General features: G+C 68.0%; 54 protein-coding genes, 2 tRNA genes and 2 pseudogenes (1 of these 58 only partly in view). 29 read left to right on the top strand and 29 right to left on the bottom strand.

The annotated features are described in order from the left end of the window. From ATO4_RS13520 to ATO4_RS13510, 3 genes are all read right to left on the bottom strand, one after another. A protein-coding gene (locus ATO4_RS13520; RefSeq protein WP_280940496.1) for a phosphatidylserine decarboxylase crosses the window boundary here: on the bottom strand, positions 1 to 204 show its beginning. The gene continues 600 nt to the left of window position 1, outside the view; only the first 204 of its 804 coding nucleotides appear in the window; it begins with the start codon at positions 202 to 204; its stop codon lies off the left edge, out of view. A gap of 207 nt (positions 205 to 411) precedes the next feature. Continuing rightward, positions 412 to 2280, bottom strand: a complete 1869-nt coding sequence (locus ATO4_RS13515) for an ABC transporter ATP-binding protein/permease (protein ID WP_139802436.1) — start codon at positions 2278 to 2280, stop codon at positions 412 to 414. A 346-nt stretch (positions 2281 to 2626) separates the two neighbouring features. Beyond that, a complete protein-coding gene (locus tag ATO4_RS13510) occupies positions 2627 to 6022 on the bottom strand; it encodes a LysM peptidoglycan-binding domain-containing protein (protein WP_083592052.1) in 3396 nt (1131 codons plus the stop codon). Positions 6023 to 6408: 386 nt separating this feature from the next. Between ATO4_RS13510 and rpmH the strand changes: the two genes are divergently transcribed. From rpmH to yihA, 4 genes are all read left to right on the top strand, one after another. After that, positions 6409 to 6543: a 50S ribosomal protein L34 gene (gene rpmH, locus ATO4_RS13505; protein WP_083592051.1), complete on the top strand. Its 135-nt coding sequence runs from the start codon at positions 6409 to 6411 to the stop codon at positions 6541 to 6543. Positions 6544 to 6578: 35 nt separating this feature from the next. Further along, positions 6579 to 6968, top strand: coding sequence for a ribonuclease P protein component (rnpA, locus tag ATO4_RS13500; RefSeq protein WP_083592050.1), 390 nt, complete (start codon positions 6579 to 6581; stop codon positions 6966 to 6968). Next, a complete protein-coding gene (gene yidC / locus ATO4_RS13495; RefSeq protein WP_083592049.1) occupies positions 6968 to 8773 on the top strand; it encodes a membrane protein insertase YidC in 1806 nt (601 codons plus the stop codon). Before rnpA ends, yidC begins: the two co-directional genes overlap by 1 nt. 104 nt (positions 8774 to 8877) lie before the next feature. Then, positions 8878 to 9561 carry a ribosome biogenesis GTP-binding protein YihA/YsxC gene (gene yihA, locus ATO4_RS13490; RefSeq protein ID WP_083592048.1) on the top strand — a complete coding sequence of 228 codons (684 nt, stop codon included), beginning with the start codon at positions 8878 to 8880 and terminating at the stop codon, positions 9559 to 9561. Positions 9562 to 9570: 9 nt separating this feature from the next. Here yihA and ATO4_RS13485 read toward each other — a convergent pair whose 3' ends face one another. Beyond that, on the bottom strand, positions 9571 to 10524 hold the full coding sequence (locus ATO4_RS13485; RefSeq protein WP_083592047.1) for a LysR substrate-binding domain-containing protein: 954 nt from the start codon (positions 10522 to 10524) through the stop codon (positions 9571 to 9573). 112 nt (positions 10525 to 10636) lie between these two features. On the opposite strand from ATO4_RS13485, the gene ATO4_RS13480 reads away from it, so the two are divergent. From ATO4_RS13480 to ATO4_RS13440, 9 genes are all read left to right on the top strand, one after another. Then, positions 10637 to 11674, top strand: a complete 1038-nt coding sequence (locus ATO4_RS13480) for an ABC transporter substrate-binding protein (protein ID WP_083592046.1) — start codon at positions 10637 to 10639, stop codon at positions 11672 to 11674. A gap of 90 nt (positions 11675 to 11764) precedes the next feature. Further along, positions 11765 to 12826 carry an ABC transporter ATP-binding protein gene (locus ATO4_RS13475; RefSeq protein ID WP_083592045.1) on the top strand — a complete coding sequence of 354 codons (1062 nt, stop codon included), beginning with the start codon at positions 11765 to 11767 and terminating at the stop codon, positions 12824 to 12826. After that, positions 12823 to 13674 (top strand): ABC transporter permease, encoded by an 852-nt coding sequence (locus ATO4_RS13470; protein ID WP_083592044.1) that lies wholly within the window; start codon positions 12823 to 12825, stop codon positions 13672 to 13674. The genes ATO4_RS13475 and ATO4_RS13470 overlap by 4 nt, the downstream gene beginning before the upstream one ends. Then, complete coding sequence (locus tag ATO4_RS13465) at positions 13671 to 14471, top strand: ABC transporter permease (protein ID WP_083592043.1); 801 nt, start codon at positions 13671 to 13673, stop codon at positions 14469 to 14471. The genes ATO4_RS13470 and ATO4_RS13465 overlap by 4 nt, the downstream gene beginning before the upstream one ends. Then, positions 14471 to 15580 (top strand): FAD-dependent oxidoreductase, encoded by a 1110-nt coding sequence (locus tag ATO4_RS13460; protein WP_083592042.1) that lies wholly within the window; start codon positions 14471 to 14473, stop codon positions 15578 to 15580. Before ATO4_RS13465 ends, ATO4_RS13460 begins: the two co-directional genes overlap by 1 nt. Next, the gene (locus tag ATO4_RS13455) at positions 15564 to 15854 is read left to right on the top strand and encodes a (2Fe-2S)-binding protein (RefSeq protein ID WP_083592041.1); all 291 of its coding nucleotides are present in this window, start codon (positions 15564 to 15566) and stop codon (positions 15852 to 15854) included. Before ATO4_RS13460 ends, ATO4_RS13455 begins: the two co-directional genes overlap by 17 nt. Beyond that, positions 15851 to 17236 carry an FAD/NAD(P)-binding oxidoreductase gene (locus ATO4_RS13450; RefSeq protein WP_083592040.1) on the top strand — a complete coding sequence of 462 codons (1386 nt, stop codon included), beginning with the start codon at positions 15851 to 15853 and terminating at the stop codon, positions 17234 to 17236. The genes ATO4_RS13455 and ATO4_RS13450 overlap by 4 nt, the downstream gene beginning before the upstream one ends. A 26-nt stretch (positions 17237 to 17262) precedes the next feature. After that, entirely contained in the window at positions 17263 to 18429 is a 1167-nt protein-coding gene (locus ATO4_RS13445; protein ID WP_083592039.1) for an FAD-dependent oxidoreductase, read from the top strand. Continuing rightward, positions 18426 to 18770, top strand: coding sequence for a RidA family protein (locus ATO4_RS13440; protein WP_083592038.1), 345 nt, complete (start codon positions 18426 to 18428; stop codon positions 18768 to 18770). The genes ATO4_RS13445 and ATO4_RS13440 overlap by 4 nt, the downstream gene beginning before the upstream one ends. A gap of 690 nt (positions 18771 to 19460) precedes the next feature. Here the strand turns inward: ATO4_RS13440 and ATO4_RS13435 are convergent. The 4 genes from ATO4_RS13435 to ATO4_RS13420 all read right to left on the bottom strand — a co-directional run bounded on the left by ATO4_RS13435 (position 19461) and on the right by ATO4_RS13420 (position 21927). Then, positions 19461 to 19535 (bottom strand) — tRNA-Thr (locus tag ATO4_RS13435). Positions 19536 to 19688: 153 nt separating this feature from the next. After that, positions 19689 to 20294 (bottom strand): 3-isopropylmalate dehydratase small subunit, encoded by a 606-nt coding sequence (gene leuD, locus ATO4_RS13430; RefSeq protein WP_083592037.1) that lies wholly within the window; start codon positions 20292 to 20294, stop codon positions 19689 to 19691. Positions 20295 to 20463: 169 nt separating this feature from the next. Next, a complete protein-coding gene (locus ATO4_RS13425) occupies positions 20464 to 21288 on the bottom strand; it encodes a manganese catalase family protein (protein WP_083592036.1) in 825 nt (274 codons plus the stop codon). A gap of 189 nt (positions 21289 to 21477) precedes the next feature. Further along, on the bottom strand, positions 21478 to 21927 hold the full coding sequence (locus tag ATO4_RS13420) for a ferritin-like domain-containing protein (RefSeq protein ID WP_083592035.1): 450 nt from the start codon (positions 21925 to 21927) through the stop codon (positions 21478 to 21480). 260 nt (positions 21928 to 22187) lie between these two features. On the opposite strand from ATO4_RS13420, the gene ATO4_RS13415 reads away from it, so the two are divergent. From ATO4_RS13415 to ATO4_RS13400, 4 genes are all read left to right on the top strand, one after another. Then, entirely contained in the window at positions 22188 to 23066 is an 879-nt protein-coding gene (locus ATO4_RS13415) for a CoA ester lyase (protein ID WP_083592034.1), read from the top strand. A gap of 16 nt (positions 23067 to 23082) precedes the next feature. Beyond that, complete coding sequence (locus ATO4_RS13410) at positions 23083 to 23289, top strand: DUF1737 domain-containing protein (RefSeq protein ID WP_083592099.1); 207 nt, start codon at positions 23083 to 23085, stop codon at positions 23287 to 23289. Positions 23290 to 23527: 238 nt separating this feature from the next. After that, the gene (locus tag ATO4_RS13405) at positions 23528 to 23797 is read left to right on the top strand and encodes a hypothetical protein (RefSeq protein WP_083592033.1); all 270 of its coding nucleotides are present in this window, start codon (positions 23528 to 23530) and stop codon (positions 23795 to 23797) included. Positions 23798 to 23917: 120 nt separating this feature from the next. Next, positions 23918 to 24673: a TIGR02117 family protein gene (locus ATO4_RS13400; protein ID WP_083592032.1), complete on the top strand. Its 756-nt coding sequence runs from the start codon at positions 23918 to 23920 to the stop codon at positions 24671 to 24673. Between the two features lie 116 nt (positions 24674 to 24789). Here ATO4_RS13400 and ATO4_RS27735 read toward each other — a convergent pair whose 3' ends face one another. From ATO4_RS27735 to infC, 3 genes are all read right to left on the bottom strand, one after another. After that, positions 24790 to 24963: a hypothetical protein gene (locus ATO4_RS27735; protein ID WP_176222981.1), complete on the bottom strand. Its 174-nt coding sequence runs from the start codon at positions 24961 to 24963 to the stop codon at positions 24790 to 24792. Between the two features lie 838 nt (positions 24964 to 25801). Next, complete coding sequence (locus tag ATO4_RS13395) at positions 25802 to 26221, bottom strand: metallopeptidase family protein (protein WP_083592031.1); 420 nt, start codon at positions 26219 to 26221, stop codon at positions 25802 to 25804. A 262-nt stretch (positions 26222 to 26483) separates the two neighbouring features. Continuing rightward, complete coding sequence (gene infC / locus ATO4_RS13390) at positions 26484 to 27023, bottom strand: translation initiation factor IF-3 (protein ID WP_083592030.1); 540 nt, start codon at positions 27021 to 27023, stop codon at positions 26484 to 26486. Between the two features lie 344 nt (positions 27024 to 27367). Between infC and ATO4_RS13385 the strand changes: the two genes are divergently transcribed. From ATO4_RS13385 to ATO4_RS13370, 4 genes are all read left to right on the top strand, one after another. Further along, positions 27368 to 27625 (top strand): DUF2171 domain-containing protein, encoded by a 258-nt coding sequence (locus ATO4_RS13385; protein WP_083592029.1) that lies wholly within the window; start codon positions 27368 to 27370, stop codon positions 27623 to 27625. Between the two features lie 120 nt (positions 27626 to 27745). Next, on the top strand, positions 27746 to 28576 hold the full coding sequence (locus tag ATO4_RS13380; RefSeq protein ID WP_083592028.1) for an alpha/beta hydrolase: 831 nt from the start codon (positions 27746 to 27748) through the stop codon (positions 28574 to 28576). A 316-nt stretch (positions 28577 to 28892) separates the two neighbouring features. Beyond that, positions 28893 to 29519, top strand: a complete 627-nt coding sequence (locus tag ATO4_RS13375; RefSeq protein ID WP_139802428.1) for a transglutaminase-like cysteine peptidase — start codon at positions 28893 to 28895, stop codon at positions 29517 to 29519. A gap of 561 nt (positions 29520 to 30080) precedes the next feature. Continuing rightward, positions 30081 to 30266, top strand: coding sequence for a hypothetical protein (locus ATO4_RS13370; protein WP_083592027.1), 186 nt, complete (start codon positions 30081 to 30083; stop codon positions 30264 to 30266). A gap of 307 nt (positions 30267 to 30573) precedes the next feature. Here ATO4_RS13370 and yacG read toward each other — a convergent pair whose 3' ends face one another. From yacG to cysS, 5 genes and pseudogenes are all read right to left on the bottom strand, one after another. Beyond that, the gene (gene yacG, locus ATO4_RS13365) at positions 30574 to 30786 is read right to left on the bottom strand and encodes a DNA gyrase inhibitor YacG (RefSeq protein WP_176222986.1); all 213 of its coding nucleotides are present in this window, start codon (positions 30784 to 30786) and stop codon (positions 30574 to 30576) included. A 464-nt stretch (positions 30787 to 31250) separates the two neighbouring features. Then, positions 31251 to 31856, bottom strand: a pseudogene (locus ATO4_RS13360) (Maf-like protein); the annotation flags it as partial. A 19-nt stretch (positions 31857 to 31875) separates the two neighbouring features. Continuing rightward, positions 31876 to 32094 carry a translation initiation factor IF-1 gene (gene infA, locus ATO4_RS13355; RefSeq protein ID WP_019994787.1) on the bottom strand — a complete coding sequence of 73 codons (219 nt, stop codon included), beginning with the start codon at positions 32092 to 32094 and terminating at the stop codon, positions 31876 to 31878. A gap of 296 nt (positions 32095 to 32390) precedes the next feature. Next, complete coding sequence (gene murA / locus ATO4_RS13350; RefSeq protein WP_083592025.1) at positions 32391 to 33680, bottom strand: UDP-N-acetylglucosamine 1-carboxyvinyltransferase; 1290 nt, start codon at positions 33678 to 33680, stop codon at positions 32391 to 32393. Positions 33681 to 34228: 548 nt separating this feature from the next. Continuing rightward, a complete protein-coding gene (gene cysS, locus ATO4_RS13345) occupies positions 34229 to 35692 on the bottom strand; it encodes a cysteine--tRNA ligase (RefSeq protein WP_083592097.1) in 1464 nt (487 codons plus the stop codon). A 302-nt stretch (positions 35693 to 35994) separates the two neighbouring features. Here cysS and ATO4_RS27120 point away from each other — a divergent pair, with 302 nt between their 5' ends. Further along, complete coding sequence (locus tag ATO4_RS27120) at positions 35995 to 36363, top strand: hypothetical protein (protein ID WP_139802427.1); 369 nt, start codon at positions 35995 to 35997, stop codon at positions 36361 to 36363. Positions 36364 to 36599: 236 nt separating this feature from the next. On the opposite strand, the gene ATO4_RS13335 is transcribed toward ATO4_RS27120, so the two are convergent. Beyond that, the gene (locus ATO4_RS13335; RefSeq protein WP_083592023.1) at positions 36600 to 37268 is read right to left on the bottom strand and encodes an SOS response-associated peptidase; all 669 of its coding nucleotides are present in this window, start codon (positions 37266 to 37268) and stop codon (positions 36600 to 36602) included. 104 nt (positions 37269 to 37372) lie between these two features. Between ATO4_RS13335 and ATO4_RS13330 the strand changes: the two genes are divergently transcribed. The 4 genes from ATO4_RS13330 (at position 37373) to ATO4_RS13315 (ending at position 40271) form a co-directional block, all read left to right on the top strand. Continuing rightward, positions 37373 to 37816: an NUDIX domain-containing protein gene (locus ATO4_RS13330; protein ID WP_083592022.1), complete on the top strand. Its 444-nt coding sequence runs from the start codon at positions 37373 to 37375 to the stop codon at positions 37814 to 37816. 167 nt (positions 37817 to 37983) lie between these two features. After that, positions 37984 to 38460 carry a TIGR02301 family protein gene (locus ATO4_RS13325; protein WP_083592021.1) on the top strand — a complete coding sequence of 159 codons (477 nt, stop codon included), beginning with the start codon at positions 37984 to 37986 and terminating at the stop codon, positions 38458 to 38460. A gap of 103 nt (positions 38461 to 38563) precedes the next feature. After that, positions 38564 to 38824: a hypothetical protein gene (locus ATO4_RS13320; RefSeq protein WP_083592020.1), complete on the top strand. Its 261-nt coding sequence runs from the start codon at positions 38564 to 38566 to the stop codon at positions 38822 to 38824. 388 nt (positions 38825 to 39212) lie between these two features. Continuing rightward, entirely contained in the window at positions 39213 to 40271 is a 1059-nt protein-coding gene (locus ATO4_RS13315; protein WP_083592019.1) for a hypothetical protein, read from the top strand. Between the two features lie 94 nt (positions 40272 to 40365). Here ATO4_RS13315 and ATO4_RS13310 read toward each other — a convergent pair whose 3' ends face one another. The 3 genes and pseudogenes from ATO4_RS13310 to ATO4_RS13300 all read right to left on the bottom strand — a co-directional run bounded on the left by ATO4_RS13310 (position 40366) and on the right by ATO4_RS13300 (position 44134). Beyond that, positions 40366 to 41607, bottom strand: a complete 1242-nt coding sequence (locus ATO4_RS13310) for a GGDEF domain-containing protein (RefSeq protein WP_176222979.1) — start codon at positions 41605 to 41607, stop codon at positions 40366 to 40368. A gap of 289 nt (positions 41608 to 41896) precedes the next feature. After that, a pseudogene (locus tag ATO4_RS13305) lies at positions 41897 to 43278 on the bottom strand (8-oxoguanine deaminase). A 55-nt stretch (positions 43279 to 43333) separates the two neighbouring features. After that, positions 43334 to 44134 (bottom strand): creatininase family protein, encoded by an 801-nt coding sequence (locus ATO4_RS13300; protein WP_083592017.1) that lies wholly within the window; start codon positions 44132 to 44134, stop codon positions 43334 to 43336. A gap of 192 nt (positions 44135 to 44326) precedes the next feature. Here ATO4_RS13300 and ATO4_RS13295 point away from each other — a divergent pair, with 192 nt between their 5' ends. Continuing rightward, a complete protein-coding gene (locus ATO4_RS13295) occupies positions 44327 to 44791 on the top strand; it encodes a MarR family transcriptional regulator (protein WP_139802426.1) in 465 nt (154 codons plus the stop codon). A 78-nt stretch (positions 44792 to 44869) separates the two neighbouring features. On the opposite strand, the gene ATO4_RS13290 is transcribed toward ATO4_RS13295, so the two are convergent. The 6 genes from ATO4_RS13290 to ATO4_RS13265 all read right to left on the bottom strand — a co-directional run bounded on the left by ATO4_RS13290 (position 44870) and on the right by ATO4_RS13265 (position 51339). Then, entirely contained in the window at positions 44870 to 46315 is a 1446-nt protein-coding gene (locus ATO4_RS13290) for an aspartate aminotransferase family protein (RefSeq protein WP_176222978.1), read from the bottom strand. Positions 46316 to 46326: 11 nt separating this feature from the next. Further along, the gene (locus ATO4_RS13285; RefSeq protein ID WP_083592014.1) at positions 46327 to 47340 is read right to left on the bottom strand and encodes an NAD(P)-dependent oxidoreductase; all 1014 of its coding nucleotides are present in this window, start codon (positions 47338 to 47340) and stop codon (positions 46327 to 46329) included. A gap of 26 nt (positions 47341 to 47366) precedes the next feature. Beyond that, on the bottom strand, positions 47367 to 47810 hold the full coding sequence (locus ATO4_RS13280) for an EamA family transporter (RefSeq protein ID WP_083592096.1): 444 nt from the start codon (positions 47808 to 47810) through the stop codon (positions 47367 to 47369). A 94-nt stretch (positions 47811 to 47904) separates the two neighbouring features. Next, a complete protein-coding gene (locus ATO4_RS13275; RefSeq protein WP_245308739.1) occupies positions 47905 to 49323 on the bottom strand; it encodes an FAD-binding oxidoreductase in 1419 nt (472 codons plus the stop codon). Between the two features lie 58 nt (positions 49324 to 49381). Then, positions 49382 to 50818 (bottom strand): UbiA family prenyltransferase, encoded by a 1437-nt coding sequence (locus tag ATO4_RS13270; protein ID WP_083592012.1) that lies wholly within the window; start codon positions 50816 to 50818, stop codon positions 49382 to 49384. A gap of 242 nt (positions 50819 to 51060) precedes the next feature. Further along, a complete protein-coding gene (locus ATO4_RS13265; RefSeq protein ID WP_083592095.1) occupies positions 51061 to 51339 on the bottom strand; it encodes a hypothetical protein in 279 nt (92 codons plus the stop codon). A gap of 489 nt (positions 51340 to 51828) precedes the next feature. Between ATO4_RS13265 and ATO4_RS13260 the strand changes: the two genes are divergently transcribed. Both ATO4_RS13260 and ATO4_RS13255 read left to right on the top strand, forming a co-directional pair. Beyond that, positions 51829 to 51903, top strand: a tRNA-Asn gene (locus ATO4_RS13260). A 153-nt stretch (positions 51904 to 52056) separates the two neighbouring features. Continuing rightward, positions 52057 to 52266: a DUF2158 domain-containing protein gene (locus ATO4_RS13255; RefSeq protein ID WP_083592011.1), complete on the top strand. Its 210-nt coding sequence runs from the start codon at positions 52057 to 52059 to the stop codon at positions 52264 to 52266. Between the two features lie 1004 nt (positions 52267 to 53270). Here the strand turns inward: ATO4_RS13255 and ATO4_RS13250 are convergent. The 3 genes from ATO4_RS13250 to ATO4_RS13240 are packed head-to-tail and all read right to left on the bottom strand — an operon-like array spanning position 53271 to position 55205. Further along, complete coding sequence (locus tag ATO4_RS13250; protein ID WP_083592010.1) at positions 53271 to 54347, bottom strand: phage portal protein; 1077 nt, start codon at positions 54345 to 54347, stop codon at positions 53271 to 53273. Beyond that, entirely contained in the window at positions 54347 to 54880 is a 534-nt protein-coding gene (locus ATO4_RS13245) for a hypothetical protein (RefSeq protein WP_083592009.1), read from the bottom strand. The genes ATO4_RS13250 and ATO4_RS13245 overlap by 1 nt, the downstream gene beginning before the upstream one ends. Before the next feature lies 1 nt (position 54881). Next, positions 54882 to 55205 (bottom strand): HK97 family phage prohead protease, encoded by a 324-nt coding sequence (locus tag ATO4_RS13240; protein WP_139802425.1) that lies wholly within the window; start codon positions 55203 to 55205, stop codon positions 54882 to 54884. Between the last annotated feature and the right edge of the window lie 73 nt (positions 55206 to 55278).

Genomic DNA, 55278 nt, shown 5'->3' with positions numbered 1-55278 from the left:
GCCGAGGACGACCGAGACGCCGAAGAAGGCGGCGATGAAGGGATAGCCGGCCCGGTGGATGGGCGTCAGGACATTGCGGATCGAGGTGAGGATATGCACGTTTGCCGTCTTCTTCCTGTTCTTGTCGCCCGATTGCTGCGTTTCGCCCGAAAGCGCCCGCCCGGTCGCGCCCGCTGGATTTAGCCGATGCGGCGGCCCCGCGATACCTCCCGGGACGCTCCCCGGTGCCGGGCGGGATCACGATCCGGTCACGCAAGGGCCGGTCACGCAAGGGGGCCGGTCACGCAAGGCGGCCGAACGATCCCTTCGCCATGCGACCCAACGCTGCGTCAGGCCAGCCGTTCCTTACCGGCCCGGGCGAGACACGGCCGAGACACGGCCGAGACGCTGCGCGGCGGCCTTGGCGGGCGGTCAGACCGGCGGCGTCCGCCGCCGCTCGAGGACACCCATCTCGTCGCTCTCGCGGGCCCGCCGCAGCGCTTCCTCCGCCTCGGTCGCCTCGCGCTGCATGGCCCACATTTCGGCATAGAGCCCGCCCATTGCAAGCAGCTCGCGGTGGGAGCCGCGCTCGACGATCTCGCCGGCCTTGAGGACGAGGATCTCGTCGGAGTTGATGATCGTCGACAGGCGGTGGGCGATGGTGAGGGTCGTGCGGTTCTTCGAGACGAGGTCCAGCGCCGACTGGATCTCCTGCTCGGTATGGGTGTCGAGGGCCGAGGTCGCCTCGTCGAGGACGAGGATCGGCGGGGCCTTGAGGATGGTGCGGGCGATGGCGACGCGCTGCTTCTCGCCGCCGGAGAGCTTCAGGCCGCGCTCGCCGACCATGGCGGAAAAGCCGCCCGGCAGCTGCTCGATGAAGCCGGCGATCTGGGCGAGCTCGGCGGCGCGCATCACCTCCTCCTCGCTGGCGTCGATGCGGCCGTAGCGGATGTTGTAGGCGATGGTGTCGTTGAAGAGGACGGTGTCCTGGGGCACGATGCCGATCGCCGCGCGCACGCTCTCCTGCGTCACCTCAGAGATGTCCTGACCGTCGATGGTGATGCGGCCGCCCTTCACGTCGTAGAAGCGGAACAGGAGCCGCGAGATCGTCGACTTGCCGGCCCCGGACGGCCCGACGATCGCCACCGACTTGCCCGGCGGCACCTCGAAGGAGACGCCCTTGAGGATCTCGCGGGCCGGATCGTAGCCGAAGCGGACGTTCTCGAAGCGGATCGCCCCGTCGCTGACGACGAGCGGCTTCGCCCCGGGCCTGTCGACCACCTCGGCATTGATCCCGAGCAGCGCGAACATCTCCTCGATGTCGGTGAGGCCCTGGCGGATCTCGCGGTAGACGAAGCCGATGAAGTTGAGCGGGATCGACAGCTGCATCAGCATGGCGTTGACGAAGACGAAGTCGCCGAGGCTCTGGGTGCCGTCGCGGACCGCCAGGGCCGACATCACCATGACGATCGCCATGCCGACGCCGAAGATCACGCCCTGGCCGAAGTTGAGCCAGCCGAGCGACGTCCAGATCCGTGTCGCGGCGATCTCGTAGCGGGCCATGGAGCGGTCGAAGCGCTCGGCCTCCATGGTCTCGTTGCCGAAATACTTCACCGTCTCGAAGTTGAGCAGCGAATCGATCGCCTTGGTGTTGGCGTCGGTGTCGCTGTCGTTCATGTCGCGGCGGATCTCGATGCGCCAGTCGCTCGCCTTGATGGTGAACCAGCCATAGAGCCAGATCGTCACGGCGATGACGGCGACATAGGAGAGGCCGTAGGCGAAGCCGAAGATGACCGCGACGAGGGCGAATTCGAGGATCGTCGGGATGGTGTTGAGGATGGTGAAGCGGACGATCGCCTCGATGCCCTTGGTGCCGCGCTCGATGATCCGCGACAGGCCGCCGGTGCGCCGCTCCAGATGAAAGCGCAGCGACAGGCGGTGCATGTGGACGAAGGTGCGATAGGCGAGCCGGCGCACCGCATGCTGGCCGACGCGGGCGAACAGCGCGTCGCGCAGCTGGTTCAGCCCGACCGAGATGACCCGGGCGACGTTGTAGGCGATGACGAGGGTGATCGCGCCGGCGAGGAAGAGCGGCAGCCAGCCGGGCGTCGCGGCCACGGCGGCCGCCGTATCGCCGGCGCCCGTGCCGGCCCCGGTGCCGGCCCCGCTGCTGCCGTCGAGGGCGTCGGTGGCCCATTTGTAGAAGTAGGGCACGCCGACGGTGAGGAGCTTGGCGAGGACCAGGAAGAAGGAGGCCCAGACCACCCGCATCTTGAGGTCCGGCCGCTCGCTCGGCCACATGTAGGGCCAGAGATTGCGGAGCGTGGAAAAGGTCTCGCCGCTGTCGCCTGTGACGCGGGCGCTGCTGGTATCGGCCAAGATCGTCCTTCCGGAAGAAGCCTCACGGCTTCGACCTCGATGGGTGCGAAAGAGATTGGAACGGATCTAAGGCTTCTTGGCGCAAAGATCGACCGGTCATTTCGGCGACCGATCGTAACGCCCGCGGCGAAAGGGATCACCCCCCGGCCGCAGGCGAGCCGGGGCGGAGCCGCAACCGACCGTCAGCCGGCAGCCGGACGGCGGCGCTCGCAGCGCCCGGCCGGAGGGCCCCAGGATCGGGGCACGGCGAGGACCCGGCGACGGCAGATCAGTTGACGGCGCCGGAGACCTCGCCGGCGCCCTGCCGCTCCTCCGGCATGCGGAAGACCTGCCCGGGATAGATCCGGTCCGGATTGCGGATCTGGTCGCCATTGGCGAGGTAGATGACGGTGTAGCGGCTGCCGGCGCCATAGGTCTCCCGCGAGATCCGCCACAGCGTGTCGCCCTTGCGGATGATCACCCGTGCGCTCCGCGAGGCGGCCAGCGCCGGCTGCCGGGTGACGGGGATGCGTCCGGATTTCTCGCCGGCGGCCGTCTCGCCGGCGGTCTCGCCTGCGGTGCCGCCGGGCGCTGCGGCCGGATCGGCCGAGGCGACGGATGGGAGGGCTGGCGCGGACGCCTCGGGCGCGGCGATCGCATCGGGCTCGCCGGTGCCGGTCCGGGCCTGCGCGCCCTGCGCGGTCTTTGCGGTCTGCGTCGGTGCTTGCGTCCGGGGCGGGATGGCGGGCGCTTGCGGGGCATCGTCGACACCGCCGAGACGCGCGGCGAGGTCGGCGTCGCGGGTGCCGTCCGAATCGGTACCGGCCGGGGACGAAGCGGTATCGCCGGGCGCCGCCGTGCCCGGCGCCTCGCCGGACGCGGGGTTGCCGGTCGATGCGAGCCGGTCGCGGGAGCCGGAGGGCTCGGCCGGAGGCGAGGATGCCTCCTGTCTCGCCGGCTCGCTCGTCGGCTCGCCTGTCGTCCGGGGGGGTGCGGCGGAGGCAGTCGTCTCCTCGGCCGGCGCGGGGGCGGAGGAGTCGGGGCCTGTCGGCTGCTGGGCTGTCGCCTCTCGGGCTGTCGGCTGCGGGGGCGCCGCAGCGACGCGAGGCTCGGGCGACGGGGCGGGCGTCTCGTCGGCCGTCTCGGCAGTCTCCGTGGCAGCCGGGGCGGCAGCCCCTTCGGCCGGGGCGTTGGAGAGCGCGGCGGCCTTCTCTGCGGCGGCGCCGCGATCCGGTTCGGCGGGCGCCGCGCCGGCGATTCCCTCACCATCGGCGGCGGCGGCCGGATCGGGCTCCGGCGTTCCCGGCTCGGCGGTCGCCGCGAGGGACGTCCCCTCCGGCCGGAAGAACGGCACCTCGACCCGGGCCACGACCCGGTCCTGCGGCGAGATCTGGTCGACGCGGATCAAGTGGTCGCCGACGGCGAGCTGCTGGTCGGTCGAGACGACGAAACGGCCGTTGCGGTCGGCCGTGCCGACGGCGAAGGGCTGGTTGTCGACATAGATGCGGAACCGCGTGCCCGGCTCGGCCGCCCCGGCGACGAACATCCGCCCGCCGTCGATCTCCACCGCCTCGACCCGCAACTCGCGCTGCGGCGCATCACCGCCTGAGCCGGCCGAAGACTCGGCCGCGCCGGCGGGCGGCTCGACGCTCGCCGTCTCGCGTTGCCCGTCTTGCGGCGCGGCATCGGGAGCGGGGGCGTCGGGAGCGGCGGCAGCCGGATCGTCCACCGCGTCGCTGCGCGGCGCGGCGCTCTCCTGCCCGCCGGCCTGCCGGCTGCCGGTGTCCTGGCCGGCGGCCGCTTGCCCGCTGGTCTCCTGCCCGGACGTCTCTTGCCCAGAGGGCTCTGGCGCAGAGGTCTCTGGCGCACGGGCCTCTGGCGTGCCGGCGGTCACCGGCGCTTCGGCCGGCGTGGCGGGCTCGGGGACCAGCCCGGCGACGTCGGATTCGGCCGGAGACGATGGCGCATCGGCCATGTCGGTTTCGCCGGGCGCAGCCGGCGCATCGGCGGAGCCGGTTGCGTCAGGACCGGTTGCATCCGGGCCGCTTGCGTCAGGCCCGCTTGCGTCAGGTCCTGTCGCGGTCGCGGGCGAGGTCGCGACGCCGTCGCCGGTCGTATCGGAGGGGGACGCAGACGGCGCTTCGGCCGAGCCCGACCCATCCGGCGCAGCCTGCGAGGTCGCCTCGCCGGTCGCCGGCGGCGCAAGGAGGGCGCTGGGCGTCTCGATCAGCCGGGACGGCTCGCCGGGCGTCTCGATCATCGCGAGGAGGTTCTTCGCATCGCCGTCCGCCGGCACGGAGACCACCGCCGTCTCGCGGGAGAGGGTGTCGGCGCCCTTGTCGTCCTGCGACTGGATCTGGATCGAGTGGTCGCCGGGCGCCAGCGGCTGGTCGAGGACGATGACGAAGTCGCCGTCCCGGTTGGCCTTGTCGGTGCCGAGCGTCCGATCGCCGTCGCGCAGCGTCACGGTGCTGTTCGGCGCCGAGCGTCCGGCCACCAGCGTCGAACCGTCCGGCTCGACGCGCAGCACGTCGAAGCGCGGCTCGTCGCCCTCGCCTTCCGCCAGCTGCGGCTCGGCCGGCTCGGCGGACGGCGTGGGCTCGTTGCCGGCTGGCGCCTCGCGTGCCTCGGTGTCGGCGGTTACGGCAGCGCCCGGATCCGGCTGCGTGGCCGGCGCCTGCGGAGCGGCGGCCGTCTGCGGATCGGTGTCCGTCTGCACCGGCGGCTCCTCGCCAGACGTCGATGCCGCAGCATTCGCGTCGCCGGGCTCGGGCTGGGCGGTTTCGGCTTGGGAGGACTTGGCTTGGGGGGTTGCGGCAGCGGTGTCGGCTGCCGATCCGTCGGCGGCCGGGGCTGGCGGTGCGTCGGCCGCAGGCGCCGGTGCGCCGGCGGATGCTGACGCAGCGTCGGCGCGCGAGGCGGCATCTTCCGGGGCGGGTTCCTCAAGGGCTTCACGAGCTTCGGTGACACGCCCTTCCCCTCCGGCAGGGCGATTCTCCGGCGCCGGCTCTTGCGTGGCGGGCTCGACCGGTGCGGCGGTGACATCTTCAGAAGCCGGAGCCGAAGCGGTCCCGGCATCGGCGGAGGCCGATCCCGCTTCGCCCGCATCCTGCTGGCGGCCCGACTTGCCGGCGGCGAGCCTGTCGGCGGCCTCGCCCGGCGCGCCGGCGGCTTCGGCTGCGGGCTCCTGGGCAGGCGCTGGCGCGTCAGGCGGTGTTTCGACGACGTCCACGGGAGCCTGTCCGGCGGCGCTCTCTGCCGACGCGGCGACCTCGTCCTGCGCGGTTTCTGCCTGCGCGGTTTCTGCCCGCCCGGTCGCTTCCGGCGCGACCTCGGCCGCAGGGGCCGCGGCGGATGACGCACCGCCCGCCGGTGCCGCAGCCTCGCGAGCGGCGTCATCCGGCGTCACGGCCGGTCCGGCCGCTTCGGACCCGGGCGCAGGTTCACCGCCCTCCCGGCCGGTGTCCGTTGCCGCGGAACCCTCGGTGCCGGCGCTTGAGCCAAGCGTTGCGCCGCCGGGCCCGGTGGCTGCTTCCGGATCGACGGTTGCCTCGCCGACCGCGCCCTTGCTGGTCCGTTCGGCGACCCGCAGCCGCTCCGAATCCAGCATGTCCCAGTAGCCGGCGACGATCGCCACCAGGAGGACGAGACAGAAGAGGACGATGCCGATGGCTCTGCGCTGCATGTGACCGCTCGATCAGGCGGCGTTCCCGCCGCTAAAAAAGTCGTGAGACGTGCCTGAGGTTTAGCGGGCCGGTGGTGCCGCCACAAGCTTTGGCTCCATTCAGCGTTACTGATGGGGCCATCGGGGCCGGATCGACAGCGCGATTGCGGGGGGATGCGGCCGGCGGCAGGCAGTGCGATGTGGTTTCGCAGCCCCGGACGGGCGAGCCGGCGGCAGGCGGGAAACAAAGTCGGGAATTGACTTTTACCGCCATGCCTTCCTATAAGCCCCCCCAAGCGAGCGGGCGGCGCTCCGCGCGATGGTGAATTGCGTTCGATGGCCGCACCGGATTTCCGGATCACACACGACTGAAGGGCCCGCGTGCTGAAACCACGCGGGGATTGACGATGAAGCGTACCTACCAGCCTTCGCGGCTCGTCCGCAAACGCCGCCACGGTTTCCGCGCCCGCATGGCGACGAAGAGTGGCCAGAAGGTCATTGCAGCGCGCCGTTCGCGCGGCCGCAAGCGCCTGTCGGCCTGACGCCGGCCGGATGGGCGATCAGCCGATCGCCAGTCATGGCGGCTGAAAAGCTCAAGAAACGCGCCGAGTTTCTCGCCGCGCGCAAGGGCCGTCGCCTGAACGGCCCGCTGTTCTTCATCGAAGCGCTGGAACGCGGCGACGCCGCTCCGGCGCGCTTCGGGCTGACGGTGACCCGCAAGGTCGGCAATGCCGTCGAGCGCAACCGGATCCGCCGCAGGCTGCGCGAGGCGATCCGCATCGGCGCCGAGGCTGACATGGTGCCCGGGATCGACTATGTCATCGTCGCGCGCCGCGACGTGCTGGCGGCGCCGTTCACCACCCTGTCAGAGGAATTGCGGAAACGCTTCTCCCGGATGGCCGGGCCGAATCAGAAGACGACGCCAGGCGGCGAAGGCCGATCCAAACGCCGATCGAGGTCTGAGTAATGGAAAACAACCGCAACTTCCTGATCGCCATGGCGCTCTCCATTGCGGTTCTGATCGGCTGGCAGTATTTCGTCGTCAGTCCGCGCATGGACGCCCAGCGGCAGGCGGTCGAGAGCACCCAGCGCGCCGACGGGTCGCTGCAGACGCCGCAGACGCCGGCCGGCACCGACCAGACCCAGACCGCCGCCCCCTCGGGGCGCGAAAGCGTGATCACCAGCCCGCAGCTGCCGCTCTCGGAGGACCGCGATGCGGTGATCTCGCAGGGGCGGCGCATCGCCATCGACACGCCGCAGCTCACCGGCTCGATCAACCTCACCGGCGCGCGCATCGACGACCTTCGCCTGAAGAACTACCACGAGACCGTCGACGACACCTCGCCGACCATCGTCCTGTTCTCGCCCGAGCAGCTGCCGAACGGCTATTTCGCCGAGACCGGCCTTCTGGTGCGCGGCAAGGGCCCGGTCGTCGGCGCGGCGACCGAGTGGCAGGCGCCCGATGGCGCGACCCTGACCCCCTCGACACCGGTGACGCTGACCGCGACGGCCGACGGCCTGACGGTGAACCGGACGATCTCGGTCGACGAGAATTTCATGTTCACCGTCGAGGACGCGATCGTCAACGGCGGCACCGCGCCGGTCTCCGTCGAGCCCTATGGCCGCGTCGTGCGCTACTCCAAGCCCGAGGTCGCCGCCGCCTACGTGCTCTTCGAGGGCCTGCTCGGGGTGTTCGGCGAGGACGGGCTGAACGAGGTTTCGTATTCGTCGATCGAGGACGACCAGAAGGTCGCCCACTCCAAGTCCAGCGGCGGCTGGCTCGGCATCACCGACAAGTACTGGGCGACGGCGCTCGTGCCCGAGACCGCCCGGCCCTTCGGCTCGCAGTTCCTCTACCTGTCCGGCCAGCGGCCGCACTACCAGACCGAATTCGTCTCCGACCCGATCGCCGTCGCCCCGGGCGAGACCGCCACGACGACCTCGCGCACCTTCGCCGGCGCCAAGGTGGTCGACATCATCGACGGCTACGAGGAGACGCTGGGGGTGCGCCAGTTCGGCCAGCTGATCGACTGGGGCTGGTTCTATTTCATCACCCGGCCGATGTTCCACGCGCTGGACTACATCTACAAGCTGGTCGGCAATTTCGGCGTGGCGATCCTCGTCGTCACGGTCATCCTGAAGCTGTTCTTCTTCCCGCTCGCCAACAAGTCCTACAAGTCGATGGCGCGGATGAAGACCGTCCAGCCGAAGATCATGGAGCTGCGCGAGCGCTTCAAGGACGACAAGCAGAAGCAGCAACAGGAGATGATGCGGATCTACAAGGAGGAGAAGATCAATCCGGCGGCCGGCTGTTGGCCGATGCTGATCCAGATTCCGGTGTTCTTCGCCCTCTACAAGGTCCTCTATGTCACCATCGAGATGCGGCACGCGCCGTTCTTCGGCTGGATCCAGGATCTGGCGGCGCCCGATCCGACCTCGCTCTTCAACCTGTTCGGGCTGATCCCGATCACCCTGCCGCACCTGTTGATGGTCGGCGTCTGGCCGCTGCTGATGGGCATCACCATGTTCATCCAGATGCGGCTCAACCCGACGCCGCCGGACCCGGCCCAGCAGATGATCTTCACCTGGATGCCGGTGGTCTTCACCTTCATGCTGGCGGCCTTCCCGGCCGGGCTGGTGATCTACTGGACCTGGAACAACTTCCTGTCGATCATCCAGCAGAGCGTCATCATGAAGCGCAACGGCGCCAAGATCGAGCTGTGGGACAACATGCGCGGCGCCTTCAAGCGAAAACCGAAGACGTCGACCTGAGACCTGACGGGCGGGCCGAGAGCCCGCCCCTTTGCCATCGGGCCCCTTTTCCATCAGGCCCGCGTTCCATCCGGCGCGCGGCCAGCGGCAGTGGAGCCGGCATCATGACCCCGACCGACGCACCCTCCTCCGAGACCCCCTCGTCTGCGACCAGCGAGGCCGACCGGCGCTTCTTCGCCAAGCCCTGGGTGTTCGTGCGCGGCGTCCCGGCGCTGAAGTTCCTGCCGCCGGAGGGCCCGCCCGAGATCGCCTTCGCCGGCCGCTCGAATGTCGGCAAGTCGTCGCTGATCAATGCCCTGCTTGGCCAGAAGGGCCTCGCGCGCACCTCCAACACGCCGGGGCGGACGCAGGAGCTGAACTTCTTCGTGCCCGACGGCTACGGCACGGTCGAGGCCGGGCTGCCGCCGATCGTCCTCGTCGACATGCCGGGCTACGGCTATGCCAAGGCGCCGAAGGACCATGTCGACGCCTGGACGGCGCTGGTGTTCGACTATCTGCGCGGGCGGGCGACGCTGAAGCGGGTGTTCCTGCTGATCGACGCGCGGCACGGCATCAAGCCGAACGACGAGGAGGTCATGAAGCTCCTCGACAAGGCGGCGATGTCCTACCAGATCGTCCTCACCAAGACCGACAAGATCAAGCCGCCCGCCGTCGAGACGCTCCTCGCAGAAACGCAGGAGCGCACCCGCAAGCGACCGGCGGCGTTTCCAAGGCTGATCGCAACCTCCTCGGAAAAGAGCAGGGGGCTCGACGACCTGCGCGCCGAGATCCTGACGCTGGCCGAGTGACGTCCGGGGCTAACGCCGGAACGGAGCCTGCGGGTCGAACGCCTGCGGATCGGCCCGGTCCGGAGGGTCCTGCAGCCGGCGGATGCGGGCGCGGATCTCGCCGAGCAGCGCCTCCGACAGGAGCGACATGGCCTCGCCCCGGGGCGTGATCAGCCAGGACGTCATCACGATCGGCCGGCTCAGCCGGCGGAACACGACGCCGCCGCCCTGGGCGCCCGCCGAGGCGAGCGAGGGGACGATCGAGATCCCCGCCCCGGCCGCCACCATGGCGCAGGCGGCATCCGCCATCTGGACTTCGGCCACCGGATTCATCGTCGCCCCGGCACGGTGGAAGGCCGCCTCGATGATCGGATAGGACAGGTCCTCCCGGCCGAGCGCGACCAGCCGCTCGCCCTCGAGATCCTCGACGGCGACGACCTCCCGCGCCGCCAGCCGGTGGCTCGCGGGCGCGACCAGGAACAGCTCGATCTCCTCGAACTTCGCCGACTTCAGCGATGGCGACGTCGCCGGCAGGAGGCTGATGCCGAAATCCGCCTTGCCGGTGACCATCGAGTCCTCGATGCTGCGCGAGGTGCGGGTGAACAGCTGCAGCCGGAGCTCGGGACTGCGCATCAGGAGGGCCGCCGCCGCCTGCGGCGCCAGATGCATGCCGAGACCGGGGAAGGTCACCGCCGAGACCTCGCCGCGTTCCAGGTTGCGGATCGATTCGGCGATGCGCGAGATCCGCATCAGGCCGGCCTCCAGCTTCTCCGTCTCGGCGAACAGCTGGCGCGCCTCGGCGGTCGGCTTCAGCCGCCCCTGCCCCCGCTCGAACAGCGAGAAGCCGCAGGCCTCCTCGAAGCCCTTCAGAAGCTTGGTGACCGCCGGCTGACTGACGAACAGCCGCTCGGCCGCCTCGGTCACCGAGCCGGCCTTCATGATGGCGTTGAACGCGGTCAACTGGCGGATGTTGGGCTGGGCCATTCCGGTGCCGTATAACTCCCTGGAATGAGTCTATCCTTTAATTTCATTTGCGCGGAATGGGAAACGCCTAAACGATAGGCCTGCACGAAATCAGGCATCGGCAGGGAACTTCATGAAGAAACATCTCCTCATGCTCGCTGCGGCGGGATCGGTCTTCGCGACGGTCGCCGCCCAGGCGCAGACCAAGACGCTGACCGTCGGCGGCTACGGCGGCTCCTTCGAGACGCTGATGAAGGAACTGATCATTCCTCAGTTCGAGAAGACCCACGACGTCACGGTCCAGTTCGTCGCCGGCAATTCGACCGAGAACCTCGCGCGTCTTCAGGCCCAGAAGGGCAACCAGGAGCTCGACGTCGTGATCCTCGACGACGGGCCGATGTACCAGGCCGACGCGCTCGGCTTCTGCGCGCCGCTCGACGAGACGATCTCCGCCAGCGCCGACATCTACGACCTCGCCAAGATCGGCCCGAATTCGATCGGCGTGGGCTTCGTCGCCACCGGCTTCACCTACAGCACCGCATGGTTCGAGGAGAAGGGCTGGGAGCCGCCGTCGAGCTGGAAGGATCTGGAAGATCCGAAGTTCGAGCAGATCCTGTCGATCCCGCCGATCTCCAACACCTACGGCCTGCATACCCTCGTCATGATGGCGCGGCTGAACGGCGGCGGCGAGACCGACATCGATCCCGGCTACGAGGCGCTGGCCGACAAGGTGGCCCCCAACGTCCTCGTCTTCGAGCCGTCCTCGGGCAAGATGTCGGAGCTCTTCCAGTCGAAGGAGATCGCCCTGTCGATCTGGGGTTCGGGCCGCACCAAGTCGCTCGCCGACACCGGCTTCCCGGCGAAGTTCGCCTATCCGAAGGAAGGCGCCGTGGCGCTCATGCTCGCCGCCTGCCCGGTGGTCGAAAGCGACGCTCCGGAGGCCTCTCAGGAGTTCGTGAAGTATCTCCTCGACCCGGAAATCCAGGTGAAGCTCGCCGACGCGATGGGGTCGGGCCCGGTCAACAAGAAGACCGTCCTGCCGGACAACCTCGCCGAGTGGCTGCCCTATGGCGAAGAGCAGATCTCCAAGCTGGTCAAGGTCGACTGGGACGTCATCAACCCGAACCGCCAGGAGTGGACCCAGCGCTGGGCGCGCGAGGTCGAGCGCTGACAGCGGCTGCTGCCTGACCAACCGACGGGAGCGGGCCGAACGCCCGCTCCCGTCCTGCGGCGACCCGCGCGACGGAATGAACGAACGCACATGGCTATCCTGGAATTACGCGACCTGACCAAGCGCTTCGGCGAGACGGTGGCGGTCGATCGCTTCACCCTCAGCGTCGAGAAGGGCGAGTTCGTCTCGCTGCTCGGCCCGTCGGGCTGCGGCAAGACCACCACCCTGCAGATGATCGCCGGCTTCGAGACGCCGTCCGGCGGCGCGATCCATCTCAACGGCCGCGATCTGGCGAAGATCCCGGCGCGCTCGCGCGGCCTCGGCATCGTCTTCCAGACCTATGCGCTGTTCCCGCACATGACGGTCGAGGAGAATGTCGGCTTCGGCCTCGAGATGCGCAAGATCCCCGCCGCCGAGCGCAAGAAGCGGATCGCCGCGACCCTCGACCTCGTCCACCTGTCGCATCTTTCGGGCCGCTATCCGCGGCAGATGTCCGGCGGCCAGCGCCAGCGCGTCGCTTTGGCGAGAGCGTTGGTCATCGAGCCGGAGCTGCTGCTCCTCGACGAGCCCCTGTCCAATCTCGACGCCAAGCTGCGCGAGGAGATGCAGCTGGAATTGCGCCGCATCCAGCAGGAGGCCGGCGTCACCACGCTGCTGGTCACCCACGACCAGTCGGAGGCCATGGCCCTCAGCGACCGGATCGCGGTGATGCAGGGCGGCCGGCTGGTCCAGGAGGCGACGCCCTTCGACGCCTATGACCGGCCGACCAACGGCTTCGTCTCCTCCTTCCTCGGCAAGAGCAACGCCATCGACGCGCATGTGGAAAGCGTCGGCGCCGACGGCACGGTCCTGCGCTGCGGCGATCTGCGGCTGAACGGCCCGGCCCATGGCGAAACGGCGGGTCCGGTGCTGATCTCGCTGCGCCCCGAGCGGATCGAATTCTGCGGCGATGGCGAAGGCCTCGTCGCCGGCCGCGTCACCGAGCGGATCTTTCTCGGCGACCAGTGGCTGTTCAAGGTCGACACCCCCCTCGGCGAGATCCTCGTCATGCGCCGCAACAGCGGCCGGCGCGAGCCCGAGGTCGGCGAGAGCGTCCACCTCGCCTGGCAGGCGGAGCATCTGCGCATCCTGGCCGTGGAGACGGCCGCATGACCAGCGCCCGTCCGTGGCTCCTGAGCGCGCCGGCGCTCGTCATCTTCGCGGTCATGCTGGTGACGCCGCTGGTGATGACGGCGGTGCTCTCCTTCAACAGCTTCGACTTCTACGGCGGCATCAAGCCGACCTTCGGCCTCCAGAACTACGCCGACGTGCTCAGCGACGGCTATTTCTACGAGATCTTCCTGCGCACCTTCCTGATCGCGCTGGCGACCACCGTGATCGCGGCGCTGATCGGCACGCCCCAGGCCTATTTCCTGTTGCGCATGCATCCGTTCTGGCGCTCGCTGATGATCCTCGTGGTGCTCGGCCCGCTCTTGATCTCCGTCGTGGTGCGCACGCTGGGCTGGGCGATCCTCCTCGGCAACAACGGCGTCATCAACGACGCCCTGCGCACGATCGGCCTGATCGAGCGGCCGCTGAAGATGATGTACACCTCCGGCGGCATCGTGCTCGCCCTCGTCCATGTCATGGTGCCGTTCATGATCCTCGCCGTCTGGGCGGCCTTGCAGCGCCAGGACCCGGCGACGGAGAAGGCCGCCGAATCCCTCGGCGCGAAGCCTTCGACGGTGTTCCGCCGGATCGTCCTGCCGCAGGCGATGCCGGGCATCCTGTCGGGCTCGCTGATCGTCTTCTCGCTGTCGGCCAGCGCCTTCGCGACGCCGGCGATCCTCGGCGGCCGGCGGGTCAAGGTGGTCTCGACCACCGTCTATGACGAGTTCCTGAACACGCTCAACTGGCCGCTCGGCGCCGCCATCGCCATCATCCTCCTCGTCTCCGTCCTCGCCATCATGGTGGCCTGGAACCGGCTGGTGGAGAAGCGCTTCGCGGGAGTGTTCGAATGATCCGGAACAGCCTCTTCGCCAAGCTCTTCAGCCTCGTCTTCGCGATCTTCATGGTGGCACCGCTGGTGGTCGTCGTCGGCGTCGCCTTCACGCCGGAAGGGTTTCTGGAATTCCCGCCGAGCGGCATCTCGCTGCGCTGGTTCTGGGCGATCCTCGACAATCCCGACTTCATCGACGCGGCGATCATGAGCCTCAAGCTCGCCGCCGCCTCGGCGACCATCGCGACGGTGATCTGCGTGCCCGCCGCGCTCGCCATCGGCAGCAGCCGCTTTGCCGGCCGCGACGCGCTGCAGGCGCTGTTCCTGTCGCCGCTGACGGTGCCGACGGTGGTGCTCGGCATCGCCTTCCTGCGGTTCCTGTCGATGATGGGGCTGAACGGCACCTTCTGGGGCCTGGTCTTCTGCCACGTCGTCATCATCGTGCCCTTCGTCCTGCGCCTCGTCCTCGCCTCGGTCATCGGGCTCGACCCGTCGATCGCCCGGGCCGCGACGTCGCTCGGCGCCGGCGGCTGGACGGTGTTCCGGCGGATCACCCTGCCCGCCATCGTGCCCGGCATCGTCGGTGGCTGGGTGCTCGCCTTCATCACCAGCTTCGACGAGCTCACCGTCACCGTCTTCATCGTCAATCCGGCGACGACGACCCTGCCCGTCAAGCTGTTTTCCCACATCACCCAGACCACCGACCCGCTGGTCGCCTCGGTCTCCACGGTCGCCATCCTGTTCACGGTCGCGCTCATGCTGATCGTCGACCGGCTCTACGGGCTCGACCGTCTGCTCATCGGAGAAGGATCGCGCTGATGCAGAGCGATGCGCTCGTGCTTGGTGGCGGCCTCGTCGGCGCCGCCACCGCCTATGGTCTGGCCAGAGAAGGCCTCAAGGTCACCGTTCTCGACGAAGGCGACGTCGCCTTCCGGGCCTCGCGCGGCAATTTCGGCCTCGTCTGGGTGCAGTCGAAGGGCGACGGCTATCCCGACTATGCCATCTGGACCCGCCGGAGCGCCGATCTCTGGCCCTCCCTCGACGCCATGCTGAAGGAGGAGACCGGTGTCTCCACCGCCTACGAGAAGCCGGGCGGGCTGCATTTCTGCCTCTCCGAGGAGGAGCTGGAGAAGCGCAAGAGCCTGATCGCCCGGCTCCACAACGTTCATGGCGCGGCCAATTACGGCGCCCGCATCCTCGACCGGCAGGAAGTCCGGGAGATGATGCCGGAGATCGGGCCGGAGGTCGTCGGCGGCACCTATTGCGAGCATGACGGCCATGCGAGCCCGCTCTACCTCCTGCGGGCGCTGCATGACGGCATCAAGCGCCGCGGCGGCCGCATCGTCGCCGACGCCAAGGCCGAATCGATCGCCCGCGACGGCGAGGGCTATGCGGTCACCACACCGTCCGGCACCTTCCGCGCCGGGCGGATCGTGCTCGCCGCCGGCCTCGGCAACAAGGCGCTGGGCCGTAACGTCGGCCTCGACCTGAACATTGCGCCGCTGAAAGGCCAGATCCTCGTCACCGAGCGCACCCGGCCGCGCCTGAACATGCCGACCCATGTGGTCCGCCAGACCGGCGAGGGCTCGATCATGATCGGCGACAGCCACGAGGATGTCGGCTTCGACGTCTCGTCGTCCTCGGACGTGATGGCGACGCTGGCCGCACGGGCGATCCGGATGTTTCCGTTCGTCAAGGACCTGCGCATCGTCCGGTCCTGGGCGGCGCTGCGGATCATGAGCCCCGACGGCTATCCGATCTATCAGCAGTCGGAGAGCCATCCCGGCGTCTTCTCGGTCAACTGCCATTCCGGCGTCACCCTCGCCGGCTCCCACGCATTGGCCCTCGCCCCGATGATCGCGAAAGGCGCGCTCGGCGAGGAGCTTGTCGCATTCACCGCAAGGAGGTTCGATGCCCCAGCGAATTGACGCAAACGGCGAGACGGTCCGCTTCACCTTCGAGGGCCGCGACGTCGAGGCGCGCGCCGGCGAGACCATCGCCGCCGCGCTGATCGCGAGCGGCGAGACGACGACGCGGGCTTCGGTGGTGTCCGGCGCGCCGCGCGGGCCGTTCTGCATGATGGGCGTGTGCTTCGAATGCCTCGTCGAGATCGACGGCGTGCCGAACCGGCAGGCCTGCATGATCGTGGCGGAGCCGGGCATGACGGTGAACCGCCAGACGGCGGACGAGGTGGCGGCATGAACAGCTATGATGTGGTGATCGTCGGCGCCGGCCCGGCGGGCATGGCCTGCGCGACCGAAGCCAGCCGGGCCGGGCTCTCCAGCCTCGTCCTCGACGAGCAGCCGCGCCCCGGCGGCCAGATCTTCCGCGACATCGAGGTCTCGGACGACAAGCGCCGGGCGCTGCTCGGCAAGGACTATGGCGAGGGCGCGCAACTCGCCGAGGCGTTCCGTGCCTCCGGCGCCGACTACGTCTCCGGCGCCGTGGTCTGGAATGTCGACAGCGCCAAGCGCATCGATTATTCGGCGGACGGGCGCTCCCACAGCGTCGAGGCGAGGAGCCTCGTCGTCGCGACGGGCGCGATCGAGCGGCCGACGCCGATGCCCGGCTGGACCCTGCCGGGCGTCACCACCGTGGGTGCGGCGCAGATCCTTCTGAAGACCTCCGGCATCGTGTTCGAAGACCTCGTCCTCGTCGGCTCGGGGCCGCTGCTGTGGCTCGCCGCCACCCAGATGATCACCGCCGGCGTGCCGCCGAAGGCCATCGTCGAGACCGTGCCGAGGAGCCGCTACCGGGCCGCCGCGCGGCATGTGGTGCGGGCGCTGCCCGGCTGGCGCTATCTCGCCAAGGGTTTTGCGATGATGCGGGCGGTGAAGCGGGCCGGCGTGCCGGTCCACCGCGACGCCGAGGACATCGCCATCGAGGGCGACAAGGCGGCCACCGCCGTGAGCTTTTCCAGCGGCGGCAAGCGGCACCGGATCGAGACGGCGCATGTGGCGCTGCACCAGGGCGTCGTGCCGAACCAGCAGATGACCCGGGTGATGAACTGCCAGCATCGCTTCGACGAGAGCCAGCGGGCCTTCCTGCCGGTGCTGGGCGAGGATTTCGAGACCTCGGTGCCGGGCGTCTTCGTCGCCGGCGACGGGGCCGGCATCGGCGGGGCGAAGTCGGCGGCGATGCGCGGCCGGCTCGTCGCCATGCGGATCGCGGAGAAGGCCGGCAGGCCGGTCTCGGGAGAGCGCGCCGATCTGCGCGCCGCGCTTGCAAAGGATGGCGCCGTGCGGCCGCTGCTCGAGGCGCTCTATGCGCCGTCGGACGACGTCCTGTCGCCGGCCGACGCGGTGATGGTCTGCCGCTGCGAGGAGATCACCGCCGGGCAGATCCGCGAGGCCGTGGCGCTGGGCGCGCCGGGGCCGAACCAGGTGAAGTCGTTCCTGCGGGCCGGCATGGGTCCCTGCCAGGGGCGCATGTGCGGCCTTGCGGTGAGCGAGATCATCGCCGCTGCACGCGGCGAATCGCCCTCCACCGTCGACTATTACCGCATCCGCCCGCCCCTGAAGCCGCTGCTCCTGTCGGAGCTCGCCGGCCTCGGCGCGGAGGCCCCGCGCGAGGCGGCGGAATAGACGAAACCCTCAGAAGGCGTCATCCCATGACCAACCGGACGGCGGACCTCCTCGTCATCGGCGGGGGAATCCACGGCTGCTCGGCCGCGCTGCATGCCGCCATGCGCGGCCTCGACGTCGTCGTGATCGAGAAGGACACGGTGGGGCGCCATGCCTCCGGCGTGAATGCCGGCGGCGTGCGGCGGCTCGGCCGCCACTATGCCGAGGTGCCGATCTCCCAGCGCTCGATGGAGATCTGGCACCGGATCGAGGAACTCGTCGACGACGACTGCGGCTTCCAGCGGGCACCGCAGATCAAGGTGGCCGAGAGCGAGGCCGACCTCGAGGAGCTGAAGGCCCGCGCCGCGCATCTGCGGGCCATGGGGTTCGAGCACGAGGTCGTCCTCGACCGCGGCGAGCTGCGCGCGCATCTGCCGGCGGTGGCCGAACACTGCGTCGGCGGCCTCGCCAGCCTCGACGACGGCTTCGCCCAGCCCTACCAGACGACCTTCGCCTTCAGCCGCAAGGCCCGCGCGCTCGGCGTGCGCTTCGAGGAGAACTGCCGGGCGCAACGGGTGACGCGCGTCGGGTCCGACTTCAAGGTGACCACCGACCGGGGCGTCTTCACCGGCCGCCGGCTGCTCAACTGCGGCGGCGCCTGGGCCGGCGAGATCGCCCGGCAGCTCGGCGAGCCGGTCGAGGTCGAGCCGACGGCGCCGATGATGCTGGTGACGTCCCGCATGCCGCGCTTCTGCACGGCCGTCGTCGGCAACCAGAGCCGGCCGCTCTCCTTCAAGCAGATGGCCAACGGCACCGTGGTCATCGGCGGCGGGCTGCGCGGCCGGGCCCTGCCCGACACCAACGTCTCCGAGCTGATCTTTTCCGAGCTGCGCCGGACCGCCGAGACGGCCATCGCCATCTTTCCGATCATGAAGGGCGCGAGCATCGTGCGCTCCTGGGCCGGCATCGAGGGCCGCATGCCCGACGGCATTCCGGTGATCTCGCCCTCCTCCACCGAGGAGGGCGCCTATCACGCCTTCGGCTTCTCGTCCCACGGCTTCCAGATGGGGCCGGGCGTCGGCGAGATCATGGCCGAGCTGGTCGCCACCGGCCGCACCAACGCGCCGATCGCACCCTTTGCGATCACCCGTTTCGCCCCGGAGGCCGATGCCTCCGGATCATCCCTCACGCAGACCGAAGGACTTTCAGCGTGATCACCCGCCACATCCAGACCAAGATCAACCACCGCGTCGTCGAGCACAACGGCGTCCTCTATTTCGGCGGCCTCGTCGCCGACGACAAATCCAAGGACATGAAGGGCCAGACGGCGGAAATCTGCGCCAAGCTGGACGATCTCCTCGAAAAGGTCGGCTCCTCCAAGGAGAAGCTCCTGACGGCGATGATCTACATCTCCGACTTCGCCGCCAAGGACGGCATGAACGAGGCGTGGCTGGAGTGGATCCCGGCCGAGCACCTGCCGACCCGGGCCACCATCGGCGTCGCCGAACTCGGCAAGGACGTCCTGATCGAGGTGGTCATCTCCGCCGCGAAGTAAGCGCTCTTCTGCGAAGCGAGAACCGGGGGCCTCGGATCCGCAAGGATCCGGGGCCTTCTTGCGTCGAGTCATAGGTCTGCGAACGCTACAGACGATTTGCGAGCCGGCAGCAAGAATTAACGAAATCTGACGCGTGAAAGATGGGGACGGGGCACCCGCGCGATTTGCAGGTCTTGAGCGATGCTCTATCCCTGCAACGTCGCCGACTTGGCGATCTCGTAACAGGAGGTAGCCGTGATACACGGACTACATTTATGTGGCGGAGTGCCGCCCCCAGTCAGTCTTCTTAATGAACATGTAGCGGCAATCGACCGAGTACATATAAAGGCAAGCATGCTTGAGGTTACCGCCGAGGGGCAGACCGCCTCCACGGCGATCTGCATCCTCGGGGCAATCTTCCTGATGCTCGCCCTCCGGCCAAAGAGATAAACGAGCTACAAGCTGGCGCGTGGACCCTGGTCCACGCTCCTTTTCCTACGAACGGACAAAGTGCTGGTCAACGGTTTTCTGGACCGATCGTCGACAGCTAGGCGATATCCAGTCTCAGCTGGAGAAAAGCATCGATGTATCGCCAAGCGCCCGATAACTCGGATCTACGCAGACCAGCCACCCTACGACTTGCTGTCCAACACGCCGCGCGCAATCGCGCGCTTCGTGTGCAAAATCCCGAATTGAGATCTGAGGGAAAAATGGTGCTGTGAGAGAGGATTGAACTCTCGACCTCTCCCTTACCAAGGGAGTGCTCTACCACTGAGCTACCACAGCGCCGCGGGCGCCTTCTTCGATGATTTCGCCGGGCGCGTCAACACCCGATCGCGCGGTTTCACCGGAAAGGCCGCAGGGCGGACAGGTTTTGCCTGCCCGCCACCGGGTTCGTCTAGGCGCGCTGGCTGGCGCGGGGCTTACGGGCGCCGGGAATCAGGCCCAGGGGCGTTCCGATTCCAGCTGCTTCTCGTAGTCGGCGATCGAATCGGCCCGCTCCAGCGTCAGGCCGATGTCGTCGAGGCCGTTGATCAGGCAGTGCTTGCGGAACGGATCGATGTCGAAGGAGATCTCGCCGCCGTCGGGGCCGGAGATCGTCTGGCGTTCCAGATCGACGGTGAGGCGGGCGTTCGAGCCGCGCTCGGCGTCGTCCATCAGCAGAGCGAGCTGCTCGGGCGTGACGCGGATCGGCAAAATGCCGTTCTTGAAGCAGTTGTTGTAGAAGATGTCGGCAAACGACGTCGAGATCACGCAGCGGATGCCGAAATCGAGCAGCGCCCAGGGGGCATGCTCGCGGGAGGAACCGCAGCCGAAATTGTCGCCGGCGACGAGGATCTCGGCGTTGCGATAGGCCGGCCGGTTGAGGACGAAGTCGGGATTGTCGGTGCCGTCGCCGTTGTAGCGCAGCTCGGCGAAGAGGCCGGTGCCGAGGCCGGTGCGCTTGATCGTCTTCAGATAGTCCTTGGGAATGATCATGTCGGTGTCGACATTGACGATCGGCAGGGGCGCGGCGACCCCGGTCAGCTTGTCGAATTTCTGCATGTCTGCCTCGAAGGTGGTGTCGGTCTCGCCCCGATCGATAGCATGACTGACGGCCGTGGTGAAATCGGCGGCATCCGCCCCTGCCCCATACGCCGCAAACGCAGAACCGGCAGCGCTTGCGCGCTGCCGGTCCCGGTATCCCTGTCGGATGGCGTTCGAGGATGTCGGATCACATCTGCTCGGTCTGGGCGCCGGAATTCGGCCGCGCCTTGCCGAGGCTCGGAACCTGGCCTTCCGGCTCCGGCTGCTGCTTGACCGAGAACTCACCGCGGCCGTCGAAGGAGGGGCCGGAGGACCAGCGGCCCTGGGGCGCTTCCTTGTCGAGCAGCGTGTTGAGATAATAGTAGGAGTGCTGCATCGCCTCGTGGTTCTCCGGGGTGGAGTTGGGGATCGGCAGCGCCGCGGCAAGACCGCCGAGTTCCTCGATCACCGCCAGCCACTGCTGCTGGTGCATCGTGTCGCGGGCGATGAGGAAGGAGAGCATGTCCTTCATGCCGCTGTCGTTCGTCAGATTGTAGAGCCGCGACGCGAGAACACGCCCGCCCGCCTCGGCGGTGACGTTGGCCAGCATGTCCGCGCCGATGTTGCCGGTAGCGTAGACATGGCTCATGTCGAAGGGCACGCCATTGGCGTTGACCGGCATCGCGGAGAGGCCCGACGAAAGGAGATGACGCGGATTGGCACCGCCCAGAATGGCGTTGACCACCGGGTCCTTCGCCGCCTCTTCCTGCGCGGTCACCGGAGCGCCCTCGAGGTTGAGCGCCACGGCATGGCCGAGGAACTCGATGTGCGAGAGCTCTTCCGTGGCGGTCGAGATCAGCATGTCGCGGATGCGGTCGTCGCCGCGGGCGCCCATCGCCTGGAAGAAATACTGCATGGCGACGCGGATCTCGCCCTCGATGCCGCCGATCGCCTGCTGCAGGAGCTTGGCGAACTGCGGATCGGGGGTGTCGACGCGCACGGTGTACTGGAGCTTCGAGGAATGGTGAAACATGGATCGTCCCTTTTGACTGTGGGGAGAGTGCTGGGTCTCAGGAGGGGTCCGCGGGGGCGGACGGCCCTCCGGGATCGCGGGGGCAAAGCCCGCGTTTGTCCGCGCGCGAGGCGCAGCTCGCGTCACGGATGATCTCGTCATGAGCAAGCGCCGGCGGCCGGCCGGGCGCGAACCCGGCCGGCGCCCGGATCAGAGCGCCGAGGCGGTCTTGTCCATCCACTCGCGGTGGCGCTCTTCGTCGGCCAGCGCCTTGGCGAAGAAGGCCCGCGACTTCTCGACCGCGTCCGGATGGTTGGTGGCGCGGGAATAGGCGGTGACGGTATCGTCCTCGTTGGTCTTCATCGCCTTGAGGATGCTCTTGTCGCCCATCAGCTGCGCCAGAGCGATCTTGCCGGTGGTCAGCCACTGCTTGGCGTCGCCCTCCTGGGGCGCATCGATGCCGAGCTCCGCCGCCATCTCGTTCAGCACTTCGAGGTGCTGCATGTGGTCCTGCTTGAAGCGTGCGATCTGGGACGAGAGCGCTGCATCGGAAAGCTTCTCGATCGTCGATTCATAGGCGGCGATCGCATCGCGCTCCAGCAAGATGAGATCCTGAACGAGCGAGTTGATGCCACTCTCGTGTCCTACCGTGGTCGCCATTGGGGCCTCCTGCCGTGGTTGGGATTCACGGGGTAGAAGCGCTGCCGCAATTGATCGTTCCAAGTCATGTCCGGCGTAAATACTCCGACGGCTAAACGTCATGCTTTGGACATTTTAGCAGCGGCCATCACTTATTTAAGCACTGTAACATTGTCGAAAGCACTGAGCGCATCGAGGCGGTGGCGCAGCAAGCGGACGGAGGGGCGCGCGCCGGCGCATGGCGCTTGCGCGGCGCGGCGATTTGAGCGAGACGAACGGCCATGACCGAGCTTCTCCTGCGCTCCCTCCTGTTCGTGCCCGCCGCCAATCCGCGGGCGCTCGAAAAGTCCGACGGCCTTCTCGCCGACGGGCTGATCTACGACCTCGAGGACTCCGTCGCCCCCGAGGCCAAGGAAGACGCGCGCGAGGCCCTGCGCGACCATCTCGCCGCAGGCGGCTTTTCCGGGTTCCGGATCGTGCGCATCAATCCGCTCGAGACCCGCGAGGGCGCGGAGGATCTCCTGATGGCGCGCGGCGCCGGCATCGACGCCGTGCTGCTGCCGAAGGTGGAGGACGAGGACGGCCTGCGGGACGCTGCCCGGGCCCTCGACGAGATGGACGCACCGGCGAAGTTGCGGCTCTGGGCGATGATCGAGACGCCGCGCGGCGTCGCGAAGGCCGAGAAGATCGCGCGAAAGGGCGTGCGCGGCCGGCTGTCGGCCCTCGTCGTCGGCCCCAACGACATTCGGCTGGCGACCAACCTGCGGCCGGACGCGGAGCGGACCGAGCTCCTGCCCTGGCTGATGCAGATCGTGCTGGCGGCCAAGGCGAACGGCCTCTCGGTTCTCGACGGCGTCTATGGCGACTTCCGCGACGTCGACGGTTTCGAGCGGGAATGCGCGGCCGGCCGGCGCATGGGGTTCGACGGCAAGACGCTGATCCACCCGCGGCAGATCGACATGGCCAATGCCGCCTTCGCACCCTCCCCGGCGGAGATCGCCGAGGCCGAAGCCATCGTCGCCGCCTTCGCCCGTCCGCAGAACGCCGGTCGCGGGGTGATCCAGATCGACGGCCGGATGATCGAACGGCTCCACCTCACCGAGGCCCGGCGCGTCCTTGCCATGCGCGATGCCATCGCAGCGCGCGGCGCGGCCGCCTGAACAGAAGGTCGACAGAATGAAACTCTATCGTCTCCTCACCGGCCCCGACGATGCCAGCTTCTGCCACAAGGTCTCGCTGGCCCTGTCGAAGGGCTGGGAGCTCTATGGCTCGCCCACCTACGCCTTCGACGCGGAGGAGAAGACCATGCGCTGCGGCCAGGCGGTGACCAAGACCGTGCCGCGCGAGGACTACGATCCGGAGATGAAGCTCGCCGAGCAGTAGCCGGGGCTCGTGGCGGCTGCCCTCACCGGCCGGGCGGGCAAGGCGCACCGCGCCGGGACGCCCTGGCGGGAGCGTGTCCGCGAGGATGCGCCGCGGGGGACCGTCGTCCGGCAAAGGATCCAAACGCCGTCACGACACACCGGCGATGGAACGCGCCCTGCCTCCTGCGATTGTCCAGGGATCACCGGCAGCGGGAATTCCCGATGAAGAGGGTTTCCCAGGCAAGAGGAGAGAACCCATGGCGGCATCGCACATCGTCATCGACCACAACGACATCAAGGCCTTCGCGACGCGCACCGGCGGCAAGCCGTCGGTGGTCTCGGACACCAAGGGGAGCGGCGGGCCGGGCCTCCTGCGCTTCGACCACGGCCAGGACAACGAGGGCCTGGAAGAGATTTCCTGGGACCGCTTCTTCGAGATCTTCGAGGAGCAGGAACTCGCCCTGATGCTCGACACCTCCGGCGACAATCCGAACTTCAACAAGTTCGTCAGCCGCAACCAGGACTAGAGCGGGATGGCTTGTCTTCGAAACGCCGCCCCGCTCAGGATGTTTGTTTCCGCATGATCTTCTCCGAAAGCCGGCAAGCCACCTGTCGGGATCATGCTCTACGGCAGGACTGACCCGGACATGCAGGAACGGCGGCGGGCGAGGCGTTCGATCATTCTTCTGAGAAGCCTCGCCGTCGCCCTCCTGCTGTTTGCGGCAAGCCTCGCTCTCGGCACGCTTCTCGAGCGACCGGGTGTCGAGCGACCGGGCGTCGAGCGCTCGGGGGTCGCCGCGGCAGACGGCATCGCCGCGGGCGATCCCGCGGCGGCCGCGACCACCCACCGCATCCTCCTCCTGAAGGGGCCGATCCACAGCGACATCGCCCTCCCCGCCGATCCACAGACGCGCCAGAGCTTCGCCTTTCTCGCCGACGCGGGGCTGCCGGCCTCGCGCCCGGACGTCGAGTGGATCATCGTCGGTTGGGGCGGGCGGAGCTTCTACACCGAGACCCCCACCTGGGCGGACCTGAAGCCGATGCCGCTCCTGAAGACGATCACCGGGGATGCCTCGGCGATGCATGTGGCGCTTGCCGGCCCCATCGATGCGGACCACCCCGACGTCAGGGCGTTCGCGCTGACCGGAACAGCCTATCAGCGGATGGTGACGGCGATGCTCGCCGGCTTCACGCCGGGGCCGGATGCAGGGACGGTGGAGATCGCCGGCAAGAACTATGGTCCCTACGACCGCTTCTTCGAGGCGGAAGGGACCTTCCACCTTCTAGCCAACTGCAATGCCTGGACGGCGGCGATGCTGCGCGAGGCCGGCATCGCGACGGGGCTGTGGACGCCGCTGCCGGGTCTCCTGTTCCTGTCCCTCGACCTGCACGGCGGGACCTGACGGGGCACGGCCCGGATGCCGGAGACGGCGCCGGCGGCACGGCAACACCTTCGGGGGCCGCGCGGACGAGGCGGAGCGAAACGCGATGGCGGCCGGGACGGTTTCTGCACCCGCGATCATCCGCCGCTGCACCTATGCTCCCGGGCCCGTTGCTCCCGGGCCTGTCGCTCCCGGGCCTGTCGCTCCTCGGCCCGATGCTCCTCGGCCCGTCGCTCGCTCGGATGCGGGCGGGCGGGGCCGCCGGCGAGGAGCCCGATGGCGGCGACGATGATCGTGAGGACATCCTTCATCGGCCCGACCTTCCTCGAAAGACAGTTTCGAGGAAGTGGAAGCCGCAGAGCGAGACGCTACAGCATTCACACCTCTCGAAAAACTCTTCTGAGACAGCGCTGCGGTTGCGATTGGAGGCGCCGGGGGCGGAGAAAAGGAAGGGGCCAGCCCCAACGCGTCGTCATTCTCGGGCCGTCCCTACCGCATTCACACCTCTCCTTTCGGAGACGAACGATCGGCCGGCCGTGATCCGTATCGACGTCGCAGAAACGGTCAAAGCAACAAAGCTTCGTCATCCCGGGCTTGACCCGGGATCCACTCCTCTGCCCTGGAAGCGGCCAATCGCTCCAGAAGATTCAACGGCTTCGGATTGTCTGTCGCTGCGGCGGCGATGATTTGGAATGAATCCCGGCTCGGGGGCCGGAATGACGAAGCTTCGACTGTCGCGACCTTCATCCGGCTCCAACGCCGCCAGCACGAACTGCCGACGAAGAACCGGACGAGATGTGTGAATGCGATAGGGCCCCGTCCCGAGAATCCAGGGATCGTCGGGCGCATTTCGTTCCAGCTGCAGAAGGGGGCTCTAGCTGCAGAAGGCGGAAGGGAGCGATGGTGCGGCGGGGGCCCCTGGATTCTCGGACGGGGCCAGAGAATGACGAAGCTGCGAAGTTTGCCACCCCCTTCAACGGTGACATCACTTGGTATCGGCTTGCCAATGAAGCCCCCTGAGATGTGTGAATCCTGTAGGGGCGAAACGGGGCCTCCGGACGTCGGAGGGGCCCGGCCGGGATCGCGGATGTCAGCTCCGCGCGATCGCGTTTCGTAGAGGCCCGCCGAGCCGGTCGACCGGATGGCGGGTCAGTCGGCCTGGCGCTCCAGGTCTTCCATGTCGGCGTCCGACAGCCCGAAATGGTGGCCGATCTCGTGGATCAGCACGTGGCGCACGATCGCCTCCAGCGTCTCGTCGTTCTCGGCCCAGAAATCCAGGATCGGCCGGCGATAGAGGAGGATGCGGTTGGTCATCTCGCCGGTGACGGGAACGCCGAGATCGCCGATCGGGCGACCCTCGAACAGGCCGAGGATGTCGAACTCGGTCTCGAGCTCCATCTCCTCGATCACGTCCTCTTCGGGAAAGTCGGCGACGATGAAGCGGATCTCGCCGCAGAGCGAGCGGAACTCCTGCGGCAGGTCGGCATAGGCCGCGATGGCCATGGCCTCGATATCGCCGAGACTGGCGGCCCGGCTTCCTCCGAGCGTGGCGATCCGCGTGTCATCCATGGTCTGTCCTCGAGCTTCATTCCGGCGGCAGGGGGCAGATAGGGGCGGGCCGGCCTTGCTGAAAGAGTGCCGGACGGGGTTGGCGCGACGAATTCGCAGATCCGCGGCACGCCGGCTCGGCCGGAACACCGGGCGCCCGGCCCGCCAGACGAAAAACGCCGCCACGGCCGGCGGCCGGGCAGCGTTTTCGTCGAATGTCATTTCGGTTGTCGTCCCATGCGGAATGCCGCTCGTGGGACGCCAGTCCCGTCGCCCGGCGGGATCAGCCCCGCGGCGCCAGGACCATCATCATCTGTCGGCCCTCGAGCTTGGGCTCCGCCTCGACCTTCGAATACTCGGCCGTATCGTCCTTGACGCGGTTGAGCAGCTTCATGCCGAGTTCCTGGTGGGCCATCTCGCGCCCGCGGAAGCGAAGCGTGACCTTGACCTTGTCGCCCTCGTCGAAGAAGCGTCGCACGGACTTCATCTTCGTCTCGTAATCGTGCTCGTCGATGTTCGGACGCATCTTGATCTCTTTGACCTCGATGGTCTTCTGGCGCTTGCGCGCCTCGGCGGCCTTCTTCTGGCTTTCGTATTTCAGCTTGCCGAGATCGAGGATCTTGCAGACAGGCGGATTGGCTGTCGGAACGATCTCGACGAGGTCGAGGCCAGCCTCCTCTGCCATCGCAAGCGCTTCCTGCGTCGCGATCTGGCCGCGATTCTGGCCCTCGTGGTCGATGAGCTGAATCTGCGGAACACGGATATCACGATTGGAGCGGGGCCCCTCCTTTTGAGCCGGCGGTGCACGGAATGGTCTGCGAATGGTCGTATTCTCCGGTTGTTGACGACTGATAGCTGGGTAGAACGCCCGGGGACGACGATCGTTTCGATCGACGCCCCGGCAAAACTCACGAGCACGCCCGACGGCGCGCTCCTCGTCCTTATAGCACCGATCGGAACACTTGGCACCAGCATGGCGCGGCTTTCCGCCCTCGGGCCCGGACGTGGCCGCCGAGGGGGGATCGGCGCGCGGTCGTGGGCCTCACGGATATGGGTGCCGCGGTCGGGTTTGTCAGCCCTTGCCGCCGACCTCGCAAAGCCCACGCTTGGCCCTAGCTGATCACGCGACGGCGCCAGTCGGGCGCCTCGCAGGAATGGAGCGCTGTCATGGCGAACGATCACGCAATCCGCGAGCACATGGAGATCATCGGGGCCGACGGGGTGCATGTCGGCACGGTCGACACGATCGAGGGCGACCGGATCAAGCTGACGAAGCAGGATGCCGGCGAGGGTTCGCACCGCGGCCATCACCACTTCGTCCCGCTCGGCCTCGTGGCGGAGGTCGAGGGCGACCGGGTCCGCCTCTCGGCGAATGGCGACGTCGCGGTGTCCTTCGAAGAGGAAGAAGACGGCAAGCCGGCCTGACGGCGCTGCAGGCACGGGCGGTCAGGCGGAGCCTCGCAGGGATCCGCGGGCCGTTCGCGCCGCGCTTTTCGAGCGGCAACAGCGGCAAACGGCGGTCACTGAGAGACACGAGGAGAAGAGATGCCGGCAGACGAGGACACCAGCGGCGGCGCCAACTCCGCCATCTCCGATCGCGAGATCGCCGGACGCCTGACGGTCGGCGACGGCGCCGGCGCGCGCGCGATCGCCTGGCGCCGTCTCGAAGGCCGGAGCCCCACCATCGTCTGGCTCGGCGGCTACCGCTCCGACATGCGGGGTACCAAGGCGGAACGGCTGCTCGCCTTCGCGGCCGACCGCGGCCTCGGCTACTGCCGCTTCGACTATTCCGGGCACGGCGAATCCGGCGGGCGGTTCGAGGACGGCACCATCGGCGGCTGGACCGCCGAGGCGGCGGCGGTGATCGCCGCGCTCGGCGACGGGCCGGTGGTGCTGGCCGGCTCCTCCATGGGGGCGTGGGTGGCGCTCAATCTCGTCTGCCGGGCGGAGCGCTACGGCATCGGGCGGCGGGTCAAAGGGATGCTGCTGCTCGCCCCGGCGCCCGACTTCACCGAGCGGCTGCTCCTGCCCAGGCTGACAAAGCAGCAACTGGCCGCCATCGAGACCGAGGGGCGGCTCGAGATCGCCTCCGACTATTCGCCCGAGCCGGACGTCTACACCCGCGCCCTGTTCGCGGACGGCCGCGACAATCTCGTCCTCGACGGACTGATCGACACCTTCTGTCCCGTCACCATCATCCAGGGCATGGCCGATGCGGACGTTCCCTTCGAACACGCCCTCACCCTCGTCGAGCACCTGCCGCATCACGCGGTGATCCTCAGCCTGGTGCGCGACGGCGACCACCGCCTGTCGCGGCCCCAGGACCTCGACCTGATGGAGCGGAGCCTGCTCGATCTCGTCGAGGCGGCAGACTAGCTGGTTCGGGCATTCGTAAAGTCCACTGGCTTCCGGCATCTGTCGCGCAACTGTGACGAAACTGTCACACATATGCGGGATGCGCGGAATTTCCTCAATACTCCAGCGACTTAGGAGCGGCATCGGCTAGCCGCGCCTGCATCCTCTGAGCGAAACTCGCGTGATGCAATCGCCGATCCGGCGATTGGTTGGCGTCGGGCTGGCGTCGGGCTGGCATTGCGGCCACTGCCGCACTGCACAATCGATTGACAGCTTACGAAATTGCATCGAACATCGGCAGATCAACCCGACGACAGACCTGCGGATGAGGGGACGCATGGAGGGAATTCGCGCGATCGGCGCCACGCTGTTGCTTTGCCTGGCGCCTGCCTTGTTCACCCTGCCGGCTTCCGCGATGGAGGCGCGGGAACCGTTCATGCAGATCGGGGTCTCGGCCCCGCGGCCGCTCGGCCATCAGGATTTCTGCCGCCGGGAGCCGACCGAGTGCCGACCGATCGCGCGGCACGGCCAGCCCGAGCCTGTCGAACTCGACCCGGCGCTGATCCACGCCATCGCCAGGATCAACGTCTCGGTCAATTCGGCGATCAAGGCCAAGCCCGACGAAGACCTCTACGGCATCGAGGAATACTGGACCTATCCGGGCACTGCCGGCGACTGCGAGGACTTCGCGCTGGAGAAGCGGCGGCAGCTCCACGAGCGGCTCGGCATCGACTATGCCTCCCTGCTGCTGACCGTGGTGCGCAAGCCGAATGGCGAAGGCCACGCCGTCCTCACACTCCACACCACGGACGGGGATTTCGTCCTCGACAATCTCAACTGGCGCATCCTCGCCTGGCGCGACACGCCCTATGCCTTCCTGAAGCGCCAGAGCGCCGCCGACCCCGGCCAGTGGAACCGCATCGCCAACGGTCGCGACGTCCTCGTCGGCGCCGTCGAGCGGTAGGCTCGAACGACGTCAGGGGTAAGAGGGTCGTCAGGGAGGCGGTCGTCAGGAAGGCGGGGCGCGCGTCTCTCCCGTTTTCGTCTCGGGTCGTCCCGGACTGCGGGCACCCTGCCCCAAGACCGCATTCGGTCTGCCGCCTCCGCCACGCTGGCGGCCGGCGCTCGGATCGACGGGCGGCGGGCGGCGGGCAAATATATCCTCGCTTCTTTAACTGATTGATATTCAGCCGGCGCTCTTTCGCCCTAGCCTGCGGTTCGTGGATGGGGCCAGCGCATCAGGCGCAGGTCGGCGAGAACCCTCCACCGCTAATCCAGCAACGGCTCAGGATCCTGACGGGCCGAGCCGTTGGGAGATGCCGGATCCGTCGAGGCGTGCCAGCGCCTGGCGAGGGTCCGGAGGCAGGGCCGGGGTGCATGTTCGATGCCCCTGGAAGCAGGCAAGCGTTGGGAGGATCTGATGCCATCGCAGCACCAAGGCGACGCCGCAAGCGATCGCGAGGTCCTGACAAAATTCTCCGGCTGGTCCGCGTCCGGCAACGTGCTTCGAAGGATCGGAACTCGCATGCGGATCGACGACGACAAGGATCTCGCTGAAGAAGTCGAGAGCGCGCTCCGTGCTCTCGGAATTGCCGCGACCGGGAAGAACGATCCGGAGCGGATCTCCCACGCCGTCTCAGATCTGCGATCGGGCGGCCATGCGCCCCGCATCGCCGTCACCCGCCGGATCTGGCGCCAGAGCCGGGACTAGAGCGGGATGAGATCAGCCTCGATCGACATGCCGCTGCATCCTCTTGTTGCCGCATGATCTTTCCCGAAAACCGGTTCCCACTTTCCGGGATCATGCTCTAGGCCCCGCCTCTCCCAGCCGCGTCGCGGCCTCAAGCCTCGGGCGAGGCCGCAATCCGCAGCGGGCCGGACTGCAAGCAGCAGTCGCTCTTCAGAACAATCCCATCTTCCCCGAGCCTTCTGGTCCGCAAAACGGCGGCGCACTCTCCCGTTCCCGACGTCCCTCGCCCGGCTTCCTCGCCCGGCCTTCGCCCGCCTGTGGCGCGCCGTCAGCTCTCGTCTTCGTCGGCATTGTCGATGGCCGGGCCCGCAATCACATAGCTTCCCGACAGCCAGCGATTGAGATCGACGGACTTGCAGCGCGGCGAGCAGAACGGGAAGGTCTCGCGGTTCGAGAGGCGCCCGCATTCGGGGCATTTGCGCTTCGGGCGCAGCGGGGTGGGCCTGGCCGGTTCTCGGGTCATCGCTCGTCTGCCGTCGATCAATCCGAATGGTCGGTTCGCGCGGGCCTCTCCTCGCCGGAGGCATGCGCAGACCCGAAGGAAGGGCTCTCGCCGCCGTCCTTGTCGACGGCGACCGGCATCCGGACGCGCTTTTCGCCCGTGCCCGAAGCGGGCGCCGTGGCGGCCAGTTCGGCCGGCGGCGACGCGGCGGAATCGCGCGGGGCGGGATCCTGCCGGGTGCGATCCTGCGGTGCAGGGTCTTGCGGGGTGAGGTTCTGCGGGGTGGGGTCGAGGGTCATGGGCTCGAGGGCGCGCAGGACCGCGACCTCGGCAGCCTCGCGATCGGCCGCCGGCCTGTCGCGGCCCGTCGGCGGAGCCCCATCGTCGCCGCGAGCATCGGCTCGCCCGGACGGCGGCGGCGCCTCGTCCGCTTCGTCCGGATCCGGATCCGGATCCGGCCAATCCCCGTCCGTCTCGTCCTCCAGCACCATGCGCGGCGCGCGCCAGGTGGCATGGATGTCGTAGCCCTCGCCTGCGAGCAGCGCCAGCGTCTCGGCCAGCGGCAGCCCGACGACACTGGTATAGGAGCCGATGAGGCGGACGACGAAGCTGCCGGCCAGCCCCTGGATGGCATAGCCGCCCGCCTTGCCGCGCCACTCGTCGGAGGCGATGTAGCTCTGGATGTCCTGGCGCGACAGCCGCTTGAAGCGGACCCGCGTCTCGATCAGGCGCTGGCGCAGGGCGCCGGTCGGCCCGATCACGCAGATGCCGGTATAGACGCGGTGGGTGCGGCCGGAGAGCGTCCTCAGATTGGCGAGGGCGTCGTCGGTGATCTCGGCCTTCGGCATGATCTGCCGTCCGACCGACACGACGGTGTCGGCGGCCAGAATCGTCGACGGGCCATAGTCCAGCTCGCGCAGGCGCCGCGCCGCGACCTCCGCCTTGCCCTTGGACAGCCGCTTGGCGAGCGAGCGCGGATGCTCGCTCCTTTGCGGCGTCTCGTCGATGTCGGCCGGCATCAGCCGGTCCGGCTCGATGCCGGCCTGCTGGAGAAGCGCCAGCCGCCGGGGCGACCCGGAGGCGAGGACCAGACGTTGGGAGGAGGCCATCGGGATACGCGGCTTGGGCTTACTTGAAGCGATAGGTGATGCGACCCTTGGTCAGGTCGTAGGGCGTCATCTCGACCAGCACCTTGTCGCCGGTGAGCACGCGGATGCGGTTCTTGCGCATCCGGCCGGCCGTGTGGGCGATGATCTCGTGATCGTTCTCGAGCTTGATCCGAAATGTCGCATTCGGCAGGAGCTCGGTGACGACGCCCGGAAATTCGAGAACTTCTTCTTTTGCCATACGTGGAGTGATCCTAGATTTCGTTGCGCTGCGGCCCGGCGAACGGGTGCCGCGCGTTGGAGCGATGGTCGGGCGGCTGGCCCGCGGCACCGCGTGGATGTTGCATTTCATCGAGACGGCAGGCGGCCTCGACGGGGAATGTGCGTTGCGGACAGTCCTCGTCGAAGCCGCCATGGAGCCGTGTTCGCACCACACCGGGCACGGTCAACCGGAAACGCCCCTTAAATCGGCGCAAACGCTGAAAAATGCAAGCCGGTCCACGGAGCGGCGGGCCTGCGCGGCCCGGCGCCTCGCCGTCAGCTGGAAATGCGCTCGATCTCGGCGCCGCAGCGGCCGAGCTTTTCCTCCAGCCGCTCGAAGCCGCGATCGAGGTGATAGACCCGGCTGACCTCGGTGTCGCCCTCGGCGACCAGCCCGGCGATGACCAGCGAGACCGAGGCGCGAAGGTCCGTCGCCATGACCGGCGCGCCCTTCAGCCGCGGGACGCCCTCGATCCGCGCCACTTGGCCGGCGAGCTGGATCCTGGCGCCGAGCCGCGCCAGTTCCTGGACGTGCATGAAGCGGTTCTCGAAGATCGTCTCGGTGATCGAGGCGGTGCCGGACGCCCGGGTCATCAGCGCCATGAACTGCGCCTGGAGGTCGGTCGGGAAGCCCGGATAGGGATCGGTGACGACGTCGACCGGGGAAATGCCGCCGCCATTGCGATAGACCCGGATGCCGTCCTCGACCGGCGTCACCACCGCGCCGGCCCGCGCCAGCGTCTCGACAGCGGTCGGCAGGAGGTCGACGCTGGTGCCCGTCAGCGTCACGTCGCCGCCGGTCATCGCCACGGCCATGGCATAGGTGCCGGTCTCGATGCGGTCCGGCAGCACCCGGTGGCGCGCGCCGGAGAGCGAGCGCACGCCGTCGATGCGGATGGTCGAGGTGCCGGCGCCGGAGATCTTGGCGCCCATCGCCGTGAGGCAGGTGGCGAGATCGACGATTTCCGGCTCGCGGGCGGCGTTTTCGAGGATGGTCTCGCCCTTCGCCAGCGTCGCGGCCATCATCAGCACGTGGGTCGCGCCGACCGAGACCTTGGGCAGCCGGTAGCGATTGCCGACAAGGCCGCCCTTGGCCTTGGCCACCACGTAGCCGGCCTCGATGTCGATGTCGGCGCCGAGCGCCCTCAGCCCGTCGATGAAGATGTCGACCGGCCGGGTGCCGATGGCGCAGCCGCCGGGCAGCGACACCTTGGCCTCGTGCATGCGCGCCAAAAGCGGGCCGATCACCCAGAAGCTCGCCCGCATCTTGGAGACGAGGTCATAGGGCGCCGTGGTGTCGACGATGTTGCGGGCGGTGAAGTGGATCGTCCGGCCGAAGCCCGATTCCTGGCGCAGGCGCTTGCCCGTCACCGAGAAATCGACGCCGTGATTGCCGAGGATGCGCGTCAGCTGCTCGACGTCGGCGAGGTGCGGCACGTTTTCCAGCGTCAGCGTATCGTCGGTGAGGAGCGATGCGATCATCAGCGGCAGCGTGGCGTTCTTTGCCCCGGAGATCGGGATGATGCCGTTGAGTTCGTTGCCGCCGCGAATGCGAATGCGATCCATGAGCGCTCCTGATGGCCGGCGGTCCGGCCGTTCTCGTCGGGTTCGGATGGGATCGACGCCGGGCCACGATCCGCCGCCATTGTGGCGGCAAGAAGGGGCAGGCCCGGCCGACGCGCGATCCGCAACCGTCGTGTCTTTGCGGCTGTCTCTACACCAGCGGATGGAACCTTACAAATCAGGTGGGAAGCCGGGGGTTTGGTGGTGGCGGTGGCATGAGTCGCGGGGTCGAGGCTCGTCCTTCGAGGGTGCGGCGGCGGCCTACCCCCCTCTGCCCTCCTGAGCGATAGTCGAAGGGCGGGCATCTCCCCCCACAAGCAGGGAGATCGGCTGGCTCGCCGGCCGCACCTCTTTCGTCAGAGGTTTCCGCTTCGGTCAGCCATGTGCGAGACGGCAGCGAGGTCGGCGAGGCGAACCGCACGAACCTGAGGCGGCGCCGATGCAGATCGGATCTCCCCCCTTGAGGGGGAGATGTCCGCCCTTCGACTATGGCTCAGGAGGACAGAGGGGGGCGAACAGGCACGATCCGATCCGAACTCGCGCTCGCAAGCTCAGCGCTTGACTTCCCAGCTGGTCGTCCGCTCGCCCGTCGCGGGGTCCTTGCCGTCCTTCAACTGGATGCCCTGTTCGAGCAATTCGTCGCGGATGCGGTCGGCTTCGGCCCAGTTCTTGTCGCGGATGAGGGCGAGGCGGTTGGCAATCGCGGCTTCGACGTCTGCGGCGTCGACGCTCGCCTCCCCTTCGGCCGCCGCGTCCGCCAGCCGTGACTGAAAGCTGGCGAGATTGATCCCGAGCAGATCGAGCGACGCAACCAGCGCCGCCGGATCGGAGCGGCGAAGGACATGCAGCTCGGCAATGGCGGCGGCACTCGACAGATCATCGAGAAGGGCGGCGACGAAAGCCTCGCTCGGCGCACTTTGCGAACCATCGTTGCCGGCCCGCGCGAAACTTTCGAGGGTTTCCTCCGCCTCCTCCAGCCGCTTCACCGAAAAGTCGATCGGCTCCCTGTAGTGGGTCATCAGCATGGCGAGGCGCAGCACCTCGCCGGGCCATGTCCGGCCGCCGAACCTCTCGGTCTCCAGCAGTTCGCGGATGGTGAAGAAGTTGCCGTCGGACTTCGACATCTTCTTCCCCTCGATCTGGAGGAAGCCGTTGTGCATCCACACCTGCGCCATCGCGGCGCTGCCATGGGCGCAGCGCGACTGGGCGATCTCGTTCTCGTGGTGGGGAAAGATCAGGTCGAGGCCGCCGCCATGGATGTCGAAGGTCTCGCCGAGCAGCGCCTCGGACATCACCGAGCATTCGAGATGCCAGCCGGGGCGGCCGCGGCCCCAGGGCGAGTCCCAGCCGGGCTCGCCCGGGGACGACAGCTTCCACAGGACGAAGTCGCCGGGGTTCCTCTTGTGGCTGTCGACGGCGATGCGGGCGCCGGCCTTCTGGTCCTCCAGCCTGCGGTTGGAGAGCCGGCCGTAGTCGGCCATGGAGGTGACGTCGAACAGCACCTCGCCGCCCGCCTCATAGGCATGGCCCCGCGCGATCAGCGCCTCGACCATCGAGACCATGTCATGGCCGTCGTCGCGGCTGACATAGGCGGTGGCGCGGGGCTCGAAGGTGGGCGCAAGGCAGCCGAGGGCGGCGGCGTCGGCATGGTACTGGGCGCCCGTCGTCTCGGTGACCCGGGCGATCGCCTCGTTCAGCGGCAGGCCGGGAAAGTCCCGCGCGGCCCGGGCGTTGATCTTGTCGTCGACGTCGGTGATGTTGCGGGCATAGACGACCCGGTCGTCGCCATAGAGATGGCGCAGCAGCCGGAAGAGGACGTCGAAGACGATCGCCGGGCGGGCATTGCCGATATGGGCGAAATCGTAGACCGTCGGGCCGCAGACATACATGCGCACCCGCCGCTCGGCCTCCGGCACGGCGCTTCCGGCGCGCCAGTCGAGGGGCCGGAACGGCTCCTTCGTCCGCGTCATGGTGTTGTGGAGCCGAAGCCCGCGATCGCCGTCGTCGCCCGTCATGCCCATCGTCCCGTTCGCCGTTCCATCCCGGCGTCTCATCCGGCGCCCCCATCGCGGCGGTCCTGCCGGCGCCGGTTCGCCCTGATCGTGATCGGGCCGGCATACAGGATGTCGGCGCCAAACGCGATGCGGCGCGCTCCCCGTCGCTGCCGCGTGCCGGGGCCGGGCCGGCCCGCCGGCCGCGATCGCCGGATGACACTCCGGCGACGCTCGTCACGCAACCGTCATCGACGCGGCGCGCGCCGCCCACGATTCGTGTCGGGCCGACATGGTAATTGTCCGGGAGACCGGCCGCGGACGAAATGTCTACGCCAGCCGGAATCGGCGAAAATTCGTGCTCGTTTTCAGGATCTTGGCTGTCGCGCAATCGCCACGCTCCCCATCCCTTGCCGGTCTTCGGCGACGAAGTGCAGGAAGCGTTAGTCATCGTCTTCAAACTGGCGCAATTGACCGATGGAACTCCCCCATCAGATCCAGATGCGAGCACCGACATGACCCAGGACAATCTGCAATTCCGCTCCAGGCGCGAGCGCGAGAACGAGATCGATCTCGTGCGCAATTATCGCGACATCGCCGTTCCGGCCATCGCCGCCGCCAGCCAGGCCGTGCGCGCGGGCAAGCCCAACGCCGCCAAGGCGCGTCCGACCGAGACGCTCATCGCCGCCGAGTGAGACCCGACAGGGCGGCGCCGATGACGGGCGCGGCCATGTCCGGCGCAGCCTCTCGTGGGGCGCCGGAAGACCTGCGGCGTCCCGCCATGACGGCGGGGCGCCGCAGTCGTTGAGAGGGGTGTCTCGTCGGGCGTGACGCCAGACCGTGACGTCTGGGGCATCAGGTCTGGGACATGAGGTCTGGGGCATCAGGCCGGCGACGGGATGACCGCGCGCCGCATAGCAGCCGCCCGCGCTCAATCCATATCCGACAGCGTGAACGCCGCCAGGGGCGGCGCGGCGAGGAGGTCGGCGATATCGCCCGGCCCGTATCCGCGGCAGTCGAGCCAGCGATCGAAATCCTGCGGGGCGATCACCACCGGCAGTCGGTCGACGACGGCGCGGTCGGCTTCTTGCGCCGGCGCGGTCAGGAGCGCCGCCGTGTCGATCTCGCTGCCGTCCGGCGCCAGATAGGTCTCCATCAGCCCGGCTATGGCGAAGACCGGCGCCTCGCCGATGGTCAGCCGCCTGACGCCGCCGGCCTGCCGTCGTTTCGGTGTCGCGGCCGCACGGTCCTGCGCCGGCTCGATGCGACGAAAGATGGCGCTCGCCGGAACCAGGCAGCGGCGATGGCGCAGCGCGCCGCGAAAGGCGGCGTTGTCGTGCACCGTCTCGGCCCTCGCGTTGAACAGCGCCGGCAACTGCTCCTCGCCGCGGAACCAGCCGGGGATCAGGCCCCAGCGCACCAGCAGCGCGGCGCGGCCGGGCCGGAACGCCTCGGCCCTTCCCTCGCTGCCGGCCAGCACCACCATCACCGGCTGCGTCGGCAGGATCAGCGGCCGCGGCGGGAAGGCGTCGATCGCGGCGAGGGCGAAGCGGCTCGCGACATGATCGGGCGAAGCCGTCAGGGCGAAGCGGCCGACCACGGATCAGCCCGCGGTCGCGCAGCGCCGCATCGCCCTGCGCAGCGCGGGGGTCGGCAGCAGGGACGCTGGCAGTGAGACCGTCGGCAGGAGAGGAGCAGAGCGCCATGGACGAACGCAAAAGGCCATTTCTGGGTGTCTCCATCTGTCTGTCGAGCGAGGCGGGCGTGCTTCTCGCCCGGCGGGGCAAGGCCCCCTACCGGGGACTATGGAGCCTGCCGGGCGGCGGCGTCGAGCATGGCGAGACGCTGGAGGCGGCGGCGCGGCGCGAACTTCTCGAGGAGACGGGGCTGGTCCCGGACGACCTCATCTTCGCCACCTTGCACGAAGCGATCGCGGACGGAAGCCACGCCGTCATCGCGGTCTATGCCGGCCGGCTTCCGGCCGACCGGGCGCCGATCGCCGGCGACGATGCCGAGGCGCTGGAAACCGTCGGCCTCGCCGAGATCGAGAGGCGCGAGGCGGCGGGCGAGACGACGGCCGGGCTGAGCCGCGTCGTCGCCGGGTGCCTCGATCGCGAAAGACGGTGCCTCGATCGCGAAGGCGGCTGATTCGCCGGCGCGGCGGGGGCATCCGGCAGTCCGGCGTCCTTTCGCCGCAACGGCCGTTAACCGCGTGGCCGGCTGGCTGTTGCGGCGATGCCCCAGACCGGTAAATAAAGCCCTCCCCTCGCCCGGCGCCCTTGCGACAGGGTTGACGATCGGTGAATTCTCTTTCCATGCAAGCGACACGGTTCATCCTCGCCGCCTTCGCGGCCCTGCTCGTCCTGTGCCTCGCCCCGTCCGGCAAGGCCGTCGCGCAGACGTCGTCCCAGACCGATGCAGCCGGGACCGATGCGGCCGGGACGAAGCCACGGACGAGCGAGGAGGACGCCCAGCCCGAGCGCCCGAGCGATGCGGCCTACATGGCGCCGCTCGGCCGGCTGGCGATGATCCTCGGCTCGATGCACTTCCTGCGCAAGCTCTGCGACGATCCGCAGGCCGACGTCTGGCGCGACAAGATGCAGGAGCTGATCGCGGCGCAGTCGCCGGGCGAGGCGGATCGCAAGCAGCTGATCGCCAGCTTCAACAATGGCTACCGCACCTTCGCGGCGACCTACCGCAGCTGCACCAGCGCCGCCACGATCGCCGTCAATCGGTACCAGAAGGAAGGCGCCGCACTGGCGCGGGAGATCGGTTCAAGGTACGGGAGTTAACGCTTGATTAACGATCGGTGGGGATTCGCGCGATCGGGCGCCCGGGATCATGCTAGCTGTTAACGACTGGTGAAATCGGGGACGAAATTTTTAAGGGGGTCACATGATTGATCTACAGAGCGCCGAACTGGACGAGATGATCCAGGCGGAGAAGAAGCAGGTGGCCCTCGAATACCACAACGAGGCGTGGGCGGACGGGATGTCCGACGGCATCGAGGCCGAGATCCTCGCCGAGACCGCGATCACGACGGCGCTGACCGAGCTGGTGCGGCTGCACGGCGAGGACGACGTGCTGTCGCTGATGGAGGGCCTGCGCAAGCGCCTGGAATTCGGCGAGTTCCGGGCCGACCGGACGATCCAGTAGCCAAGGCCGCGCCGGGGATCGGGGGCGATCCGGCGCATTGGTCGCGCCAGAGCTGAAAATCTGCGGCAGCATCGGCCCTGCCGCCTTGCCAGGCGACCCGGCGACCCCGACATGAGGGCAGAACCTGGCAAAGCGGGACCGATCTCCCGGCGGGTTCGTCAAGGGCCCGCCAGATCATCAGGGACCGGCCGGATCATCAGGGACCGGTGAGAGGGGCGACAGGATGACCGCGGCGGTGTTCGTCGCACTTCAGGGTCGAGACCTCCCCGCGGAGGCACGCAGATGTCGGACCGGGGCCGCCGGTTCGAACCCTTATTCGGCAAGGCAGGTTGGAAGGGGCCCCTCCGCCCGAGCCGATCCGTTTGCAGCAGCAAAGGCAGCCGCATCGATGTGCCGTTCCACGCGCCAGCGCCACAGTCAGTTCCTCCGTCAGATCCAGCGCCAGATCCTCCGCCAGATCCTGAGGTCGGCTCCGGCCGGCCTGTCGCTCCTCCTCGTCGGCAACGCCCTCGCCTTTTCCCAGTTCGAGGGCGAAAACGGCCGCGTCGGGCCGAGCAAGGACGGCATCATCGCAGTCCCCCTGCCGCCGCTTCCCGGCACCCAGCGCGTCGGCCCCGAGCTTCCCCCCGGTTTTGCCAAGCCCTCCGGTTCTCCCAAGAAGGACGCGCCCGAACCCACCGACCGGCACCGCAACGGCGCCGTGCCGGCGAGTGCCGCCGACCGCCACGAGATGGAAGGCACCGACCAGGGCGAGGTGCCGATCCCGCCGGAAGACGAGACCTCCACCGAAAGCCGCGTCCAGAGGCCGGCGAACGGCGAGGCGGACGGCGCCCCGCCACGGCCGGAAGACGCCGCGTCCAGCCCGGCGCGCTACCAGGCCGACCCGGCGGGAGAGCCGCGCGACGGCACCGGTTCGCGGGTCGGCAGGGCGTTCGGCGAGGACTCCGCCGCTTCGCCCGCCGCTCCGGCCCAGCCGCTCGCGGCGGAAATCGGCCATGACGAGCAGACGCTGCCGGCACCGGTTCGCGAGCTGCGGACAAAGCTGATCGAGGCGGCCCGGACCGGCGACATCGAGGCCATCCGGCCGCTGTTCCAGACCGGCGAGGATGCGACGGTCGTCAGCTTCGGCGATCCGCCGGCGGATCCGGTGGCGTTCCTGAAGTCGGCCTCCGGGGACGGCGAGGGAATCGAGATCCTGGCGATCCTCATCGACGTCCTCAGCGCCGGCTACGCGCGGGTCGAGGCAGGCAGCGACGACGAGATCTTCGTCTGGCCCTATTTCACCCAGGTCGACCTGTCCCGGCTGACGAAGCCGCAGCTGGTCGAGCTTTTCAGGATCGTCACGGCCGGCGACTACCAGTCGATGATCGATTTCGGCGCCTACAATTTCTATCGGGTCGGCATCACGCCCGACGGCAAGCTGCAGTTCTTCGTCGCCGGCGACTGATGCCGCCGGCCGAGCGGACCGGCCCGAGGGATTGGCGCTCAGGCGCCACGCGGGCTTCCTGCCGGCCAGCCGATCCGACCACCCGCACGGCGGATCATGTCACGACCGCCTGTTCCGGCATCGACACGCGATGCGCCGCGATGATCCGTGCCCGGCCCGCCCGCTTGGCCCGGTAGAGGGCCGCGTCGGCTTCGGCGATGACGGCATCGACGCTGCGGCCAACGCCTTTCTCGACATGGGTCAGGCCGGCGCTGATCGTGACGCGCCCGACCCTGTCGGGGCGGGCGGCGTGGTCGATCGCCAGGCTTGCCACGGCGGCCAGGAAATCGTTCGCCCGCTCGAGCGCCACCCTCTCCCCGACGCCGCGCATCAGGATCGCGAATTCCTCCCCGCCATAGCGCAGGACGAGGTCCCGGTCCTCCCGTGCCGCACCCGCCAGCGCGCCGCCGATCTCGCGCAGGCAGGCATCCCCCGCCAGATGCCCGTAGCGGTCGTTGTAGGCCTTGAAGTAATCGACATCGACGAGGATGAAGGCGAAGCGCATCCGTCCGGCCCGCGCCTGCGCCAGCCACTCCGGCAGGACCTCGTCGAGGCAGCGGCGATTGCCGAGCCCGGTCAAGGCGTCGGTCATCGAGAGGGCGGCGAAGCCCTGCCGCGCGATCTCCAGTTCCGACGATCGGGTGGTCTCGCGCAGATTGGCGAGATAGGCCTCGCGGTGGCTCTTCTGCATCAGACTGCTGCTGAGCAGGAGGAAGACCGTGGCCAGGAAGAGCTGCATGGAGAGCCCGAGCCGCATCTCGTAGGAGAGCTCGGGCCGGAATGTCACGACGAGCTCGCCGCAGATCCAGCAGAAGGCCGTCAGGGCGATCGCGGCGGGAAACCGCACCTGCAGGACGACGACGCCGAAGACGATGGTCAGCAGGAAGTCGACGAAGCTCAGCGGGCTGTTCACCGCCCGCGTCGCCCAGAAGAGATAGAGAGGCACGGCGCTGGCGGCGATCATCGCGCCGAGGATCAGGCTCTCCCGATTGATGGCCGACAGCCTCGGCAACGCCAGATAGACGATCGCAGCCAGAGCCGTCACGACGAGCCGCAGCACCACCGCCTCGCCCGCGACGTCGGGCATGGTGATGTAGGTCAGGGCGTCGTAGCTGTTGTAGCTGACCACTCCCATGAGGATGGCGGCACGCAGATGGCGGACGCGGGCATCGCGGGATTCGATTTCGTAGCGACGCGCCACGTCGGGCGAAAAGCCGAGAAGCGGCCCCAGCCGCTGCGTCGATTGCGTCGCGTCGGCGTCAATCCAGTTCCAACATGTCTGCCGCCGCCAAAACACCGATTTTCCGCATCCAGAGCCACAATACTTAAGGGATAGCGGATCAGCTCTTACGAATGAGAGAATCATGGGCCATGCTTTGGAAGCATGATGTCGAAACAGTGCCTCAAGACTTTATCTTCGCAAGAATAAATATATACGCCGTACGAAGTTCGAGGATGTGGGGCCGGCTGCAAACTTCCGCTACAGCGCAGCTGCCTTCGAAGCCTCGGGAGCAGATCGCAGGCCGGCGCATCGGCCGCAGCGTTGCCGGGCGCCGGACGGATCGGCGGCGATCCGCCGCAGGCGATCAGGCGAAACGCGCGGCGGCCTTACCGTGCGCGTGCCGCAGCGCGCCGAGATCGACGCCGAGCGGCAGGCCGCCCTCGACCCGCCAGCGACCGGCGACCATGACGCGGTCGGCGCCCTGCGCGCCGCAGAGGACGAGCGCGGCGATCGGATCATGGGCGCCGGAGAACCGCAGATCGTCGAGGGTGAAGAGGGCGAGGTCGGCCTGCGCCCCGACCGCGATGCGGCCGAGCTCCGGCCGGCCGAGGCAGGCCGCCGAGCCGGTGGTCGCGAGCGCGATCGCGTCGCGGGCGGTGAAGGCGGCGGCGGAGCCGAGGTTCAGGCGCTGCACCATCAGGGCGCTGCGCAGCTCCGCGATCATGTTGGAGCCGTCGTTGGAGGCCGATCCGTCGACGCCGAGGCCGACCGGAGCCCCCGCCTCGCCGAGCTCGCGGACCTTGCAGAAGCCGGACGCGAGGATGGCGTTGACGAGGGGCAGTGACAGACGCCGACCTTGTGCCGGCCGAGCTTGCGGCATTCCTCGGTGGTGAAGTGGATGCCATGGGCGAGCCATGTGCGCGGCCCGAGCCAGCCGACCTCCTCCAGATAGTCGAGCGGCCGGCAGCCGAAGGTCGCCTCGCAGAAGCGGTTCTCGTCCTCGGTCTCGCCGAGATGGGTGTGCAGGCGGCAGTCGTGGGTGTCTGCCAGTTCGGCAGTCTCCCGCATCAGGCGTTTGGTGACGGAAAACGGCGAACAGGGCGCGAGCGCGATCTGCACCATCGCGTCCTCGGAGCGGTCGTGGTGGCGGGCGATCAGCCGCTCGCTGTCGGACAAGATCGTGTCGGCGTCCTGGACGACGTGGTCCGGCGGCAGGCCGCCGTCCTTCCGGGACAGGTCCATCGAGCCGCGTGTCAGCGTCACCCGGATCCCGAGCCTTGCCGCCTCCTCGACCTCGATGTCGATGGCGTCGTCGAGGCCTTGCGGGAAGAGGTAGTGATGATCGGCCGCCGTGGTGCAGCCGGACATCAGAAGCTCGGTCAGGGCCAGCCGGGCGGCGATCCTGAGACTGTCCGGATCGAGCCGCCCCCAGATCGGATAGAGGCTCTGGAGCCAGGGGAACAGCTCCTTGTCCATCGCCGCCGGATGGGCGCGGGTGAGCGTCTGGTAGAAGTGATGATGGGTGTTGATCAGCCCCGGCAGGACGACGTGGCGGGAGGCGTCGAAGGTCTCGTCGACGGGCTCCGTCGGCGACGCGCCGGCCGGCACCAGCTCGGCGATGCGCCCGGCCGCAACGACGACGCCGCCATCGGCGCCGTCCGCCAGGATCGCCTGCGGGTTCTTCAGCCAGAGACGGCGCGGGCGGGAGAGGCTCGCCTCGCCCCCGAGACCTGCCTGTGCGGACATCGGCTGTTCTCCTCTTTCGGATGGCCCGACACCTCGTCGATCGGGCTCGTCCCGGTCAGCGTGCCAGATCGGCGAGGTCGAACGCCAGCACGTCGTCGAGGAACGCCACGAAGGCGTCGGCCTGGTGGTCGGCGATGGCCTTGCCGATGGCGGCGGTGGCGAGGCTGGCGTCGCCGACCACACCCTGTTCGTTGAGGTCGCGCGCCATCCAGCCGAAGCCGAGCCGGCCATGGGCGCGCAGATGGGTGTGGCGCTCGGCAAGCCGCGCCTGCAGGCTCTCGAACGTCGCGATCTGGTCGCGCCGCACCAGCTCGGGACGGAAATGCAGCATCAGCGCGGTCTCGACGGCGCCGCCATGGATGCCGTGATCGATCTCGCGCCGGGGCAGCAGGCCCTCCGGATAGCCGAAGCGCAGCCAGGACGAGGTGGCGGCCAGCATCCCCCGCCGCTGGCGCAGCTCCAGCGCCGCGGTGTCCATGACGGAGGAGTTGCCGCCATGGGCGTTGACGATCACGAGGCGCCGGAAGCCGGCATCGGCGAGGCTCTCGCCGATCTCGATCAGCGCCGCGGTCATGGTCTGCCAGCCGAGGCTGATCGTGCCGGCAAAGCCCGCATGCTCGTTCGACTTGCCGATCCGCAGGGTCGGCAGGAACGTCACCGGCCGGTCGTCCGGGAGCCGGCCGATCACCGCCTCGACCATCGCATCGGCGAGATAGGCGTCGGTGCCGAGCGGCAGATGCGGTCCGTGCTGCTCGATCGCCGCGATCGGCAGCACCGCGGCGGCGCCCGCCAGCTCCTGCCCGCAAGCCGCGAGCTCGCTGGTGGTCATCTCCTCGAAGCGACGCCGAACTGCCATGTCTCGCCCAATTCAACCGGTTCCGGGGGCCGCGCGAACACGCAGCCGTTGCCTTCCGGCAATCCCTCGTCACATAACGCCGCAGGCGCCGCGATGATACCTCGCGCCGCGTTTTCCATGAACGCTCTGCAAACTTTACAGACCTTCGCGGCTCGCCCATTCTGCCGCCGGTCCCGGCAACCGAGAGAGATGATGGCCCGAAAGAAGAAGAAGGGAACCGTCACCGGTCAGCTGGTCCTCGCCGCCCGAAGCGCCCGAACCGCCCTGATGCACCAGCTCGGAACGGCCGACATCTATCCCGGGCAGGACAACGTCCTCCTGACGATCGGCAAGAGCGACGGCATCACCCTGCGGGATCTGGCCGAAAAGCTCGCCGTGCGGCCACCGACGGTGACCAAGACGATCAACCGGCTCGTGGCGCAGGGACTGGTCGAAAAGCGCCTGTCGGAGACCGACCTTCGCCAGAGCCGGGCCTTCCTGACGGCGGAGGGCACCGCCCTCGTGGAGAAGGTGCAGCGGGCGCAGAAGGCGCTGGAGCGCCGGGCGCTGGCCGGCTTCACCGACCGCGAGCGCAAGGCCTTCCGCCGCTATCTCATCCGCATCCAGGACAATCTCGCGGAGGACGACGGCAAGCAGCCGGCAGGCGAGGCGCCGTGAGCGGCCCCGCCTGCCGGCGTTTCGATCATCACCCGCGGACCGCGAGCCGCTCGAACGCGTCCGGCGGGCGGCGAAGCCTCAGCCGAGCTGCGACTTCACGAAGTCCTTGACGATCGAGACGATGCCGCGGCCGAGCAGGGCGTCGAGAGCGTCGCAGAACTGGTCGACATGCTCCTCGCCGCAGATCAGCGGCGGCTCGAGGCGGATGACGTTGCGGTTGTATTCGGTGAAGGCGACGAGAACGTCGTAGTCACGCAGCAGCAGCGCCCCGATGAAGCCCGACAGCGAGCCCTTCAGCTTGTCGTCGAGCATCGCCACCATCGGCCGCAGCGCCAAAGGCAGGGTCCGCGAGAAGTCGTGGAATTCGAGGCCGATCATCAGCCCCTGGCCGCGCACGTCCTTGATCAGCGTCGGGTATTTCGCCTGGATCGTCTTCAGCCGCGACAGGAGATAGGCGCCGGTCTCGGCGGAGTTGCCGATCAGGTCCTCGTCATAGAGGACGTTCAGGCCCTCGATGGCGGTGACGCAGGCCTCGCCGATGCCGCCGAAGGTCGCCTGGGCGTGGATCATGGCCGTCTTCGGCGTGCCATAGGCCTTCATGTAGACGCTGCGCCTGGCGATCATCGCGCCGACGGCGGCCTTGCCGGCGCCGAGCGACTTGGCGAGCGCGGTGACGTCCGGCACCACGCCGTGATGCTCGAAGGCGTAGAACTTGCCGGTGCGACCATAGCCGCACTGGACCTCGTCGGCGACCCAGAGGACGTTGTGGCGATCGCAGAGGTCGCGCACGCCCTGCCAGTAGGACGTCGGCGCGCCGATGATGCCGCCGCCGCCCTGCACCGTCTCCAGCACCACGACGCCGATGTCCGAATCGTTCTCGATCGCCCGCTTCAGGGCCTCGAGATCGCCGAAGGGCACCTTCACCCGGTTGTCGACCAGCTTGAACTCGCCCTGATAGAGGGTCGAGTCGGTGATCGAGAGGACGCCCTTGGACTTGCCGTGGAAGGAGTTCTCGGCATGGACGATCTTGCAGTTCCTGCGGCCGGAGGCGCGCTCGGCGACCTTGATCGCCGCTTCCATGGCTTCGGACCCGGTGGAGCCGAGAAACACCATGTCGAGCTCGCCCGGCGAGCAGGCGGCCAGATTCTTGGCCAGCGCCGCGGCGTATTGCGACAGGAAGGCGATGGCGATCTCGTGGCGCTTCTCGTCCTGGAAGCGCTCGCGGGCGGCGATGACGCGGGGATGGTTGTGGCCATGGGCGAGCGAGCCGAAGCCGCCGAAGAAGTCGAGGATCTTCCGGCCGTTCTGGTCGGTGTAGTACATCCCCTCGGCGCGCTCGATCTTCACCTTGTGGAAGCCGAGCAGCTTCATGAAGTGGAACTGGCCGGGATTGATGTGCTCCTTGAACAGATCGGCCATGGTCTCGACGGGCATCGCCTTGGCATCCTCGACGGAGAGGAGCTGAGGCTTGGCGGGGCCGCGGCGGTTCGCGGCCTCAAACGTGGTCACGGGACGATCGAGCATGGTCTTTCCCTTCATTCAGCCGGCTGCGCGTGCGGGGCGACCTTGCCGGATCCCGAAGCGAGCGTGTTGCGATATTCGCTGTAGGCGGCGATCAGCATGTCCTCGTCGCGATATTGCGGCACCCAACCGAGCTGGCGCCCGCCCTTGGAGACGTCGAGAACGCATTCCTCGTCGGCGATGAGATACTGCTCGGGATCCATCAGCGGCATGTTGAGGGCGTCGAGGAGATCGAGCGTCCGCTTCACCGCCCAGCCGGGCGTCGGCACCAGGATCGACTTCGAGCCGGCATGCCTGATCAGGTCGCCGAGCAGCTTCTTGACCGGCGGCGGGTTGAGCGAACCCAGATTGTAGGCCTCGTTCGGAACGCCGGCCTTCCAGGCGAGGCGCGCGGCCTCGGCGCAGTCGAAGACCGAGATGAACTGGTAGGGGTTCTTGCCCGAGCCGATCATCGGGACCGGCAGGTTGTGGTCGATCAGCTTGAACAGCTTCTCCAGGATGCCGAGCCGGCCGGGGCCGATGATCAGGCGGGGGCGGAACAGCGAGATGTTCATGCCCTTCTGGCGCCACTTGGCCGCCAGGATCTCGGTGTCGAGCTTCGACTGACCGTATTCGCCGAGCGGGGCGACCGGGTGATCCTCGGTCATCGGCGTCGTCACCGTGTGGCCGTAGATCATGTCGGTGGTGAAGTGGACGAGGTTCGGCGCGCCGGCCTTGTCCATGGCGTGGATGATGTTCTCGGTGCCGAAATAGTTCACCGGATAGAAGAAGTCGTGGCGCTTGGCCCGCACCTGGATCGGCGAGAGCATCTTGGCCGAGAGGTTGTAGACCATGTCCTCGGGCGCCATCGGCACCGCCGCGACGGCCGCCTTGTCGGTGACGTCGCAATGGACGAAGCGGGCGCCGGCGTAGTGCGCAAGGTCGCTCTTGACGATGTCCGCGACGACGACCTCTTCGCCGTCGGCGACGAGCTTCTTGGCGAGATGGCGTCCGACGAAGCCGTCGCCGCCGAAGATCACGTGTTTCATGACGAAACCTCTAAGGCTTGGTGCGTTCAGGAATTGTGGGTGGCGGTGTCGCTGGTGACCGCATCGACGGCATCGACCGCGGGATCGGCATGGCCCGTCCCGCCGCTCTGGGCGATGAAGAAGGTGCCGCCGCAGATCAGCGCGATGCCGACGATGCGCATGGCGTTGACCTCCTCGCGGAAGACGAAATAGGCGAAGATCGCCACCGCGACGTAGGCCAGCGACAGGAACGGATAGGCGAAGGAGAGATCCACCTTCGACAGGACGTAGAGGTGCGAGGCCATCGAGATCACGAAGGTGCAGAGGCCGAGGAACACCCAGGGGCTGAACACGATCTGCAGGATCTTCAGGATCGGGTTGACCCCGACGAAGCTCAGGGCGCCGAGCTGCATCATGCCGTATTTCAGCATCACCTGCGCCGCCGCATTGGTGAACACGGTGAAGAGAATGAAGGGGATATATTTGGTCATCGGCCTGATCTCTCCGTCGTTCGTCGACAAGGCGCTCGATCTGACGGAAGGTCATAGCGCCTGGACTTCAGCGATGCGTTAAGGCGGCCGCAGCTCAGTGGCGCGCCGCAACTATTGTCTCGGCAATGGTAAAGGAACTGCCGAGGGAACCGGTCGAATTGTCGCCATCCCGTGCGGCCGACATTCCCGACACCGCCGGGGCCGCAGCGGCGGGAAGGCGCATCGCCGTCCGCCGCCAGAAGTCCGACATCATCGCCGGATCGCGCAGGGCCTCGAGCCGCCGCCAGCCGGGAAATCCGGCCGAAAAGGTCTCGGGCGACATGCGCGCGTCCTTGTAGGGATTGACCGCGCCGCCGGCCGCAAGGGTGATCCGGTCGAGCTCGGCGAGAAGCTGCAGGGTCTGATCGCCGCGATGGGGAAAGTCCAGCGTCAGCGTGTAGCCGGGGCGCGGAAAGCTGGTGAGGCCGGGGCTCTGAAGGTCGCCGAAGCGCTTCAGGACCGTCAGGAAGGAGCCCTGCCGATGAGCCTTCGCGCATTCGAGCAGGGCGCGGATGACGGCCTCGGCGCCGGCTTCGGGCACGACGCTCTGATGCTGGTGCAGCCCGCGCGGGCCATAGAGCCGGTTCCAGGCGCCGATGCGGTCGAGCGGATAGAAGAAGCCGGCGAAGGGAACCGTGCGGGTGTGGGTGCCGCGTTTCGCCTTGCGGAAATAGGCCTCGTTGAAGGCCTTCAGGAACGGGCCCGCCAGCGGACTGACCGGCGGGGTGAAGGGAACCGACGCCAGTTGGCCGGAAGCCTCGCCCGACCTGTCGCCGATGTCGTCGCCCGCTTCGGCATGATCGCCGCAGATGAGGTGGCCGCGGCCGAAATTCCGGCCGCCGGCCAGCGAATCGATCCAGGCGACGGCGTATTCGTGGCGGGCGTCGGCCGCCTCGGCGAGGGCGAAATAGTCGGACAGCGTGGCAAAGCGGGTCGTCGTCTCGACGATGGCGAGCGAGTCGACCTTCATCAGCCGGATCGTCGCCCGGCGGATCAGCCCGGTCAGCCCCATGCCGGAGATGGTGGCGGCGAAGAGCTCGGCGTTTTGGGTGGGCGTCAGGGTCAGGACGCCGCGGTCGGAGCGCTCCAGCTCGATGTCCTCGACCCAGCGGCCGAAGGTGCCGCGCCGGTGGTGGTTCTTGCCGTGGATGTCGTTGGCGATCGCCCCGCCGAGGGTGACGAACTGGGTGCCGGGGGTGACGGGCAGGAACCAGCCGTGGCCGGCGACATGGCGGGTGATCTCGGAGAACAGGACGCCGGCATCGGCGGTGAGACGGCCGGTCCGCGGGTCGAAGGCGGTGATCTGCGGCGTCATGCCGTGGCGCCCGTCGAGGAGGACGCCGGCGTCGTTGTGACAGCTGTCGCCATAGGAGCGACCGTTGCCGTAGGGCAGGAAGCCGCCCGGCTCCGGCTGCCGTTCCGGCAGCGCGGGTCCGCCCGAAGGCGCGCGCCAGACAGCGGCCGTCGCCGGCATGGCGCGGCGCTCCGTGGCCTTCAGCCGGCCCCAGCTGTCGTGGCGGTGGGGCCTGGCCTCACGCATAGGCGGCCAGGAGGAACATCACGCCGCCGATGGCGATCATCAGCTGGCTGCGCCAGTCCTGCAGCATGAAGACGACGGGATCGTCGTGCATCTGGCCGCGGCGGGCGAGCACCCAGATCCGCACGACGATGTAGAGGAGGATCGGGCAGAGCGGCCAGACCAGCCAGGGGATGTTGTAGTGGGTGAGGACCTCGGGGCTGTTGATGTAGAGCGCCAGCACCATCACCGCGGCGAAGCCCGACGTCATGCCGGCCTGGGCGAGGGTCTCGAGGTCGGCGTCGACATAGCCGCGGCCGGTCTTGGAACGCTCGGCACCGGTGCCGAAATCCATCAGCTCGGTGTAGCGCTTCACCAGTGCCAGCGACAGGAAGAAGAACAGGGAGAAGGCCAGAAGCCAGAAGGAGACCGAGACGTCGGTCGCGGCGACGCCGGCCATGATGCGGGTGGTGTAGAGCCCGGCCAGCGTCAGGACGTCGATCAGCAGCATCCGCTTGATGAACATCGAATAGGCGGTGGTGGCGACGAGATAGCCGGCCAGGACGCCGAAGAACGGCAAGGGCAGCATCAGCCCGAGCAGCAGCGAGGCGGCGAACAGTCCGCCCGCCAGCTTGAGGCCGTCCGGGATCTGCAGCCTGCCGCTGGCGAAGGGGCGGTTGCGCTTGGTCTTGTGCCTGCGATCGGCGGTGAGGTCGACGAGATCGTTGAGGATGTAGACGGCCGAGGCGGCAAAGGAGAAGGCGAAGAAGGCGATCAGCGCCGCGGCCACCATCGAGAGGTTGAAGAACTCGTGGGTGAGGACGACGGGCACGAAGACGAGGATGTTCTTGGCCCATTGATGCGGCCGCATCGCCTTCAGCGCGGCCCGTACCGGACTTCCCCCCGCCTCGATCAGCTCCGCGCCGCTGCTCTCTTGCCAGCGCCGCGCTGCCCGGTCGGGGGCGACGACGGTCGCCTCGGCGGCGGCCTGGAGCAGGCAGAGGTCCTCGTGGGAATTGCCGAAATAGTCGAAGCCGTCGACGCCGCAGCCGGCGGTGATCCGCTTGAGCTTGCGCTCGGAGGTGAGGTTGACGGCGTCGCAGGAGGCCATCACCTCGTCGAACAGCCCGAGATGATCGGCGACGGCGTGAGCCAGGCGTTCGTTGGCGCCGGTCGCCAGCACGATCCGCCGGCCGCTCGCCCGCGCCGCGCGCAGCGCTTCCAGCACTTCCTCGCGATAGGGCAGGAGCGCCGGGTCGAAATCGATGCCCGTGGCGAGCTCCGCCTTCAGCCGCGCCTTGCCCGCCGCCAGCCAACCGGGCAGGCCGAGGAGCCGGGCCGGCGACTGGCGGGCGTTGAGAAAGAGCGTCTCCCACAACAGATCGCTCCGGATGAGCGTCCCGTCGAGATCGACGAAGATCGGGCGGTCTGTCTGACCTACGCAGGCGTCCAACGAACTGTCTCCCACAGGATCCGGCGGGTTTTACCCCCATCGCCGGGCCATTCTGGGCGCTTACGGTTTCGAGGCCGTTGCCAAGCCATCCGATCGGCGGCCGGCGGCCTGACCTATCGGAAGACTTGGCAAACGAAGGGTGAAAGCCGAGGCGTCGATTCGCCGGACAGATGCGCAGAAGCCGGCGGCGGGCGGCAAGCCCCGAGGCAAGGCTCGACGGCGAGAGCGCCGTCGGTCGGGTGTCAAGGCGGGGTCCGGCCGCTCCCCGCTCCCCCGTCGCCGTTGCCGTCGCCGTTGCCCCGGCGCGAGCGTCGCCAGCGGGCATAGCGCACTTCCATGCGCCGTCGCCGCCGGCGCACCAGGGGCGAATCGACCGACAGGACCAGGAGGCCGACGGGAATCATCCAGAAGCCGAGGATCGGCAGAAAGCCGAGACTGCCGCCGGCCATCATGGCGACGCCGAGGACGATCCGCCCGCGCCGCGAGCCGGGCAGCGGAAATTCCCGCCCGAAGAGCTTCAGCTTCGCCGGGCGGCCCGAATCGGCATCCTCGGAGAAGGCGCCGTCCTCGTGCGCTTCGCGCGGCTCGCTCCGGTCGCCCGGATGCGCGGCCCGCCCCGCCTCGCCAGCCCCTGCGTTGCCGGGCCCTGCTCCGTCCGTCCCGGCGCCGTCCGTCCTCGCCCCGCCCGTCCTTGCCCCGATGGCCGGCGCGCCCGGCGCCGGGCCGCGGTCCCCGGCGGTGCGGCGGCTCGGGGTGCCGGCTGCGCCGAAGGGCGCCTTGCCGGCGCGGCCGGCATCGTCGGGGGTCGGGGCCATTCGTCGTCTCCACGTGATCGTCGGCGCTCGAAGCGGCAGATGGGAGAGCCGCCACACGATCGCAACGCCGGTGCGGCCGCCGGCGTTTCCAGCCCTCACGGGATCAATTCGCTGGGAATTCGGTTTTTTGCTCACAAGTGCTTGGCAAAAGGGCAAGGGCTTTGCTATAGGCCTCGCCAGCGCGGTGAAGCGCATTCCCCGGTAGCTCAGTGGTAGAGCACTCGACTGTTAATCGATCGGTCGCTGGTTCGAATCCGGCCCGGGGAGCCAGTTTTAGGAGTTAAGGGCTTGAAACTATGACAGTTTTGAGCCCTTTCTCTTTTCCAATCACACTTTTGTTCATAACGAGCCCACTCCTACTTTGGGTTTGTGCGCGGCAATGTTCGGCCTTAGATTGATGCCGTTGCAGTTAGGAGGGTCGAAATGGCAAATCACGAATTGCAGGTGGGTGAGACTGTCAGACTAAAGTCTGGGGGTCCCTTAATGACGATTGAATCAATCGAGGAATCTGAAAAGATCGCATCCTGCATCTGGTTTGAAGATAAGAAATCGCATGATATGCGGCGCGCAAACTTTCCTATTGCGGTTCTGACCAAAGATGACGGCGGTGGCCCCAGTCTGTTTGTCGTCTAGGTTTCACAATCGTACCGTCGACGATCCAGCGCCCACCTTCGCGATGCGCGGCGATGCTCCTCCCGCAAGCATTCGGCACACCGTAGCGAGTCCCGGCGCCTGACGCCCGGTATCGGCCCGCCGCAGTCGATGCAGCGAATGGCGCTTATGGGGCCTTTCACCCGAAGAGTGCGCGCCGCCGTTCGGCATGGGACGCAGCAATATTTCGTGTCAGCCTTCTTCGCGTTCCGTATCGACTCGCCGCAGTGCTGGCATTGGAGCCGTGCCAGTGCCTCGCGCCGGATCTGCTTCCCGAAGGCCGCGATTGATTGGTGACGGCACTTTGTCGAGCAATACTTCTGAATGATCGATTTCGGGTCGAACTCATTGCCGCACCAGGCGCATTCCTCGTCAGGAAGATCGTCGAGCCGCATTGCTGCCCCTTCGGTCAATCACGGTGCATTCGTATCGGCAGAACCGCTGTTCCGTCCGCTTCGGCTTGAACATCAGGCCGCAAGCCCCGCACGGCCGATCCGGCTGCCGCGCGACCCAGGCCGCTTTGTTTGCCTTCCACGCCGCGTAGGATTCCTCGTCCCATCGCTGCCGTTGGCGGTCCATCTTGGCCGCACGGGCGCAAACGTCGCTACACCAAAGCCGATGCCCGTCAGGAAGTAGCCTATTGCAACGGGCGCACCTCTCGCGCGGCACCGGCAACGCTCCGGGCTGGGTCCATTCCGGTTGCCCTTGCTCCCAAGTCGGCCGCTTCGCGCCGACGATGTTCAGCGCCCCCCGAACGATCTCGTCAGCGACCTTGTCCGCTTCTTTCCATGGCCAGCCCTGAAGACAGAGGCGAGCGCGCAAACCGGCCCGACATGGTCCCTCGACTGAGAAGGGCGTCGGCTCCGCCTCGCGCATGATCTCGGCGATTCGATCCGTGATGAGACGCTGCCGATCGTGCTTCAGTCGGCGCGGTGCGGCCTTCACCTTCGCCGGCTTCGGCGTCCATGGGACACGTGCCAGCATAATCAGGCCGCCTTGTCGCTGTCGCCCCAGTTCACCATGGTCAGCGCCGTGTTAAGATCGCCGGGCGCCAAGCCCGCCTCCTTCGCCTTCGCCAGAGCCTCGACGATGGTCGAGAGCGCGCGAGCCCGCCCGCCGACATCGAAGGCTTGCACCGGCCGGAGGAGATCGACCATGACGGCGCTGCCGAGCTTGTTCGTGGCTTCCTCGGCGAGAAGCATCGCGATCGGCTGGAGCGTCCAGCTCGCAAGATGCCGCTGCGCTTCCCTGACAAGCGGTCCCTGCGCATTTCCCGTGAAGAGGGCCGGGAGCACGCCGAAGGCGCTACAAATTGCGTCACGGCTCGCCTGAAGCGTTTCTCCGGCAAGCGAGCGGGAAAGGTCGGGAGACACATCTTGCGGCCTCCAGTCCTGCGCCGGAGCCGGGCCACCGGCTGCGGTGACGTTGACGCTCTCGCGCAATAGGACACGACCTCGCCGGCCGCGAAAACCTCGGCCTAGCTTTTCGAGGTCGGTATCCTGGCTTTCCGGAAACGGGACGATTTGCGAGCCGAGCGGCGCGTTTTCATAGACCTCGGCGAGCGCGGTCTCGATCGCGTTCAACAGCCCCGCCGTCAGGCTCGCCCGCTTCAATGGCGCGGTGCCGTAATAGGGTGCCACCGGATCGCATCCGATGCGGAGGTGAAGCACCTCGCCGGCAAGAGCCGTCAAGCTTCTCCCGCCGCCGGCTTCAGAGACCGAAAGACGATAGGCGGTTGGCTTGCCGTTGCGTGTCCGCAAATCCCAATCTGCGCACGGGATCAATCCGGCATCGTTGATCAGGAAGACGATCTCGCCGCGAAGCGCCATAGATCGGCCAATGAGCGCAAGCGAGGCCCGGTCAAGAATATCTGTTCCCGAGACATCGCCGAGGGCGAAGGCCCCTTCCCACATCGATATGCAGGCTTGCGCCGTTGCCGTCAGTTCGGCGATGCCGCGCCGACCAGAAACATACGCCTCGCGCGCTGCCATGATTTCGGCGGTAAAGCCGGATGCCGCCGAGCGTGTTTCCTGCTTGTCGCGCTTGAAGAGCCATCCGAGCATCACACCCTCCGGTAAGTGCGGAGCAAGTCGCCCGCTCCGCTGTTTTGAATGGCCTCGGCGAGCCATGACGCCGATCGTCGATGCGTGAGGGAGATTGAGCCGGCTGTGATGCCTTCGGTTGTGGCACCAGCCTTGCCGGGCTTCGACGCCATGTATTCAGCAAGGCGTCGGAAGGCTTCGGAGACGGCAGCAGGAACGTCACCCCCGCCGGCCGTGCCAGTGAAGCGGTACGGGCCGCAGCCCGGCAAGCAATAGCCGCCGAGCGGCGACGGCGAGAGCATCACGGTTTCCCATGTCTCGCCGTTCCAGATTTCGACACTGGCGATCGTCGCGGGCGTGAGCGGGGGTTTCCAGCCACCCGGCCCCTCAATGATCCACACGACATCCCGAGCGCTCCAGCGATGCGCCACATAAGCCTCGATCCGCTGCCAGATCATCGACGGGTCGAGCGCCGCCGCAGCGGTTGAGAGCCCAGCCGGCGCCTGTGGATAACCCTCCGGAATAGCTTCGGCTTGTTCGATGGTTTCGGCCACGTCAGAGCCTCCAGCGATTGAGGTGGAAAGTCTTGCGGACCGGGACGATTTCCGGCGTCGGCTGCCAGTTCCGTTCCTCGACTCCCGCCTCGTCATAGGCGGGTCGTGTCACGATCGAGAGTTCGAAAAGAATGGCCTGGAGGATCGTTCGAATGATCGCCCTGCCGAGGCGAGGATCTTCCTCCTCGATCATCTCGGCTTGTTCCGGTGGCACCGCAGCCGGTGGCGGAATGCGGAAACCCGGCGAGAGACCGACAGCAAGGCCGGAGCCGATCAGCGCGAACATATCCTTGGCATAGGAAGTCTCGGCGACCTCCGGGACGATCTCGGCGTCGAGCGTAAGAGCCTCTAGTGGTTTGACTCCAACGCTTGGAACCCGCGATTTCTAGCAGCAATGA

The organism is Aurantimonas sp. 22II-16-19i (assembly GCF_002088275.1).
GTDB lineage: Bacteria > Pseudomonadota > Alphaproteobacteria > Rhizobiales > Rhizobiaceae > Jiella.
Note: the sequence above shows the minus strand (reverse complement) of the source record. Positions and strands in the feature narration are given on the sequence as shown.

What these genes read in the sequence shown, in the direction of transcription:
- ATO4_RS13515 (WP_139802436.1), bottom strand. Translation starts at nt 2,280, where the DNA reads ATGTGGCCGAGCGAGCGGCCGGACCTCAAGATGCGGGTGGTCTGGGCC.
- ATO4_RS13510 (WP_083592052.1), bottom strand. Translation starts at nt 6,022, where the DNA reads ATGCAGCGCAGAGCCATCGGCATCGTCCTCTTCTGTCTCGTCCTCCTG.
- rpmH (WP_083592051.1), top strand. Translation starts at nt 6,409, where the DNA reads ATGAAGCGTACCTACCAGCCTTCGCGGCTCGTCCGCAAACGCCGCCAC.
- rnpA (WP_083592050.1), top strand. Translation starts at nt 6,579, where the DNA reads ATGGCGGCTGAAAAGCTCAAGAAACGCGCCGAGTTTCTCGCCGCGCGC.
- yidC (WP_083592049.1), top strand. Translation starts at nt 6,968, where the DNA reads ATGGAAAACAACCGCAACTTCCTGATCGCCATGGCGCTCTCCATTGCG.
- yihA (WP_083592048.1), top strand. Translation starts at nt 8,878, where the DNA reads ATGACCCCGACCGACGCACCCTCCTCCGAGACCCCCTCGTCTGCGACC.
- ATO4_RS13485 (WP_083592047.1), bottom strand. Translation starts at nt 10,524, where the DNA reads ATGGCCCAGCCCAACATCCGCCAGTTGACCGCGTTCAACGCCATCATG.
- ATO4_RS13480 (WP_083592046.1), top strand. Translation starts at nt 10,637, where the DNA reads ATGAAGAAACATCTCCTCATGCTCGCTGCGGCGGGATCGGTCTTCGCG.
- ATO4_RS13475 (WP_083592045.1), top strand. Translation starts at nt 11,765, where the DNA reads ATGGCTATCCTGGAATTACGCGACCTGACCAAGCGCTTCGGCGAGACG.
- ATO4_RS13470 (WP_083592044.1), top strand. Translation starts at nt 12,823, where the DNA reads ATGACCAGCGCCCGTCCGTGGCTCCTGAGCGCGCCGGCGCTCGTCATC.
- ATO4_RS13465 (WP_083592043.1), top strand. Translation starts at nt 13,671, where the DNA reads ATGATCCGGAACAGCCTCTTCGCCAAGCTCTTCAGCCTCGTCTTCGCG.
- ATO4_RS13460 (WP_083592042.1), top strand. Translation starts at nt 14,471, where the DNA reads ATGCAGAGCGATGCGCTCGTGCTTGGTGGCGGCCTCGTCGGCGCCGCC.
- ATO4_RS13455 (WP_083592041.1), top strand. Translation starts at nt 15,564, where the DNA reads ATGCCCCAGCGAATTGACGCAAACGGCGAGACGGTCCGCTTCACCTTC.
- ATO4_RS13450 (WP_083592040.1), top strand. Translation starts at nt 15,851, where the DNA reads ATGAACAGCTATGATGTGGTGATCGTCGGCGCCGGCCCGGCGGGCATG.
- ATO4_RS13445 (WP_083592039.1), top strand. Translation starts at nt 17,263, where the DNA reads ATGACCAACCGGACGGCGGACCTCCTCGTCATCGGCGGGGGAATCCAC.
- leuD (WP_083592037.1), bottom strand. Translation starts at nt 20,294, where the DNA reads ATGCAGAAATTCGACAAGCTGACCGGGGTCGCCGCGCCCCTGCCGATC.
- ATO4_RS13425 (WP_083592036.1), bottom strand. Translation starts at nt 21,288, where the DNA reads ATGTTTCACCATTCCTCGAAGCTCCAGTACACCGTGCGCGTCGACACC.
- ATO4_RS13420 (WP_083592035.1), bottom strand. Translation starts at nt 21,927, where the DNA reads ATGGCGACCACGGTAGGACACGAGAGTGGCATCAACTCGCTCGTTCAG.
- ATO4_RS13415 (WP_083592034.1), top strand. Translation starts at nt 22,188, where the DNA reads ATGACCGAGCTTCTCCTGCGCTCCCTCCTGTTCGTGCCCGCCGCCAAT.
- ATO4_RS13410 (WP_083592099.1), top strand. Translation starts at nt 23,083, where the DNA reads ATGAAACTCTATCGTCTCCTCACCGGCCCCGACGATGCCAGCTTCTGC.
- ATO4_RS13405 (WP_083592033.1), top strand. Translation starts at nt 23,528, where the DNA reads ATGGCGGCATCGCACATCGTCATCGACCACAACGACATCAAGGCCTTC.
- ATO4_RS13400 (WP_083592032.1), top strand. Translation starts at nt 23,918, where the DNA reads ATGCAGGAACGGCGGCGGGCGAGGCGTTCGATCATTCTTCTGAGAAGC.
- ATO4_RS27735 (WP_176222981.1), bottom strand. Translation starts at nt 24,963, where the DNA reads ATGAAGGATGTCCTCACGATCATCGTCGCCGCCATCGGGCTCCTCGCC.
- ATO4_RS13395 (WP_083592031.1), bottom strand. Translation starts at nt 26,221, where the DNA reads ATGGATGACACGCGGATCGCCACGCTCGGAGGAAGCCGGGCCGCCAGT.
- ATO4_RS13385 (WP_083592029.1), top strand. Translation starts at nt 27,368, where the DNA reads ATGGCGAACGATCACGCAATCCGCGAGCACATGGAGATCATCGGGGCC.
- ATO4_RS13380 (WP_083592028.1), top strand. Translation starts at nt 27,746, where the DNA reads ATGCCGGCAGACGAGGACACCAGCGGCGGCGCCAACTCCGCCATCTCC.
- ATO4_RS13375 (WP_139802428.1), top strand. Translation starts at nt 28,893, where the DNA reads ATGGAGGGAATTCGCGCGATCGGCGCCACGCTGTTGCTTTGCCTGGCG.
- ATO4_RS13370 (WP_083592027.1), top strand. Translation starts at nt 30,081, where the DNA reads ATGCGGATCGACGACGACAAGGATCTCGCTGAAGAAGTCGAGAGCGCG.
- infA (WP_019994787.1), bottom strand. Translation starts at nt 32,094, where the DNA reads ATGGCAAAAGAAGAAGTTCTCGAATTTCCGGGCGTCGTCACCGAGCTC.
- murA (WP_083592025.1), bottom strand. Translation starts at nt 33,680, where the DNA reads ATGGATCGCATTCGCATTCGCGGCGGCAACGAACTCAACGGCATCATC.
- cysS (WP_083592097.1), bottom strand. Translation starts at nt 35,692, where the DNA reads ATGACGGGCGACGACGGCGATCGCGGGCTTCGGCTCCACAACACCATG.
- ATO4_RS27120 (WP_139802427.1), top strand. Translation starts at nt 35,995, where the DNA reads ATGTCTACGCCAGCCGGAATCGGCGAAAATTCGTGCTCGTTTTCAGGA.
- ATO4_RS13330 (WP_083592022.1), top strand. Translation starts at nt 37,373, where the DNA reads ATGGACGAACGCAAAAGGCCATTTCTGGGTGTCTCCATCTGTCTGTCG.
- ATO4_RS13325 (WP_083592021.1), top strand. Translation starts at nt 37,984, where the DNA reads ATGCAAGCGACACGGTTCATCCTCGCCGCCTTCGCGGCCCTGCTCGTC.
- ATO4_RS13320 (WP_083592020.1), top strand. Translation starts at nt 38,564, where the DNA reads ATGATTGATCTACAGAGCGCCGAACTGGACGAGATGATCCAGGCGGAG.
- ATO4_RS13315 (WP_083592019.1), top strand. Translation starts at nt 39,213, where the DNA reads ATGTGCCGTTCCACGCGCCAGCGCCACAGTCAGTTCCTCCGTCAGATC.
- ATO4_RS13300 (WP_083592017.1), bottom strand. Translation starts at nt 44,134, where the DNA reads ATGGCAGTTCGGCGTCGCTTCGAGGAGATGACCACCAGCGAGCTCGCG.
- ATO4_RS13295 (WP_139802426.1), top strand. Translation starts at nt 44,327, where the DNA reads ATGGCCCGAAAGAAGAAGAAGGGAACCGTCACCGGTCAGCTGGTCCTC.
- ATO4_RS13290 (WP_176222978.1), bottom strand. Translation starts at nt 46,315, where the DNA reads ATGCTCGATCGTCCCGTGACCACGTTTGAGGCCGCGAACCGCCGCGGC.
- ATO4_RS13285 (WP_083592014.1), bottom strand. Translation starts at nt 47,340, where the DNA reads ATGAAACACGTGATCTTCGGCGGCGACGGCTTCGTCGGACGCCATCTC.
- ATO4_RS13280 (WP_083592096.1), bottom strand. Translation starts at nt 47,810, where the DNA reads ATGACCAAATATATCCCCTTCATTCTCTTCACCGTGTTCACCAATGCG.
- ATO4_RS13275 (WP_245308739.1), bottom strand. Translation starts at nt 49,323, where the DNA reads ATGCCGGCGACGGCCGCTGTCTGGCGCGCGCCTTCGGGCGGACCCGCG.
- ATO4_RS13255 (WP_083592011.1), top strand. Translation starts at nt 52,057, where the DNA reads ATGGCAAATCACGAATTGCAGGTGGGTGAGACTGTCAGACTAAAGTCT.
- ATO4_RS13250 (WP_083592010.1), bottom strand. Translation starts at nt 54,347, where the DNA reads ATGCTCGGATGGCTCTTCAAGCGCGACAAGCAGGAAACACGCTCGGCG.